Source organism: Sphingobacteriaceae bacterium (assembly GCA_016715905.1).
Taxonomy (GTDB): Bacteria; Bacteroidota; Bacteroidia; order B-17B0; family Aurantibacillaceae; genus Aurantibacillus.
Window position 1 is genome coordinate 1 of sequence record JADJXI010000007.1, and the last position, 57,671, is coordinate 57,671.

Annotated in this window: 49 protein-coding genes (1 of these 49 running past the window's edge); 38 read left to right on the forward strand and 11 right to left on the reverse strand. The window is 35.3% G+C overall.

Annotation, left to right across the window (positions count from 1 at the left end):
- The 4 genes from IPM51_10340 to IPM51_10355 form a co-directional block, all read left to right on the forward strand.
- A partial coding sequence (locus IPM51_10340) for an AAA family ATPase (protein ID MBK9284699.1) occupies positions 1-2,730 on the forward strand: 2,730 nt, incomplete at its 5' end.
- The gene (locus IPM51_10345) at positions 2,730-4,805 is read left to right on the forward strand and encodes a hypothetical protein (protein MBK9284700.1); all 2,076 of its coding nucleotides are present in this window, start codon (positions 2,730-2,732) and stop codon (positions 4,803-4,805) included. The genes IPM51_10340 and IPM51_10345, both read left to right, overlap by 1 nt.
- 2 nt (positions 4,806-4,807) lie before the next feature.
- Positions 4,808-5,437, forward strand: coding sequence for a hypothetical protein (locus IPM51_10350; GenBank protein ID MBK9284701.1), 630 nt, complete (start codon positions 4,808-4,810; stop codon positions 5,435-5,437).
- 50 nt (positions 5,438-5,487) lie between these two features.
- Positions 5,488-7,041 carry an AAA family ATPase gene (locus IPM51_10355; protein MBK9284702.1) on the forward strand — a complete coding sequence of 518 codons (1,554 nt, stop codon included), beginning with the start codon at positions 5,488-5,490 and terminating at the stop codon, positions 7,039-7,041.
- Positions 7,042-8,228: 1,187 nt separating this feature from the next.
- Here IPM51_10355 and IPM51_10360 read toward each other — a convergent pair.
- From IPM51_10360 to IPM51_10370, 3 genes are all read right to left on the reverse strand, one after another.
- The gene (locus IPM51_10360) at positions 8,229-10,580 is read right to left on the reverse strand and encodes an MMPL family transporter (protein ID MBK9284703.1); all 2,352 of its coding nucleotides are present in this window, start codon (positions 10,578-10,580) and stop codon (positions 8,229-8,231) included.
- A gap of 163 nt (positions 10,581-10,743) precedes the next feature.
- Positions 10,744-12,957: a cation:proton antiporter gene (locus IPM51_10365; GenBank protein ID MBK9284704.1), complete on the reverse strand. Its 2,214-nt coding sequence runs from the start codon at positions 12,955-12,957 to the stop codon at positions 10,744-10,746.
- 80 nt (positions 12,958-13,037) lie between these two features.
- Complete coding sequence (locus tag IPM51_10370) at positions 13,038-13,196, reverse strand: hypothetical protein (GenBank protein ID MBK9284705.1); 159 nt, start codon at positions 13,194-13,196, stop codon at positions 13,038-13,040.
- A 529-nt stretch (positions 13,197-13,725) separates the two neighbouring features.
- Between IPM51_10370 and IPM51_10375 the strand changes: the two genes are divergently transcribed.
- Complete coding sequence (locus IPM51_10375; GenBank protein MBK9284706.1) at positions 13,726-14,031, forward strand: hypothetical protein; 306 nt, start codon at positions 13,726-13,728, stop codon at positions 14,029-14,031.
- A gap of 384 nt (positions 14,032-14,415) precedes the next feature.
- Here IPM51_10375 and IPM51_10380 read toward each other — a convergent pair whose 3' ends face one another.
- The 5 genes from IPM51_10380 to IPM51_10400 form a co-directional block, all read right to left on the reverse strand.
- Complete coding sequence (locus IPM51_10380) at positions 14,416-15,135, reverse strand: response regulator transcription factor (GenBank protein MBK9284707.1); 720 nt, start codon at positions 15,133-15,135, stop codon at positions 14,416-14,418.
- Positions 15,136-15,220: 85 nt separating this feature from the next.
- Entirely contained in the window at positions 15,221-16,093 is an 873-nt protein-coding gene (locus tag IPM51_10385) for a UbiA family prenyltransferase (protein MBK9284708.1), read from the reverse strand.
- A gap of 55 nt (positions 16,094-16,148) precedes the next feature.
- Positions 16,149-17,021 carry an SdiA-regulated domain-containing protein gene (locus tag IPM51_10390; GenBank protein MBK9284709.1) on the reverse strand — a complete coding sequence of 291 codons (873 nt, stop codon included), beginning with the start codon at positions 17,019-17,021 and terminating at the stop codon, positions 16,149-16,151.
- 75 nt (positions 17,022-17,096) lie between these two features.
- Positions 17,097-17,447, reverse strand: coding sequence for a hypothetical protein (locus tag IPM51_10395; GenBank protein MBK9284710.1), 351 nt, complete (start codon positions 17,445-17,447; stop codon positions 17,097-17,099).
- 3 nt (positions 17,448-17,450) lie between these two features.
- Complete coding sequence (locus tag IPM51_10400) at positions 17,451-18,212, reverse strand: hypothetical protein (protein ID MBK9284711.1); 762 nt, start codon at positions 18,210-18,212, stop codon at positions 17,451-17,453.
- Positions 18,213-19,727: 1,515 nt separating this feature from the next.
- On the opposite strand from IPM51_10400, the gene IPM51_10405 reads away from it, so the two are divergent.
- The 26 genes from IPM51_10405 (at position 19,728) to IPM51_10530 (ending at position 45,603) form a co-directional block, all read left to right on the forward strand.
- Complete coding sequence (locus tag IPM51_10405) at positions 19,728-21,707, forward strand: hypothetical protein (GenBank protein ID MBK9284712.1); 1,980 nt, start codon at positions 19,728-19,730, stop codon at positions 21,705-21,707.
- Positions 21,704-23,017, forward strand: a complete 1,314-nt coding sequence (locus IPM51_10410) for an ATP-binding protein (protein MBK9284713.1) — start codon at positions 21,704-21,706, stop codon at positions 23,015-23,017. The genes IPM51_10405 and IPM51_10410 overlap by 4 nt, the downstream gene beginning before the upstream one ends.
- The gene (locus tag IPM51_10415) at positions 23,017-25,143 is read left to right on the forward strand and encodes a DEAD/DEAH box helicase (GenBank protein MBK9284714.1); all 2,127 of its coding nucleotides are present in this window, start codon (positions 23,017-23,019) and stop codon (positions 25,141-25,143) included. The genes IPM51_10410 and IPM51_10415 overlap by 1 nt, the downstream gene beginning before the upstream one ends.
- Before the next feature lie 315 nt (positions 25,144-25,458).
- Positions 25,459-26,280 (forward strand): hypothetical protein, encoded by an 822-nt coding sequence (locus IPM51_10420; protein MBK9284715.1) that lies wholly within the window; start codon positions 25,459-25,461, stop codon positions 26,278-26,280.
- A gap of 280 nt (positions 26,281-26,560) precedes the next feature.
- Entirely contained in the window at positions 26,561-26,929 is a 369-nt protein-coding gene (locus tag IPM51_10425; GenBank protein ID MBK9284716.1) for a metal-sensitive transcriptional regulator, read from the forward strand.
- Positions 26,930-27,001: 72 nt separating this feature from the next.
- On the forward strand, positions 27,002-27,208 hold the full coding sequence (locus tag IPM51_10430; protein MBK9284717.1) for a hypothetical protein: 207 nt from the start codon (positions 27,002-27,004) through the stop codon (positions 27,206-27,208).
- Positions 27,209-27,664: 456 nt separating this feature from the next.
- The gene (locus IPM51_10435; protein ID MBK9284718.1) at positions 27,665-27,868 is read left to right on the forward strand and encodes a hypothetical protein; all 204 of its coding nucleotides are present in this window, start codon (positions 27,665-27,667) and stop codon (positions 27,866-27,868) included.
- A gap of 572 nt (positions 27,869-28,440) precedes the next feature.
- Complete coding sequence (locus IPM51_10440; protein ID MBK9284719.1) at positions 28,441-28,788, forward strand: LysR family transcriptional regulator; 348 nt, start codon at positions 28,441-28,443, stop codon at positions 28,786-28,788.
- 111 nt (positions 28,789-28,899) lie between these two features.
- On the forward strand, positions 28,900-30,153 hold the full coding sequence (locus IPM51_10445) for an alginate export family protein (GenBank protein MBK9284720.1): 1,254 nt from the start codon (positions 28,900-28,902) through the stop codon (positions 30,151-30,153).
- On the forward strand, positions 30,150-31,040 hold the full coding sequence (gene modA / locus IPM51_10450) for a molybdate ABC transporter substrate-binding protein (protein MBK9284721.1): 891 nt from the start codon (positions 30,150-30,152) through the stop codon (positions 31,038-31,040). The genes IPM51_10445 and modA overlap by 4 nt, the downstream gene beginning before the upstream one ends.
- 7 nt (positions 31,041-31,047) lie before the next feature.
- Complete coding sequence (locus IPM51_10455) at positions 31,048-31,824, forward strand: ABC transporter permease subunit (protein MBK9284722.1); 777 nt, start codon at positions 31,048-31,050, stop codon at positions 31,822-31,824.
- Positions 31,817-32,890 carry an ATP-binding cassette domain-containing protein gene (locus IPM51_10460; GenBank protein MBK9284723.1) on the forward strand — a complete coding sequence of 358 codons (1,074 nt, stop codon included), beginning with the start codon at positions 31,817-31,819 and terminating at the stop codon, positions 32,888-32,890. The genes IPM51_10455 and IPM51_10460 overlap by 8 nt, the downstream gene beginning before the upstream one ends.
- Before the next feature lie 1,556 nt (positions 32,891-34,446).
- A complete protein-coding gene (locus tag IPM51_10465) occupies positions 34,447-35,214 on the forward strand; it encodes a DUF2185 domain-containing protein (protein ID MBK9284724.1) in 768 nt (255 codons plus the stop codon).
- Positions 35,215-35,461: 247 nt separating this feature from the next.
- Positions 35,462-35,932 carry a hypothetical protein gene (locus tag IPM51_10470; protein MBK9284725.1) on the forward strand — a complete coding sequence of 157 codons (471 nt, stop codon included), beginning with the start codon at positions 35,462-35,464 and terminating at the stop codon, positions 35,930-35,932.
- A gap of 535 nt (positions 35,933-36,467) precedes the next feature.
- Positions 36,468-36,929 (forward strand): hypothetical protein, encoded by a 462-nt coding sequence (locus IPM51_10475; GenBank protein ID MBK9284726.1) that lies wholly within the window; start codon positions 36,468-36,470, stop codon positions 36,927-36,929.
- Positions 36,930-36,934: 5 nt separating this feature from the next.
- On the forward strand, positions 36,935-37,627 hold the full coding sequence (locus tag IPM51_10480) for a hypothetical protein (GenBank protein MBK9284727.1): 693 nt from the start codon (positions 36,935-36,937) through the stop codon (positions 37,625-37,627).
- A gap of 195 nt (positions 37,628-37,822) precedes the next feature.
- Positions 37,823-38,167, forward strand: a complete 345-nt coding sequence (locus IPM51_10485) for a hypothetical protein (GenBank protein ID MBK9284728.1) — start codon at positions 37,823-37,825, stop codon at positions 38,165-38,167.
- A gap of 4 nt (positions 38,168-38,171) precedes the next feature.
- Positions 38,172-38,468: a hypothetical protein gene (locus tag IPM51_10490; GenBank protein MBK9284729.1), complete on the forward strand. Its 297-nt coding sequence runs from the start codon at positions 38,172-38,174 to the stop codon at positions 38,466-38,468.
- 397 nt (positions 38,469-38,865) lie between these two features.
- Positions 38,866-39,243, forward strand: coding sequence for a helix-turn-helix transcriptional regulator (locus IPM51_10495; protein ID MBK9284730.1), 378 nt, complete (start codon positions 38,866-38,868; stop codon positions 39,241-39,243).
- Positions 39,244-39,275: 32 nt separating this feature from the next.
- On the forward strand, positions 39,276-40,043 hold the full coding sequence (locus IPM51_10500; GenBank protein MBK9284731.1) for a hypothetical protein: 768 nt from the start codon (positions 39,276-39,278) through the stop codon (positions 40,041-40,043).
- Positions 40,044-40,055: 12 nt separating this feature from the next.
- Positions 40,056-40,664 carry a MerC domain-containing protein gene (locus IPM51_10505; GenBank protein ID MBK9284732.1) on the forward strand — a complete coding sequence of 203 codons (609 nt, stop codon included), beginning with the start codon at positions 40,056-40,058 and terminating at the stop codon, positions 40,662-40,664.
- A gap of 225 nt (positions 40,665-40,889) precedes the next feature.
- A complete protein-coding gene (locus tag IPM51_10510) occupies positions 40,890-41,360 on the forward strand; it encodes a DUF4279 domain-containing protein (protein MBK9284733.1) in 471 nt (156 codons plus the stop codon).
- Between the two features lie 1,282 nt (positions 41,361-42,642).
- Complete coding sequence (locus IPM51_10515) at positions 42,643-43,515, forward strand: hypothetical protein (GenBank protein MBK9284734.1); 873 nt, start codon at positions 42,643-42,645, stop codon at positions 43,513-43,515.
- Positions 43,516-43,523: 8 nt separating this feature from the next.
- Positions 43,524-44,888, forward strand: a complete 1,365-nt coding sequence (locus IPM51_10520; protein MBK9284735.1) for a radical SAM protein — start codon at positions 43,524-43,526, stop codon at positions 44,886-44,888.
- Between the two features lie 29 nt (positions 44,889-44,917).
- On the forward strand, positions 44,918-45,337 hold the full coding sequence (locus tag IPM51_10525; GenBank protein ID MBK9284736.1) for a hypothetical protein: 420 nt from the start codon (positions 44,918-44,920) through the stop codon (positions 45,335-45,337).
- A 50-nt stretch (positions 45,338-45,387) separates the two neighbouring features.
- Positions 45,388-45,603, forward strand: a complete 216-nt coding sequence (locus IPM51_10530) for a hypothetical protein (GenBank protein ID MBK9284737.1) — start codon at positions 45,388-45,390, stop codon at positions 45,601-45,603.
- 82 nt (positions 45,604-45,685) lie between these two features.
- Here the strand turns inward: IPM51_10530 and IPM51_10535 are convergent, their stop codons facing one another.
- The 3 genes from IPM51_10535 to IPM51_10545 all read right to left on the reverse strand — a co-directional run bounded on the left by IPM51_10535 (position 45,686) and on the right by IPM51_10545 (position 47,608).
- Entirely contained in the window at positions 45,686-46,090 is a 405-nt protein-coding gene (locus tag IPM51_10535) for a hypothetical protein (protein ID MBK9284738.1), read from the reverse strand.
- Between the two features lie 394 nt (positions 46,091-46,484).
- Positions 46,485-46,796 (reverse strand): hypothetical protein, encoded by a 312-nt coding sequence (locus tag IPM51_10540; GenBank protein MBK9284739.1) that lies wholly within the window; start codon positions 46,794-46,796, stop codon positions 46,485-46,487.
- Between the two features lie 44 nt (positions 46,797-46,840).
- Complete coding sequence (locus tag IPM51_10545) at positions 46,841-47,608, reverse strand: hypothetical protein (protein ID MBK9284740.1); 768 nt, start codon at positions 47,606-47,608, stop codon at positions 46,841-46,843.
- A gap of 2,722 nt (positions 47,609-50,330) precedes the next feature.
- On the opposite strand from IPM51_10545, the gene IPM51_10550 reads away from it, so the two are divergent.
- From IPM51_10550 to IPM51_10580, 7 genes are all read left to right on the forward strand, one after another.
- Positions 50,331-53,261, forward strand: coding sequence for an N-6 DNA methylase (locus IPM51_10550; GenBank protein ID MBK9284741.1), 2,931 nt, complete (start codon positions 50,331-50,333; stop codon positions 53,259-53,261).
- Positions 53,258-53,647: a hypothetical protein gene (locus IPM51_10555; protein MBK9284742.1), complete on the forward strand. Its 390-nt coding sequence runs from the start codon at positions 53,258-53,260 to the stop codon at positions 53,645-53,647. Before IPM51_10550 ends, IPM51_10555 begins: the two co-directional genes overlap by 4 nt.
- Before the next feature lie 11 nt (positions 53,648-53,658).
- On the forward strand, positions 53,659-54,525 hold the full coding sequence (locus tag IPM51_10560; GenBank protein ID MBK9284743.1) for a hypothetical protein: 867 nt from the start codon (positions 53,659-53,661) through the stop codon (positions 54,523-54,525).
- 2 nt (positions 54,526-54,527) lie between these two features.
- Positions 54,528-54,971, forward strand: coding sequence for a hypothetical protein (locus IPM51_10565; protein MBK9284744.1), 444 nt, complete (start codon positions 54,528-54,530; stop codon positions 54,969-54,971).
- Between the two features lie 885 nt (positions 54,972-55,856).
- Entirely contained in the window at positions 55,857-56,651 is a 795-nt protein-coding gene (locus IPM51_10570) for an SH3 domain-containing protein (GenBank protein ID MBK9284745.1), read from the forward strand.
- A gap of 2 nt (positions 56,652-56,653) precedes the next feature.
- Positions 56,654-56,890 (forward strand): hypothetical protein, encoded by a 237-nt coding sequence (locus tag IPM51_10575; GenBank protein ID MBK9284746.1) that lies wholly within the window; start codon positions 56,654-56,656, stop codon positions 56,888-56,890.
- Positions 56,891-56,903: 13 nt separating this feature from the next.
- Positions 56,904-57,671, forward strand: partial view of an AAA family ATPase gene (locus IPM51_10580; protein MBK9284747.1) — the 5' portion only. 531 nt of this gene lie beyond the right edge of the window; 768 of the gene's 1,299 nt are visible here — the first part of the coding sequence; its start codon is at positions 56,904-56,906; its stop codon lies off the right edge, out of view.

The window sequence follows — 57,671 nt, forward strand, 5'->3', positions numbered from 1 at the left end:
AAACCAATTAATAGAATTGAACTTGTCGGAAATACATACCAAATCAAAAACGCAAGCAAAGAGCAAGTAGATAATGCAATGTCATTGCTTCAACAAAACTTTTCAGGTGTTTCGTTTCGCAGATTGCCAACACAATACTTTTTCAAAGCAAACGAAAAAGTAAACCCCGAAACACTTCGCAATTTCAAAACAAAAACAGATTTACAAGGGAAAACGGAATTTGTTTTAGCAAACTCTACACTTAAAATTTCAGCAGACAACAAAACAGACTACGAAAGTCAGTTGAAACGAATAAAGGACTTAGTTCCAACAGCAACAATTGAGAAAAAGGAATTTAATCCTACATATCAAATTTTGTTTAGCACAGACGTTGAATCAAAACGACAAAGCATAATCAACAAAATTCAAAACGAAATCAGAAAAGAAATTGGCAAATCAGTTGACTTTGATGCTGTAAAAAATCACACAAGAATTTTGTTTTCTTATCAATTCAAAACTGACGATGAAAGAGAAAAATTCAAACAAGCGGTTAACACCGCTTGTTCGGAACATCGTCATATTTTGAATTGTTCTTTTGAAAATCTATTGGGAAGAACAACCTATGAACTTTTCAAAAATGAAACGCTTGAACTTGAAAAGGAAAAAGAAGTGAGACGAAATATAAGCCAAGCTACTTTCATTTATCTAACACCCGAACAAAGACAACAATTAGGCGAAAAAATCGAACAATTCGGAGAAGAAGCTGTTTTCAAAGAAGGCATACAAATAGGACGGTTAATTAGAAAAGAAAAGGACAGGTTAAAATTCAAAATAACTGACGCTTTTGATGAACTCATAAACGGCAGATTGGAAGACCGCATTGAATTAAGCGAATTACGAAAAGGTTTTATCAAACCTATTTTCCCAGGCGAACTAACAAACATTGGCAGAATGATTCGGGCAATGAAAAAAGTTACCGAACCAAACACAAGAAACGGTTTTCCTGTCAATCAAAATTTGCCGAACTTTTTGTTTGACCCAAATGAAGCAAGACAATCATCAACAGACCTTGAAGAAGAAAAACAAAAAGTTGTTCAAAACTTGAACGAACCTTTACTTAAAGACCAACCTAAACAACTTGAAGCCGTTGCAAAAACGCTTTTAGCAAAAGATTTGGCACTCATACAAGGTCCGCCCGGAACGGGCAAAACAACCGTAATTGCTGAAATAATTTGGCAAACACTTTTACGAGAGCCAAAAGCAAAATTGTTGATTACATCGCAAACCAACCTTGCCGTTGATAATGCTTTGGAACGCATTAAAGGAAAAAAATTAGTGCGACCTATTCGTGTTGGAAACATTGAAAAGTTTGAAGATGAAGGAAAGGTTTATTCTAATGACCGAATAAAAAGTTGGATTCAGGCAAAAACAGGTTCAAGAGAAGAAACACAATATTCTGACAATGCCGTTTGCCAATGGATTGAAAATGTAAAAGAGAAATGCAGTAAAGAGGAGAAATACGCAAAGGCAGTTTCCAAATGGAAAAAAGGATTAGATGGAAAAGATGCTTTGATTAAATCAACTTTTTCAACCGCTTACTACGAATATGTAAACGTATTTGCAGCAACGTGTAGCGAGTGTGGCAGTCGTAATTTTGGCGACACTTACCAAATGACATTCAACCAAAATTCGGAAAGTAAAAGCGAACCTGAATTTGATTTGGTAATTATGGACGAGGCGAGTAAAGCTACACCGCCCGAATTAGTTTTGCCTTTAACGTTGGGAAAAAAAGTTGTCATCATTGGCGACCACAAACAGTTGCCACCAATGATTGACGAAAAAGAATTTGGCGAAGCATTGGAAGCAGTCGGAGCAAAAAAACTTATTGAAGATTGGACAAAAGACGATTACAAAGTTTCGCAATTTGAAAAGCTATTCAAAAACGCACCGAAAAACTTTGTTGCAAGTTTGGACACACAATTCAGAATGCACGGACAAATTATGGATTGTATTTCTCAATTCTATTCAGACCAAGAAGAATTAGAAAACGGTTTGATTTGTGGTATTAAAGGCGAAATGAATATTCCTGACTTCAATGTAAAAGCAAGTCGTTGGCACGGACTTTCCTCCGTTCCTTTCATTGAACAAAAGCACCACGCAATTTGGGTAAATGTTGAAACGCCAGAAGATAAAGTTGGAACATCTTACGAAAATGAAGGCGAAATACAAGCCATTCAAACTGTTTTGAGAGCATTAACCAAAGCAGAAGGATTTGAACAATATCAAAAGCATTTCAAAAAAGACGAAGACAAAGAAATCGGAATAATTACTTACTATATGCCACAAATGCAAAGCATAAGAAAGGCAATGTATCCGCAGTTTTCAAAAAATGAATGGCGAAATTTTGAGCAACACAAATTTGAAAATGAATTTCAACTTCCGCTTAGAATAAACACGGTTGACCGTTTTCAGGGTATGGAAAGAAATATAATTATCGTTTCAACAGTAAGGAGCAATAAACAATATAAAGAAGAACGAGGAAAGAAAATTTCTATTGACAATAATAAATATCCTTTCGCACTAGGTTTTGCAAGAGAAATGCAACGTATCAATGTTGGTTTTTCAAGAGCAAAAAGATTGTTGATTGTTGTAGGAAACGAAAAACACTTTTCGCATAAATCCGAATACCAACAAGCCATTCAAAAAATGCACAGGATTGATATTGCACAAATTCAAAATCTCATTAAATAGTGAAGAAACGATTATCTAAAATAGCAAGAGATTTTAAAAGCCACATTTCAGATGTAGCTGATTTTTTGTGTATCAATGGTTATGATTGTGATGAAAATCCTGATGAGGAATTTTCAAGTGAAGTAGTTGAATTTATTGAGAATAATTTTCCTGCATTTCTTTTTGAACGAAACAAAGAATCACAAAAACAAACCGTTAAAAAGAAAGAGAAAAGCAATGATGTAAGTTTAGGAGAACAAATTTTGGAATTAAAAATCATTGAATCTGCAAGTAAAGAGAAAAAACTAATTGAAAGAATTATTGGTTTTACTGAATTTGATTGGAATTATACGATTGCAAAATTCAAAGGCACTTGTTCACAGCCTGTTGATTTTAATCTGTTTGATGAAGTGCTTTGCGACTTGCTTTTAACAGAGCAAATGTCGGCTGAAAAAATCGGGAACATTCTTGGCTTTGATATTCAAAAAGACCCAGCCGAAAACGATATTCTTTTAAAAGCAATCAAAGATTTGAAAGCAGATAAAATGCTTGACGGAGATGAAAGTATTTTGTGGCTTACAGATGTTGGTATTGAATATGCAAAAAACGGTGTCAAATTCTCAACATTTACAAGAGATTTTGACCTTTATATTGACGAAATTGGCGTTTCCAAAGAGAAAGTAAAAGAAATTTTCAGTAATCTAAAAAGTGAAAAGCAAGCAACATTCAATACAGATTTTCTGCCAAAAAACATTGAAGAAGTAAAGCCATTAGCGGAATTGCAAGCGCCCGAAATTCATTTTCCTAAAAAGAATTTTTTATTGCAGGAATGTAACCCAACAGGAGTTGAAGCATTTAAAGCAAAAGTTTGGGTTGTGTTATTGGAGAATTTCAGAGATAATACAATGCGGGCAATCGTTTATGACGAGAAGCAAAATAAAGTGATTGACGCTTTATCGGAAGCATTGGACAAACAAGAAAAAATAAAATCCGAATTACTTGAAAGATTGGTAAAAGTTGATGATGAAATTGAATTTACAAGTGAAGAAAAACAAAAAGAACAAATTGAGATTGAGCAAGTGTTAATTCACAAGCAGGAAGAAATTGACGAAGCAATAAACCAACAAGATACAACCAAAATCAAAGAGATAGAAAAAGAAGTTGAAGGAATCAAAAGACATTTCAACTCTTTGGAATTTGAAGTTGAATTGAAAAAATTGTTTGACACAACTTCTGATACAATTTTAATTCAAAGCCCTTGGGTTCGTGATTTTGCTTTCAAAAACAGAGTTCCGTTTATCAAAGAATATTTGCGTAAAGGCGGTAGAGTTTACATTGCTTATTCCGAAAATGAAAGTTTTGGAGGCGATGAAATGGTTCAAGAAGAATCAAAGAAATTACTTGCGGAATTAGACAAGAACCTGAATTTCTATTGTTGCGAATTGCCAGCATTTCATTACAAAAACGTTTGGCTAATCAGAAAAGACAAAAAGAACAGTTACTATTCAGGTAGCTATAATATTCTTTCATTTTTCGTTCATCAGAATATGAAAAATGTCCGTCAGGAAAAAATGACGAGAATGGATTGGGATAGCGAATTGGAAGAACAATATCTTGAAGTTTTCAAAAAGTTTGGCTTAAAATATATCAATTCAGCAATAGACGATTTTAATACACTTTGCCAAAATCCACCTGCAAAAATTGACAGAGATTATCTACAAAAACTAAGAAAAGTTGAAAACACGAAACTAACGCCATTCAAAGGAATTGGAGTTAAAGAATTTGATAGTGCGTTAGGTTTGCTTGAAAATACAAAAACTGAAAATCTAAATCATTACCGAAGAATCTTTTTTGAATCGGAAATTGAAAGATATAAAAAGCAAGTAGCTGAACTTTCTCAAAAACCTTTATCGCCAGACAGAAAGAAAAGTTTGCAAAATGAATTTGATAAAGTTCGGGACGAGTTTGTAGATTTTCTTGACTTGCAAATAAGCAAAGGAAAAGAAGTAACGGATATGATAAGTGGCTTGAAAGTGTTTAATCCGCAAAACCACCAAAACCATCACAACAAGAATAAAAACAAAAAGAAAAGATAATTATGTCCTGTTTTGAATCATCGACATTTTTGAAAAATCCTGATGTAATGAATCAGGAAATTCTTATTTCAGCTTGTGAGAAGTTGGTGTGGAAATATACTGTAACAGGAAATGAGCTAACGATTTTTCAATTAAGTGCAAATGAAAATTTGAGGGGCGAATATGCAATGAAAATTGTCGGCAACAAGGTTACATACAACACCTACTATTTACAGAACGCAAAAGGTAAAGTGCAAGAATTGCAAAACACATTCTACGAATTGAACGTGAAATATGCGGAAGAATCAATAATTCGTGAATTTAAAAAGCAAGGTTGGACTTTTAAGAGCAATGACAAATTCAAGGCGAACGAAAATGAAAAAGTGAGTTTTTATATGGTTGGACGTAGTAAACTGAAAGATGAAACCGAACCGATTTCACAAATAAAATTTACGATTTTGAAAGACGGTTCAGTAAAAACAGACAGCGATTATATTCCCAAAGACATTCACGAATTGGCAGACAAAGCAATGGAATCTTTGGAAAGTATTTTCGGGAATAAGCGAGAAATTAACGGAAAAGAAATTCCCTTGAAGTATAAACACAAAACATTTTGCGAAAACAAAAAAACAATTTCAATTACTAAAAAATAATGGCACAGATTACAAAAAACAATACTGATACATTCGGGCAAATTCAGGATATGCTGAAAGCATATTACCCGATTTTATACTTGACTACTTTTGAGTATGACAGAACAAAACAAAAGTTGAGAGGCGTAGCAAAAAATCTCAACAAGAATTTTCAATTCTATGAATGGAATTGCGTTGATGGTTTAGGAAAAAGAAATTTGAATGAAGGCGGGCTTACGCTTATTGAAAACGTTGAAGAACCTGAACAGCTTTTGAAACATATTTCTACACAAACAGAAAAAGACGACAACGAAATTTATGTTCTTGAAGATTTCCACGATTTTATTTCTGAAAGAAATATCAAAATTCAATTACGTCAATTAGCCGAGAAATTAAGATTTTACAGAAAGCACATTATTATTGTTTCTTCCGTTTTGAATTTGCCTGTTGAGTTAGAAAAATACATTACAGTTCTTGAAATGCCTTTGCCGGGCAGAGTTGATTTGGAAGTTGTTTTAAATACTGTTTCTAAAAATGCAAAAAAAGAAATTGACAACGACCTTAAAAAGAAATTGATTGACGCAGCATTAGGAATGACTGTAATGGAAGCAGATTTAGCTTATTGTCTTGCGGCAGTTAGAGATGATTTTGGAATCAATTCACCAAGAACAGTTGCTTTTGAGAAAGAACAAATCATTAAAAAAAGCGGATTGCTTGATTACTTTCAAGTAAATGAAAGTTTGAAAAGCGTTGGTGGAATGGACAATCTGAAAGATTGGTTAGAAAAACGCAAACAAGCATTTGACTTTAAAGCCCAAACTTGGGGACTTGCAGAACCAAAAGGGCTTTTGCTTTTGGGTGTCCCGGGTTGCGGAAAAAGTTTGACCGCAAAATGTATTGCTTCTTTGTGGAATATGCCATTGTTACGACTTGACATTGGAAAAGTATTTCAGGGCGAAGTTGGAAGTAGTGAAAACAACATTCGCAGAGCCATAGCGACAGCCGAAGCGGTTGCACCTTGCGTTTTATGGATTGACGAAATTGAAAAAGGTCTTTCAGGTGTTCAAAGTAGTGGAGCAACAGACGGAGGAACAACATCACGAATTTTTTCAACCATTTTGACTTGGATGCAAGAAAAAACACAACCTGTTTTTGTTGTAGCAACTGCCAACGACATTTCACAACTTCCACCTGAACTTTTACGCAAAGGACGATTTGACGAAATGTTTTTCGTTGACCTTCCTTCGGAAGAAGACAGAAAAAGTATTTTCTCAATTCACTTAACAAAAAACAATCAAAAACCTGACAATTTCGGCTTGGACAAATTAGCGAAAGAATCAAAAGGGTTTAATGGTGCAGAAATTGAAGAATGTGTGAAAGAAGCAATGTTTGCAGCTTATACAGAAAATCCAAACGAACCTAAGTTGCAAATCATTCACTTGCTCAATGCAATCAAAGACACCGTTCCGCTTTCCAAGACAATGAAAGACCAAATTGAGTTTTTACGCAAGTGGGCGAACAGCAGAGCGAAACAAGCAGGACAACTAAACAAGGAAGATTTGAAAAATGAAGATGAAGTTCCGTTAACAAAAGTAGAGAAAGAATTAAACAGAAGTTTTGACTAATGAAAAGCCAACGCACAAAAGCAAGCACATTTGCAAACCGCACAAAGCCGACACGCAGACCAAAGTTTGCAAAAGAGCTTGCTTTTCACCACGCTGTAAAGAACTTTATTTTTTTTCCTGCCCTTCGGTGTTTTAATTTTTTTCCGACCACACAACCCACGACTGACAAGACAATGGACAAAATTTATTGCAGACCAAACGACACGGACGAAAAAGCACATACCGCCAACAGCAGTTTGGCAAAATGGCGGGTTCAGTGCTAAATTCAACAGCAGTCCTTCGATTGAACTTTTGTGCAAAACTGAACATTTGTGCTTCGATTTCCGCCACTTCGCCAAGCTGCAAACCGTTATGTTCAATGCGCGCGGACAATTCTCCGTAGACAATTTTTCGGTAGACAAAGAAATTTTTCCGGCGGCTTTTCCGGACAGGTTCCAAACAACCATTTGTGCGGACAATAACCGAGGTTTATTTTTTTGCTTCCCGACGCTCTTTTGGCTGAAGCCAATTAGGACAGCTATCCCACAAGCCAACGCACTTTTTCGGCTGACACAGCCGTAGTACAGCTATCCCTTCAGCGCAACCACTTTGCAAGTTGTGGTTTTCTTGCATGCGGGGCGGAGAATTTTTTCTGTTTGGTCGCTATGCAAAAAACCACAACCAAGCCCGTCTTTAATTGCAGATCAAGGCGGGTTGCAAAAAGGTTGCGCTCCCACCGCACAGACAATATGGTGTGGCGAAGCCACGATTAATGGGCGTGCGCTTCGCGCCATAAAGCCCGGCCTCCGGCAGGTAGGCAGTTGAGTTTATTTTAAATGATTAGAATTTATTTGTAAACGAAAGTTACAATCAAAATTATTACAGGCAATAACAAAATCAAACCCATCCACCAGTAGGCTTCCGAGTGCGCGAAATTTAACGTGATCCCCATCCATCGTATCCTTTTCGGCACTAAAACTCGCTTATCGTGTTTATTCCGATAGATTATTCCCCATATCCAATTATCTGGATCGTTATGCCACCTGTTCAATGTTTCTTCGTTTGGTTCATCATCTGTCATAATACAAAGATAATAAATTTGGCCGTTCCCTTCGGGTCGGGCTCTCTGCTGCAATCTTTGCAGGAGGCAGGCAAAGGATTTACGCGACGATCCCTAACGGTCAAGCAACTAATTTTAGCGAGAATAATTAATCTTCATCTTCCAACTCAACTATCGGTTTCTTCATCATTTCTTTGTTGTGCTTCTTATTTGCGATTGAAAGCAGAATTGCAGGTAAAAGTACCAAATTTGTAATTAAGGACATTAAGAGAGTTAGAGATATAAGAATGCCCAATGCAGCAGTACCGCCAAAACTTGAAACAGAAAAAATAGAAAACCCAAAAAATAAAATTATTGATGTATAAACCATACTTAAGCCTGTATCTTTTATTGACTCACTGATAGCCTTAAAAGCGTCGCCTGTTTTTCGCAACTCCTGCCTATACTTAGTAAGAAAATAAATTGTTCCATCGGATGAAATCCCAAATGCAATACTAAAAATTAAAATGGTCGACGGTTTAAATCGAATATCTAAAAAACCCATTACCCCAGCAGTAATTATCAATGGAATTAAACAAGGTAATTTTGAAAGTATAATAATTCTTACAGAACGAAACAAAGCCATTCCTACTATTGCAATTAAAACTATTTCTATCGCTAAACTTTCCAGTAAATTGTATAACAAATAATCATTGCTTTTCAAAAACACCAAACTATGCCCCGTCAAACTTACTTTATATTCTTTTGGATCAAATATTGAGTCTACTTGCGGTTTAATTTCTGCAACCAATTCTTTTATTCTTTGCGAGCCAACATCAGCCATCTGGAAACTTATCCTTGTGATACTTTTTGCGCTGTCAATAAATAATTTCAATTTACTGTTTTGCCCCGTTAGCGAACCACCTGAATATTCCGATAGCGTTTTTAAATCGGTAATACTTGGTAATCTATAAAACTTTACGTCTCCGCCTTTATAAGTTTGATACGAAAATTTAATAGCCTCAATTATCGAAACTGGTTTTGAAAACTCTTTGTATTCGGCAAATATAGCCTGAAGGGCTTTCATCTTGTACAACACTCTGGCATTCTGAGCAAAAATACCATTCTCCTTTTTTGTATCTATTGAAATTTCAAATGGTAAAACTCCTTTAAATGCCCTTTCAAAAAAGTGCAAATCAGTATACACCGGATCTTTTTTAGGTAAATCATCTACTACGTAACCCACAAAGTTAATTTGAAGCATCCCTATTATACCAATTATAGTAACAACTAAAGTTGTAATATATATTGCCGCTCGTTTTTTTTGCACCAAATTATCAACTATGGCGAGCATTTTATTAATTCTCTTTCCTTCCAAATGTTTTGTATGCTTTGCCTTTGGAGGTGGTAGTAAAAATAAAACAACGGGAACTAAAATTAAAGTGATAAAAAAAGTAGCTAATACGCCAAGAGCGGCTACAACACCAAATTCAACAAGCATTGCACTCTTTGTAAAATAAAGCACACCAAATCCAATGGCGGTAGTAATATTTGCTAAAAACAATGTAACGCCAATTGTTTCAATCATTCTCGAAAGCGCTTTTATTTTATTACGGTGTAAAATAAATTCGCTTTGGTACTTATTTATTAAGAAAACACAATTGGGAATACCAATTACCATTATAAGCGGTGCCAACAGCCCGGTTAATACTGTAATTTTATATCCATAAAGCTGTAATATTCCAACTGACCATATTACACCGATTGCAACTATAATAAGACTAAAAAACACATTTACGCCTGAGCGGAAAAACAACCAAAGTATAAGTCCTGTAATTAATACCGCTAATATTAAAAACAATGTCATTTCAAATGAGATTTTCTCCATCATTTGTGACCTTATATATGGCATACCTGAATAGTGCATTTCGACTTTATGTTTAATGGCAAATGCATCTGTGAGTGTTTTTATTTCCTTTACAATTTCAAGCCTCCGCTTAGAATTAAGCGATGTCTTATTAAACGTAATAGCCATTAATGTGGCGCCCGTTTCCTTATTATAAATTATTCCTTCATAAAATTTCAGTTTATCAATCTCTATTTTAAGGGTGTCAATGTCTGCCTGTGATCGTGGTATCTTTGTAATTAACGGAACAAATTCAAACTTAGAAAGGCTATCGTTTTTTGTAAGCTTGTAGGCAGTAGGGACCGAGAGGACATCTTTTATGCCTTGTATTACTTTAATAGCCTTACTTAGAAAATACCAGTCGTTAAATTTATTTAGGGTAAAAAAGTTTTTGTCTTCAAAACCCAATACCATCACGTTCCCATCTTCCCCAAATTGCTTCTTAAAATCCTGATACTCGATAAATGTAGGATCATCATTTGGTAATATTTTAGCAAACTCATAGGATAATTCCATTTTCAAGGCTTCATATCCCATAAAGGCAGTTGAAAATAGTATTACTAAGGTAAAAACTAACTTATTTCTTAATAAAAGTCCCGCGAATTTTGTCCACATAATTTCTTTACAAGCTTTCTGTGTGTCCTAACACTAAATTAAAATAAAACAGAACTTCAGTTCCCATAATCTAAATCACTTTAATTGTGAAAAAGTAAATATATCTATTATAATTTTTTTGTCCAATTAAAATGCAGTTTCTATTGATAAAAGTGGAAGTTTTTCAAAATGGGCGGTTTGAAAAAACACGTATTCTTTTTTCATCACCTACAATCCACACCCTATCATTTATATTAAACACAAAATCCGATTCAGGGTTCAATATCCTGTTATTGGCGCGTTCAACACCAACAACCAAACCCTTAGTGCGTTCGCGAATACCTGATTGACGAATACTTTTTCCAATTAGACTGGAACCATTTTCTATGATAAAACTTTGAAGGGTAACTTCTTTTTTTGGTTTAAGGTACTGGCCATCACCTGACCTGTTCTCAAGATGCTCTTTAAATTTAGAAAGTTGTTCGTCAGTACCAATTACCGATAAAACATCAAAAGGATATAAGCGCTCGTGCCTCTCAGGTAAATTAATCACCATATCTCCTCGTTCAATAGCGGCAATATTTACTCCGAACTCCTCACGCATTTTTGCTTCAACAAGTGTTTTACCTATGTAAGGTGACTTGGCGTTTAACTCGATTGTTGATATATGTGTATCCCATGGAGCTAATGCGTTTCTTTTCGTTTTCTCATTTTCTCTTATGTTTAAATTATTTAAAAAACGAAGTTCAATTTTACCATAAAAGTTTTTTAATTGCTTTCTAATTGCAATCATAATAACAAAAGCGATACCGGCTCCAATTAACGCAACCGAGGTCGAAAATAAACGATCGAGTAAAAATCCGATAAAAAATATAGAAAGAAGTACCCTTGAGAGCATTAATAAAATCAGCGGGCCTCGCTCAAAACGATTAAGCCAAACATTTGCATATGCTTTAGATTTCGCCCTGCGAAAAGCCAAAGCCCATAAAAATGGTGATAAAGTGATTAATGAAATAACAGCGATTATTATTTTTCCAAAACCATAATCAGCTAATAGTGGCGCAAGATAGTTTGTGCTTAATAATATAACAGTTACAATAACAACTGAGAAGACAAGAACGTTTACTAAGTAAAACCGGAGAAGAATTTTCCAGTCGGTATCGTCCTTTACTTCCGAAGCACCTGTGCTGTACGCATCCATCCTTTCCTTCCACTTTACAGGAACAAGCCTGTTTATGATTTTGTAAGCAGGTTCAGAGAAACGAATCATAAAAGGAGTGGTAAACGTGGTAACAACAGAAACGGCCACCGCAACGGGGTATAAAAAATCGCTTGTTACTTTCAACGATAAGCCTAACGTAGCAATAATAAAAGAAAATTCCCCGATCTGCGAAAGGCTCATTCCAGATTGCACGGCAATTTTTAAAGGTTGCCCCGTTATTAATGTTCCAATCGTAACAAAAAGTGGTTTTCCAATTAAAAGGATCAGCGTAGCGACAATAATAGGAATTGCATGTTGAGACAGCATTTTAGGATCGATCAACATACCCACCGATACAAAGAAGATAGCCGCAAACAAATTTCGTACCGGTTTAATAAGATGTTCTATTTTCTCTGCCTTGGTTGTCTCAGCTAAAATTGATCCCATGATGAAAGCGCCTAAAGCCGGTGAAAAACCCGCAGCGGTAGCAAGGTATACCATTGCAAAGCAAAGCGCCAAAGCAATAATAAGAAGCATTTCTTCGGTGGCGAGTTTCTGAATGCGTTTTAATAAAGACGGTAAAAAGAATATCCCTGAAACAAACCATAAGACAAGGAAGAAGGAAAGTTTTGCAACAGACAAAAACATTTCAGTTCCTTCAAACGTTCTGCTCACTGCCACAGTGGACAGAACAACCATGAGTACAACTGCAACAAGATCTTCCACAATTAAAACACCCATTACTATATTGGTAAATTTCTGTGTTTTTACATTTAACTCATCAAAGGCACGTATTATAATAGTAGTGGATGCAATAGCGAGGATTCCCCCAAGAAAAAGACAATCCATAGTACTCCAATTTAACCATAGTCCAACAAAATAACCTAAAGTCATTGTACAACTTACCTCAATCAAAGCTGTAACAAGCGCAACCCCTCCGACCTTTATCAATTTCTTAAAACTGAATTCCAATCCAAGGCTAAACAATAAAAATATGACGCCAATATCAGCCCATGTCCTGATGCTTTCTGGATCCGCTACTGTAGGGAACAATTTAAAGTTAGAACCTACCAAAAGGCCGGCAATGATATAGCCCAATACAACCGGTTGCTTCAGTTTCTTGAAAATCAGACTGACAACTGCCGCTGAACAAAGAATGAGCGTAAGATCAATTATTAGGTCTGGGAGGTGTAACATGCAATCTGCAAGATAATTAAAAAATTGCAAATGAGTTAAATAACGATGCTGCGGAAATAATTCTAAGAGAAACCAATATTTTAAATGGAATGATTACTAACTGCTGTATGATCATGCGTATTAGAATTGTTTACTTTTACTACTATTTTCCATTTAATAGCTGTATATTTATGCAACAAAAACAAAATGGGATCAGAAGTTCTTAAAATATTCTTACCGTCATTTATTATACTTTTCATTTGTATTACTTTTTTCTGGAAGTGGTTCAGAAAAGTTACTAGGGCAGACGTTTATAAAGACATTGAAAAAACCGCCAATTATCCCCGCCTTAAAAGAATAAACATAGTTTATAAAATCACATTATTGTTGTTTGCGGCAATGACATTAATCTATACTTTTTTTCCTGAGTTATATTATATCTTTATGCCTTTAGATCAATTTGATCACCCGCTTATAAACAGTGTTGGGCTTTTAGCTCTTAAAATATCTTTAATATGGATGCTGGTCGCACAATTACACATAGATAAAGAGGTGTATAAATATTCCAGAAATACAGAGAATCTGAATTTAATGGAGTTAGTGTACTTTTCCGAAAGAATGTTTTTAAGCGGCTTGATGGTAATGTTTATTGGAATGTTTGTCACAATAACGAATGCTGTCGGAATTGCCTTAGGTCTTACCTCAATATTCTTATATTTTAAATTGGTTTACAAGTATAGGTTATAACTAAAATCACTTCGGAAAAATTATTATCTTAGCTTACCCGCTATGCTAAATATAATTATCGACATAAATAAATATGTAGTCTACCAATATATGCCTACGGCTGGATTAATTGCTTTTGAATCTGATCAGGTTTCTAAAATCAGACGGCTCCTATCAAAAAACGGTAAAATATTTCATCAAATTCCTGCTGAAGAAAAAATGTCCGGTCAGCTTTTAGAAAAGAATGCTAACGGCGATTTTGTTTTAAGCGGCAATTATGAAGTGGTAAAAATTCAGGATTTAGATCATCTCCCACTCTCTACGCGTTTAGTTTTAGGCATCAAAAAATTTCTTGGTATTAAGTCTTAAATATGTGAAATTTACAAGAATTGCGGGGTTATTTGCCCATAATTATATTTTGTCTTACCGAACTTATAAGATATAATTTTTTTGAGGTTGGGTGAATTACGATTATCGAGATAGTAAATCTCAGAATTTCTTCGGTGCCTTTTTCTTTTCTTTAGCTGGCAGTTTTATTCCAAGAAATGTGCTGTTAGCGGTAGACTGCTTTCCACAGTGTTTCCGGGAGTGCGCTATGATAACTATCGGGATCATTTTAAATCGGTATCAATAACCCCATTTTGTTTTACACTCAGGTTTTTGTTTGCGTTCCAAAACCATCTGCGCTCACGCTGATCGTGTAATCTCCGGGATGCAGCCAACAAAAAAACAAGCAATTGCATTGTAATTATCTCATCCTAAATTAACTGCTGAAGGTAATGTCATTTCGTTGTTATAATCGAACGTATAGCCTTCCCCTTTTAGGGTTTTAATATGGTTTTCACCTAGCTTCTCGCGAAGCTTCCTTATGTGAACATCAATGGTTCGGTCGGTAATGGAAAATTCGGCACCCCATAATTTCACCAGAATAGCCTGCCTCGAGAATATTTTACCCGGTTCGGACATTAACAAGGTCAGTAGTTCATACTCTTTTTTTGTGACGAAAATTTCCTTTCCGTGAACGGCTACACTATACTTTTCATGGTCAATCGTAACGCCCCCAACTGAAACCTCTCGCGGCTGAATGTCAATTGTATTTTTTCTTTTTAGCAGGGCCTGCACTCTCTTAATAAATAAGGCTATTTTTATTGGTTTATGAATGTAGTCGTCAGCTCCGGCTTCGAAGCCTTTAACCTGTAAATTATCCTCCCCACTTGCCGTCAAAAAAACAATGAATGTATTGTTAAGCTCTTTATTTTTGCGCAATTGCATACAAGTTTCGAAGCCATCCATTTCGGGCATCATAACATCCAGTACAATAAGATCAGGCTTAAATTCCGATGTAAGGCTAACACCCTCTTTTCCAGAGATGGCTGTTTCAACCTTATAACCTTCTTTCTGCAGGTTAAATTTCATAAAAACCAGGATGTCCGGTTCATCATCTATTAATAGTATCTTCGCTTGTTCTCGCATTAATTTATTTTAGTCATCTTCAAAATTTAATAGCGCCGCCCTTTTACCTGGGGTTTCAATCTATAATTTCGGTGAACTAGCAGTTTTATTCTTGAAAAATTAAATTGATAAAATATAATCCGAGAACCAAAACACCTTGTAATAATATCGTACCATCAAGAATTCCATAATAATATAACGGCAAATTTCGTATTCTTTCGTTAATTAAAAATACAATTGTTGTTAAGAACGAAATTGTAAATGCACTTATAATTAACCATTGATTTGTGATTAAGTAATGAAATACAGCAATTGTAAAAAATAGAACCAAGGCGGATATTGAACTGTAGATTGATTTTTTTTCACCAATAAGCAATGGAATTGTCTTTAATCCTGCTTGACGGTCGGCAATCATGTCTCGAATATCAAATGGAATTGTTATTGCGAATACAAATAGAAATCGCTCAATTATCATGGTCAAAATATGAAAATTGTTATACGCTTTTTCCGAATGAATTACAGGAAGTAATACGGTAACAGTAGCCCATACAAATGAAATTAAGAATATTTTTAAAAAAGGAATTTGCCTTAGTCTAAAAATCCCTGATGCACTTTTTGAGAGAGGGGTTGAATAAAATAAAGTGAGCCCAGCAATTGGAGCTAATGTTAGAAGCACTTTTAATTTTGCTTCAATAACAGAAATAGCGAAACCAATGACGGATAAAAGCACTAATAAATAGAACCAATTCAATCTGTCTTTAACCCAATTGTGTTTATCAGAGTTTAGAGCATCAGAATTCGTTAAAATAGTAATTAGTCTGTGAAGATTATATTCAAAAAGCGTTGCAAAAAAAATCAAAAATAGATAAGGATGCCATTGAGGATTAAGACCTAACTGTATTTGTGTCGCTACAGTTATTGCAACTGCGGAAAGAGAAATAAAGATATTTGAATTTATGAGTATTCTGATTGCTTTCAATATTCCCTTGTTTTTCTGATTGGTAGTCGGTTGTTGTCAATGATGCTTTTTATTTTTATCTGTATTTGAAAAATAAAAGAGTTGGTCTTTTATCCTGCCCTTCATTAGTAATTACCATATCACCGCTTTCAAAAAAAATTATTCCCTCAGGTTTATTAAAAATAAAAGGATCGAGTGTTTCAACATCTTCAATATTCCCCTTTTCATCAAACACAAACAGCAATTTGTCTGCTGAACTTATAAGGTATAATTTTTTTGAGATGGGATGGATGGCAATTGCTGAGATTGTAAATCTCAGAATTTCTTCAGTGCCCTTCTTCTTTTCTTTAACGGGCAGTTTTATTCCTTTCTTCACCACGGCCTTTTTTATTTGCTCAGTATTAAACTTAAAAATAGGTGTGTCTATCATCTGTTTATTTTCAATATCAAAACCGTAAATTTCTCTGTAATTTTTAAATTCAGGACCTTTGCCGGATTTACTCTTACATCCTATCAATAAGCGGTTATTAAATTTATCATAACACAAGCCCTCGTTATTATTTGCAGGTATATTAGTTGAATAAGTAACAACTTTGGGCGTTTGTGTTTTATAATTTCTTATTTCAAACAAGAGACCATCGCTTCTCAAAACATACAATACTCCTTTAACATAGGCAATTCCTTCATAGTCCCCATCATTTCCAAATGAATATTTTTCTTTAACATCAAAAGTATTTTTATCTATGAAATAAACAATAGCATTTTCATCCTGCACACACGCCAAGAGGTTCGAATCAATAACTGTAACACCTGAAACTTCCTGTAACTCTTTAGGTAAATATGTAGTTTTGAAATTACCTTTTAAATCATATTGTATTTTCTCCTGCGAGAGAATCGGGTTTACTAATAAAACCCATGGAATAATCCTGAACACCAATCTAAGTACCATAAGCAAATTTAAGCATAAATTAAATTAAAAAAAACCGCCGGGCTTTTGTCCGACGGTTCATTTAAGAGACCTGTTTTACTTAGTTATTTGGCCTTTACCTCCAAACACCGTTTTTAGTTTTCTTTGTCCCTTACCTCCAAACACTACTTTCAGTTTTTTGTGTATGGCTTCAATCGTTGCGCCTAACGCTCTCCCTGCATCGGCCTTGGTAAGCTTAGCTCCTGCTGAAATTGCATCTATTATCATGGTTCTCTCATTTCCAATCAGAAATTCATCGAATTCCTTTTTTTTCATGGAGGCCATCATTCTTCCGGCATCCGCTTTGGTAAGTTTACTGCCACTCGCAATTGCATCTATTAACTCCGCTTTGGTCATTCCTTGAACAAGCAAATAGAGTATTCTTTTTTCTCTGTCCGTTGCTTTCATAAACTAAATTTTATGTTTTGTGAATTTTATCCCACTTACTTCTTTATATTTTGGGTGGGTTGAACCAAAAACCGATTTCACATAGTTTTTACATTCTTGTGCAACGTCAATTAAACCTGTATCCTTTTTGTACAAAACATCGTTCCTGTTTATTCTTGCGTTATTATAGTTTGTGGTCGCTGTGATCACTGCGGTGTTTGATGTTTTCATTGATGTGAGCAAAGTGTTTAAGCCCGCAATTTTCAATTCGTTTTCGTTCGGGTTGTATGATCCAACCGATGCCAGTAAATCAATTAACTTGCTGTAGTGGTCAATCATACTATCATAACCTAACTGCGCAACCGAAATATGCACTGGCACCACTGGAGGAGGATTGTTGGGATCAATCATTTTTGCCTCCGGGTTCAGTACTTCTTTTACGGGCTTCGCACGTTTCCCCTGGATCTTACGGTTTATTGTCATTGCATCTTTAATAACTGCATCACTTGCTCCGCATGCTTTTAATGCGCTCATAATTCGCGTTGCGAATTTTTGCAGCGGTTCAAAAATTATCTCCCGTGCATCTACCGCGTTCATATACGTGGTGCCGGTTGAAACAACGCTTGCGAGTGCTGCAAGTGCAGTGGTTCTTAAAGTATTCATGTTTGCGATCTTTATCGCGTTTAGACTTGGGTTGTAGGTAACACCGAATCCGGTGCAACGGCTAATCAAATCTTCGAAATTAGCAACGTTTTTTGTATGCCCTACCTCTGAGTATTTACTCATAGTAATGGATTTTTTAAAATTTGTATTCTTGTTTTTGCCCGATTCTTACCGAAAGGATTTTTCGGATTTTGCATGAGGAATAAAAACGGAAAAGAGAAACCCCAGTAGAAGCGCAACACTTTGTGCGGCTTCGGTTAGAACTTATTTAATCTGTTGTGGATTCATGATGACCTCTTTTCTTTTTATTAATTATATGTATAACGCATATCTTGTGCCAAATGTTACGTTTCACTTTCTAAAAATTAGTTAATCCAATTAGTAAATTTATAACTGGCAATCTAAAACATATTAGTAGGTTTAGTTTTCTTCATAGCTAACACAGCAATAAATCGCGAGAAAAAGTAAACGAGTGATGTAAAAAAAGAAAGTTACCATCTGAGCCTGCGCAACTATGGTCTGAGCCTGTGCAGTAAGCATCTGAGCCGAGAGACCTACCATCTGAGCCTGTGCAACTATGGTCTGAGCCGAGGGACCTACCGTCTGAGCCTGCGCAACTCCATTGACAAAAAAGAAAGTTAGCGTCTGAGCCTACGCAGCTATGATCTGAGCCTGCGCAGTAAGCATCTGAGCCGAGAGACCTACCATCTGAGCCTGCGCAACAAACATCTGAGCCTGTGCGGACGCATTCCCCAATGAAAAAACAAAAATAAAAGCTTAACTAACAGCGGGACATTATAACGAATCGCCTGCGGCGGGCTGAAGAGGCATACTACGCCAATTAGTTTAAATTGGCGTAATTTTATCACCGGACACCGCTCAACTGTGTGTATCGACCAAAACGTATAGACCTATGTGCATCGACCTGTGTTTGTCAACCGTTACCCGCTGACCTAAACCCGTCAACCAAGACGTACCCACCGCACATTTTGCAAGCATTTGTATCGCATTTACATTAAGGTCTAAAGATTTTTATTGGCGCACAAAAGCTTGCAAAATTTCCCGACGCTCCTGTGGGTGTTATTAGAACGGTTGCGCTTGAGGCGCAATTTCCCTATCGCACGACAAAAAAATAAACCTTTGTGCTTCGAAACAAACATTGGGGACAAAAAGCCGTAAGGAATTTACGGTTTGGTTTACGGTAGACATGGTTTTCGTTCATTAAACAAGACAGACAATTAAAAAATATGCGGACACTTAACTGGGTTTATCGTTGATGCATCTGGGTGGCGCGCACTAAACATAACACCACCTACCAGTAATTGGCGCGGACGGCGTAATAAAAAGTTTTGTATCTTTAAACAACCGTTGGTCGGTATAGACAGTTGAGTGTTTCAAAACGCCAACTACTGGTAGCCGGAAAACGTTATAGGGCATTGTAAAACGACAGACAGACCAGTAAATCGACAGACAGAAAATGAAAAGAAAAGCCAACGCTTCGACAAAATCAAAAGAGGTGCAACCCAACACACAAGCCGACACACAGTTGCACCACATTTGCTTTTGCCCCAACGCACCAGCAAAACGACAGATGACTGCAAATTTTAATACTTTTGACAACTAACACTTTGAAGCATAATGACAGCTATAATAATAATCGCAATAATAATTTTTATAATCTATGCCGCTTCGAGCAAGAAAAAACCGACCCAACAAAACACGACCTATACAATTCCCAACAACAAACAAAAATCTGAAAAGGAAATTCGAGATGAATTAGTGCAAAGTCTTATTAAAAACATCAAAGTTACAGTGACGACATCAAGCTCAACAAGCAAATACAATGACGACTCAATTATTGATGTCACAGACCAATCCTATAGAATAAACTCAAATAGTAATTTGAAAAAATACAGTAGTGGTGTGCCCTACTGGGCACACCACTATGTTTATTCTTATTCTGAAATCAATAGTGCATCAAGTGAACAAAAGAAGTTCTACGCTATTTTCAAAAACAGCTTTTTAAATGGAGAATATTTTGATTTAGAAGGAAACACGAATTATGCTTTCATTCTATTATTTGACTTGCTTATTGAATTTGACAATCATAAAGACATATCTAAACTTGAAAGCCAACTTAAAAATTTAGGACAATGCTATCCAAAAACAAAATCCTATGGTGTATCATTCCTAATTCAAAAAATGGAGGCAAATGGCGACAGTGATGGCGTTTCAAGACTTAGAGCAGAAGACAGATACAGTTATCAAAACTACAATACAGATTACGACTATTGGAGATTAGGGAGTAAATACAAAACCAAACTAAAACTGAATGACGAAGAAGTTAAACTCCTAAACAAACTATGGTATCCGAGCAATAACTTTTGCAGTGTTGAATATTGTTGTATTGAAATTTTAAAACTCTATACTACTGTCATTGAAGAGTTAAAAGCAAGTTACATTGCGGAAGGAACAACAATTGATGCTCAATTCTTAGCGGTTGCAGATGTAATCGCAAGAAAACATTTTAAATACAAGAATGGAAGTCAGAATTACAAGTATTGTATTGAAACAACAACCAATGAATTTTACTCTCATATTTTCAAACATTGTGAAAATGCAGTTCGTGAATACTACGGACATAAGAGAAAAATAAACACAGACACCTATTACACAACAGCAGAAGCAAAAACGGAATTTGAAACTAAAATAATTTCCAAAGTATCAGGATTACTACCTGTACTTATTTCTAAAGTTTCGATACCAGACGAAGCCACAGACATTGAATTGTATTCACAAAATACAAATCGGTGGAAAATAAAGTTCGAGGAGTTGACAACAAGCTATAATGAAAAGCCTAAAGAGTTTATTGATTCAATTGTCGCCCTTGGTAAACTAAATAAAAAGAATCCTTCAATTGAAAATATTTTTTTTGAAGCATCAAAATTTATTGCAAAACATGATAAGGAATCAGCTCTTTCACTTTATGTTCATTACTTATTTCACGATTTAAAATCTGCCACTTTCGATAATAAACAACTCACAAAAACTATTCAGAAAAGTTTATTCAAAACTAATGAACAGTTACACGATTTTGAAATAATTGTTAGCGAGTTAATCAAAGACAAAGATTTAGAAAAAGCATTAAAAAATGTTTCCAAAGTTTATGAAGTGAAGCGAAAGAAAATACAACTTGATACAACTTCAATAAAAGAAGTTCAGCAACAACATTCCGGAACTGTTGAACTACTTAATGAATATTTAAAAGACGATTTTGAGGATGAGAACAATTCTATAAAGTCGCAAGAAATAAACAATGAGGAAATAAAAATCGAAATCACGCAGAAAAGTGAAGAGACCTCTCATTCTGCATTTGTAAGCGACTTGACATTCTCCCCAATACACATATCGGCTTTGGAGCTTTTCTTAAAGAGTAATTTTTCAATTCCACAAAGCGAACTTGAAATATTTGCAAAATCAAAAGGCATCTTTAAAAATCAATTAATCGAAAGCATTAATGAAACTTGCTACGATTTTTTAGATGATGTATTGATTGAGGAAGAAGACGATTATTACACAATTAACACAAACTATTTTCAAAGAATTTCTGCACAATGATAGACAACATTAAACCTAAAGAAGCCACATCAATTATCAATTCCTTAATTGGTGGCGTAGTTCCAAAAATCGGAGTTCAACATATTACCGTTGGGCGTTCAGAAGAAATAAATGCCGTTGTTGCTGCATTAGAAGATGTGAAGAATGGGCATAGTATGGTAAAATTCTGGATTGGCGACTTCGGTTCAGGCAAATCATTTATGCTTCATTTACTCAATACGGTTGCTTTGAAGCAGAAATTTGTCGTAGCCAATGCAGACTTTACTCCTGACAATCGTTTGTATTCAAATGACGGAAAAGGAGTTGCTCTATATTCTGCCATTATGGACAATGTTTCAATTCAAACTAAGCCAGAAGGTGGTGCATTACCAACTTTATTGGAAAAGTGGATTGAGCAAATTATAACCAAAACTGCCGAAGAAAATAAAATTTCATTGACAGATATTCGTAATGAACAATACTTGAATCTCATTCAAAACAACATTATGAAAACTATTAATGAAATCACTGATGTAGGTGGTTTTGACTTTGGAATGGTTGTAATGAAATATTACGAAGGCTACATAAAAGATGATGAACAACTAAGGAGAAATGCTTTAAAATGGCTAAAAGGGGAATACAGAACCAAAACGGAAGCAAAACAAGATTTAGGAGTTAGAGAAGTAATTAATGATTTGAATTACTATGATATGCTGAAAAACTTCTGTAAACTCTTTGTAAGTATGGGTTACAGCGGATTTATGGTAAATCTTGACGAAGCTATAAATCTTTACAAAATTTCAACTTCGGTAATGAGGGAGAAAAATTACGAGAAAATATTAACCATTTACAACGATTGCTTCCAAGGTAAAGTAGCAAATCTGTTTTTTAATTTTGCAGGTACAAAAGAAGTTTTAGAAAATGAACGCAGAGGACTTTTTAGTTATAATGCTTTAAAGTCAAGGCTTCTTACAAATAAATTTGAAACAGCAGAAATAAGAGATTTTGCACAGCCAGTAATTCGTTTAATGCCACTTGACCACAACGAAATATTTGTACTGTTGAAGAAATTGAAAGCAATCTTTGATTACAATTATAAAACTGAAATTTCAATAAGTGATAACGAAATTCACCAGTTTATGGAGGAGCTTTTTAACAAGCCTGGTGCATCAGAATTTTTAACCCCAAGAGAAGTAATTCGAGACTTTTTGAATATTCTAAACATCATTAGACAAAATCCAACAGTAGATAAAAACAAGCTATTTGGGGAACTTGAAATTTCGGATGAAAGACCAAATGAAGTTTCTTTAGACAGTATTGAAGAATTATAATGTCATTTGATTTACTTTCAGAACCAATACGAAAATTCATTCGTAATAAGGGTTGGGAGCAATTGCGACCAATTCAAACAGCAGCTATTGGCAAAATTTTAGCCTCGGACGACAATTTTATTTTGGCATCACGGACTGCATCAGGAAAAACAGAAGCCGCATTTTTACCAATTCTTTCAAAAGTTAATTTCAATGATTCAGGTGTTCAAGTTCTTTACATTTCACCGCTAATAGCTTTGATTAATGACCAATTTTATCGTATTGAAGAACTTTGTAAAAAACTTGATGTAACTGTCACTAAGTGGCACGGTGAAGCAAATAAAACACTCAAAGAAAGACTAATTAAACAGCCAAACGGAATTGTTCTAATTACGCCCGAATCATTGGAGGCAATGTTTGTAAACAAACCTTACAATGTGAAGCAATTATTTTCAAATCTGAAGTATGTAGTAATTGATGAGATACACTCATTTATTGGAACGGACAGAGGTATTCAATTAAAATCAATTTTGTCAAGACTACAAAAAGTTAATTCTAAATCATTCAGTATTGTTGGACTTTCGGCAACAATTGGGGATTATGATGAAGCCAAAAGGTTCACAGGTGATGAATTAAAAACAAAGGTTCTTTTAGACAGAACAGCTAAAGAAATCAATGCACTATTTCGTTACTTCAAAAACAAAAACGAAGAGTTGCCATTGGAGCTTTTAAAAGATTTATACATTGAGACCAAAGACAATAAAGTTCTAATTTTCCCTAACAGTAGAGGACGAGCCGAAGAAGTAGCTGTAAAACTTAGAAAAATATCGGACAGAGTAAAAGGACATCCCAATTATTTTTCACATCATTCATCTGTAGACAGAGAAGTAAGAGAGTATGTTGAATACTTTGCAAAGAATAACAATCGCCAAAACTTCTGTATTTCCTGCACATCAACATTAGAACTTGGTATTGACATTGGAACTGTTGATGAAGTTGTTCAAATTGATGCAACACATAGTATAGCTTCATTAATTCAACGAGTTGGAAGAAGTGGCAGAAAGGAAGGAGAAAATAGTAATTTATATTTGTATGCCACAAATGAGTGGAGTTTACTTCAATCAATAGCTTGTTGGTTATTATACAAGGAAGGTTTTATCGAACCACCTCAAAAAAATGAGAAACCATATGACATTTTAGTTCATCAAGCATTATCAATAACCAAAGGACATTCGGGCATAAGATTAACAGAGTTAATAAATCAACTCAAAGAAAATGCTGCATTTAAGCAAATTGAACTTTCAGAAATTGACGAAATACTTAAACATTTAATTGAAATAGATTTTCTTGAAAAATTACAACACGAAGTTATAATTGGTGTAGAAGGTGAAAAGGTAGTAAACAGCCGTGACTTTTATAGTGTATTTAAAACAGAAGAAAACTTTAAAGTTGTAAATGCTGGCAATACAATTGGTGAGATACCATTTTCACCACAAATTATTGAGGATGAAAACATTTTGCTTTCTGCTAAAATTTGGAAAATAAAATTCGTTGACCACAAGGCGAAAAAAATAGAAGTAATACCAACAAAGGACGGGAAAAAACCAATGTTTTTTGGAGGTGGAGCTACTATACATCAAAGAATAAGAGAGAAAATGTTTGAAGTTCTTTATTCTAAAACGGACTACGATTTTCTTGACCAACCAAGTTGTGATGAAACAGAAATACTTCGAAAAGACTTCTCTGTTTTCAACATTGCCGACTTACAATCCGACAGACCCCTACTGACAGCTGAAAAACACCTACAACTCTTTACATTCACAGGGACACGAATAAACAGAACTATTCAATTGCTTTTAAATATTGCAGGGATTAAAAATACTCTTGACGACAGCAGTAGTTCATTTGACATTGAAGTGCCTAAACAAGAGTTGATTTCAAAATGGAGTTATTTATCATTTCCACTGACAGACATTGATACACACATTTCAACTCTTTTGCAGACAAATCCTGCCCTATTAGATTTTTCAAAATGGGGGACATATTTACCAGACAACTATAAAATCAAACTTGTAAAGGACAGATATTTTGATATTGAACAAACTGCACAACTTTTAAGAACTATGAAACTAATAGAAAACGAATAAAATTGAACAATACGTTTGACATATCGCCAACGCTATTGGTTGCACATTTGCATTTTTGCCAATACACAATCCCAACGCAAAAAATGCAAAAGAGCAACCAAGCCAACGCACAACGGCAGACCATAGCGGACAGACAAACACGACCGAAAAAAACAACGCCCTATAACACGGGTTTGGCAAAAGTGGCGGTTCAGTGCTCCGCAGACACATTTGTGGTTCCTCAAAGTTTGGTTCTCCGCATCAACATTTGTGGTGAAAATCGCCACCTTCGCCAAGCCCGAAAACGTTAGCTGCAAGGCATAGACGAGGATAGACATGAGATATATATTCATATTTAATTTATTATTTCTTCTTTCTTGTAACACCAAGACAGCAGACAGGACATCAGAAATAAAAGCGCTCAACAAGAGCCTTCAAATCGTTATTCGTGAAAACCAGAGACAAATTAACTTATTAGAATTAAAAGAAAGCGGTAATGCTGCTGTTAATCCATACAGACAATTATGTATTAAGCTTAACAACTTAATACTAAATTCCATTGACACTACCTTTGAGAAATCGAGTTCCGACACTAATGTAATAAAAGCAGACATCGAAAAATTAAACACTAATTACGTCGCAATCATTGACTCCGAAGAAAAAAGATATTCACACAAAATGTTTCTTCCAGACGATGCTAAATCATTAAGAGAACCAATCGGTCGCTATAACTGCCCGACACAAGACAGCTACATAAATCATTATATGCTAATTCAAGGTATATTACACCGACAAATGCAAAACTTAAATATAATTTCTAATTCAACATCTACTGGCGGTATTTGGTTCTTCCAGATTGAAAATTCAGGATACGCAATTAACGGCATTCAAGACAAATCATTGATAAAATTGAAATTATATTATCGGTATCCGGCTCGTTATGCAAATTACCAATTGTTAGAATTAGTTAATGTAACAAACAATGAGGGCAAAACAGTTCCAGTAATTTCAAATGAGAAAACAAAAAATGACACTCTGAAAATTACAATTAATGCATCACAAAATAAAGACTACATTATTGAAGCAAAATACTTAGTTCTTAGACCAACGGGGGACAAAAGAGAACAAATTATAAAGTTCCCTTTTACAAGTTGGTAAATAATGCCCAGCAGCTAACAGCACATTTGCCTTATGCGGGCGGACGAGGGTTATCGCGGCGAGCTAAATTATGGTCGCTGACGCGAAAGTTTTTTTGCTGCCGCTAATTTTGTTGAGTATCTTTAAATAAACATTGCGGGTTTAGATAGGTGGATCTTCGAAATCCGCACAAGGCAAATCTGCAAAACGTTATGTGCAACCCTGACAGAAAGAACGCAACAGAAAAATTTGGCGACCACCCCTGACCTGTGACTACATTTGTGAAATAAAATTATAGACTATGTTACCGAGAGACCTTACACAAGACATAAAAACTCGTTTAGCGACAATCGGGGGACAAGTTGACGGGCTTGTAAAAATGCTTGACAATGAAGAAGACCCTGAAAAAATAATAACCCAATTCAAAGCGGTTGACAGCGGACTTGACAAGGCTTATAATCTTCTGCTTGACGAGGTTTTTAGAAAAGTTCTTGCATTAAAAATTGTTGAAGTCGTTGACGCTTGCCCCGGTGACTGTGGTTGTGAAGACAAAATTGAATATATAAGAAAGGAATTCCCAAAATTCAATATAGATGAGATTCTCAAAAGATTTAAAGAAATCACGAAACTTGGGCAAAAAGTAGATGAATGTAAAAAAAATGAAAAATAATTTGGCGACCACCCCCTACCTTGACAGACCTTTGTATTGTAAATTAATATTAACATTTAAAACAGAAAAACAATGAAAAGAAGAATGATGATTTTCGCAGCGACAGGAATGTTAGCCATTGCTGGGGTTGCATATGGTTTTACTTCCTCGCATGAAGGTTGTCCTTTAGAAGGAACGCCTGACTGTCCAAAAATTAATTGCCCATTAGCGGGAACACCTGATTGTCCTTATGACAATGCAAAAACCGCAGAATTGCCAGCTTGTTGCAAGAAAAAGTAACAGTTTTAAAGGAGGCGGAAAAACCGCCTCCTTTTTCTTTCTAAAATAATCTACCGTATGACAGGTAAGGAATATATTGACAAATTCGCCACCGCTGGACTTTTCGTGACAGCAATTTTTTCACCGTGTTGTTTTCCTCTTTATGGCTTTGCATTATCGGCTTTAGGACTCGGTAGTGTTGAATTATTTGGTGGTTACACTTGGTATGTTTTTCAAGGTCTTGTTTTAATAGCTCTCTTCGGACAATATTGGTCATACACTAAACACAAAGATATTTTTCCGTTATTAATCACATTAATAAGTTCATCATTAATTTTTGGCTCATATTATTTTTATTTTTCATTACCGCTAATTTACAGCGGAATGTTTGGACTACTTTTAGCAACTATTGTCAATCATTTTTCAAAACGTAAAGCTAAATCTTGTCCTAATTGCGTTCAGCCATCCAAAGACAATATTTTAATTTTCCAATCTGTTATCACCTGCCCTCATTGTGGACACAGCAAAAAAGAGACTATGCCTCACGACTCTTGCCAATTTTTCTATGACTGTGAAAATTGTAAAAAAGTATTAAAACCAAATCAAGGAGACTGTTGCGTTTATTGTAGCTTCGGGACAGTCAAATGCCCATCAATACAGGCTGGAGCAAGTTGTTGCTGACGGACAACTAAACGACTGAAATAAGGGCAGCACATAACAGCACCTACCCAAAAGTGGCGGTTCAGTACTTCGTATGACAGTTTTTCGTAAATTTGAACGGCAGTTCTCCGAATAAAGTTTAGTGGTTAAATCGCCACCTTCGGGTAGCTGCAAACCGTTACCGCCAATGGTAAAAAACGACCGTGCTACCTTGACAATGACGGTGAAATATTTAACGGTACAGACCAGCTAACAACATTTCGAGCAGACAGAAAAACGGGCGACTCACAGACCGACCCAAGAAAGATTTAATTTTTGCCCACCGCACTCAAAAAAGAACAAGCCCACCCACAATTTTTTGTCCCGGTTTTTGCCCTTCGCTTCGTTTAGCACATTTGCAGGTTAGTTTTTAAAATGCGTTTAGAAAAATACGCATTTTAAAAACTTGCTTCGCACCACCTGCAAAAGAGCTAAACCCCTCACGCAAAACAAAAACGCTTGCCCAAAAAATATTTCCTCCACTATATGACATAAATCATAATTCGTAAAGTCCAAATGCAATTACTTTGCACTGTGCTTTGATAAACATAGTGATGGCAAATACAAAAAAATATACTATAAGAACTCGAATTTGGATTGATGAAGAAACTGGCCCTTTCTTAGGTATAGGTAGAGTTATTCTCCTACAAAAAATTAAAGAAACCGGCTCTATAACAAATGCTGCAAAGGCAATAAAAATGTCATACCGACAAGCTTGGCAATTAGTTGAAGACATGAATACGCGCTCAAATCTTCCTTTAGTAGAAAAAATATTGGGTGGAAAAACTGGTGGAGGAGCAAAAATTACAAAAGCAGGAGAAAATGCTATTGCTCAATTTTATGCACTTGAAAAGCGAGTAATTCATTTCATTAAATCAGAAGCAAAGAACTTAAAATTATAATTTTTTTGTCAAACACTATGCTTATTTAAACACACTGAAAAATTAAAGCAATAAAATAACAAGTTAAATATGAATAACAGAATTTTGAATTTAACAATCGTCCTGTTTGCAATGAGTTTTACTATTCATGCACAAACTGATACAACCAAAACATTTAAACTTGATTTGGAATTTCGACCAAGAATGGAATATAGAGACGGATACCGACAGTTACCAAACGACACCAGCAGTGCTGCCTATTTCGGCACACAGCGTAGCCGTTTGAATTTTACTTATGAACAAAACAAATTCAAATTTCATACTTCTATACAGGATATAAGAGTTTGGGGGCAATATGGACAAAGCTCTACAAGTGGTTCGCTAAATGTATTTGAAGCCTACGTTGAATCGTATTTTACTAAAAACTTATTCATAAGAATGGGGCGACAAAAAGTAGAGTTAGATAATGGAAGAATTTTCTCTGCCGCTAACTGGAGTCAAGCAGGAAGAGCCCATGACGGGATAAACCTTATTTATAAAAATGAAAAAATAACTTCGGAGTTCATGACCTTTTTTAATCAAACATCTGAGAAAATAGTTGAAACGGACTTCTCTCCAGCAACATTTACCAATTATAAAACACTCAATATTCATTACCTTAACCTAAAACTCGGAAAAGGATTTACACTTACCACGATAAACGCAGCTGATGGTTATCAGAGCAAACTAAATACAAAAACTTTATATGTAAGGGGAACAAGTGGCGGGAGAATTGAATATGAAAACGGAAATATTAACGGAACAGTCAGCGGCTATTACCAATATGGAAAACTACAAGCAGGAAACAATATATCCGCTTATTATATTCAACCCGAAATCTCAATTAAATTACAAAAGTTTAAATCTCGTTTGGGCTTTGAGTATATGAGTGGTGATGATGCAACTTTAACATCTAATACATCAAAATCATTTGTTCCCCTTTATGGAGTAGCATGGAAATTTATGGGAAATATGGACTATTTCACTTCATTCCCAAAAGATTTAAAAAATGGTGGATTGTTCAATCCCTATTTATTTCTGTTTTATGAAGTGAATAAAAAAATTACAGTCAGAGCAGATGCACATCTTTTCTTTCTGCAAAACAATGTATCTAATGCCAATATGGAAATTATTGACAAGTATTTGGGCTTTGAAAACGACCTGTCAATAAAATACAAAGCAAACAATTTTACCACAATAGATTTTGGCGTTTCATACATGTTTGCAGAAAAAAGTATGGAAACATTGAAAGGAGGCAATTCCGAACGGACTCCTGTTTGGAGTTATCTCATGATTACATTTAAACCTGAATTATTTAAACAAACAATAAAAATTAAATCCTTATGAAAAAAGTAGCATTATTAATTTTATCTGTAGCTTTATTTGCCTGCAGCAACAACAAATCAGAACAGACTGACAGTGTTGAAATAAAAGTTGAAAAACCTTATGAGGGGCAAAATCTTCTAATATACGTAGGAGCTGCATCAAAACCACCAACCGAAGAAATTGTAGAGCAATTTCAACAAGAAACCGGAGTAACAGTTGAAACCATATTTGGAGGATCTGGTTATGTTATGTCGCAAATGAAACTTTCCGGCAAAGGTGATATTTATTTCCCCGGTTCATCCGACTATATGGAAATTGCGAAAAGAGAAAATTTAGTTTATCCTGAAACAGAGAAGCAGGTTGTTTACTTAGTAAACGCCATCAATGTTCAAAATGGGAATCCGAAAAATATTAAATCTCTAAAAGATTTATGTAAGCCCGGTATCAAGGTGGCCATTGCTAACCCGGAAGGTGTTTGTGTTGGGGCTTATGCTGTGGAGATTCTCGAAAAGAATCTGAATGAAAATGAAATGAAGCAATTTAAAAACAATTTGAGTAATTATACTGAAAGTTGCGATAAAACGGCCTCTGCAATTGCACTAAAAACGGTCGATGCAGTCATTGGCTGGAGCGTGTTTCAATATTGGAATCCTGAAGAAATAGAAACAATTCCTTTGCAACCAAATGAAATAATTCGTATTGGCTATATTCCAATTGCTATTTCAACTTCTACAAAAAACAAGGAATTAGCTCAATACTTTATAGACTATGTCACTGGAGAAAAAGGCAAAGCAATTTTCAAAAAATACAGTTACTTTGCAACTGCCGATGAAGCGAAACAATTTATTGGAGCAGAAAAACCGATTGGTGGGGAATATGTGGTTCCGGAAAACTGGTTGAGTAAATAAAATTTGGATGAAATTAAAACGATTTGCAATAAGCACTGCAATCAGTATTCTATTTATTTATGGAATACTGATTGTTTCCGCATTTTACTTTTTTGATTCTACCACTTTAAATGAAGCCCTTTCAAGCAAAAAGGTTTTTAGTGCTATTTGGATAAGTATTAGTGCTGCAAGCATTGCAACAATTTTAGCTGTTAGCATAGCAATACCATCTGCTTATGCACTGAGCCGTTATTCCTTTTGGCTTAAACCAGCGGTTGACGTAATGCTCGAATTACCAATGATTATTTCACCAGCCGCTTTAGGTGCTTTAATATTAATATTTTTTCAAACCCCTGCGGGTAATTATATTAGAGATAATTACATTGATGTTGTTTACGCATTTTCAGGCATTGTATTGGCACAGTTTATTACAGTATTGGGAATTAGCACAAGAATGATGAAGGCTGTTTTTGATGAAATTCCGGTGCGTTACGAAAATGTCGCAAGAACCTTGGGAGCCAACCAAAGACAAGCATTTTTCAGGGTGTCACTACCACTTGCAAAGAAAGGCATACTTTCATCAGTCATCTTAACCTGGGCCAAAGCCGTGGGCGAATTTGGTGCGACAATTACCGTAGCAGGAAGTATGGCAATGAAAACAGAAACCTTGCCGACCGCAATTTTTATGAAACTTTCAATGGCAGATATTAAAGGCACTGTTGTTTTAATTCTGATACTATTTTTGATTAGTATATTCATGCTTTCATTAGCAAGATTTATTTTGCATCACAAGAAAAATGATTGAACTAAATACCATACTTGTAAACACAGGAAAATTTACACTTGACAATATCTCAACTCATTTTGAGGCGGGCAAATTTCACGTACTCTTAGGTCCAAGCGGAAGTGGTAAAACTATTTTGCTTGAAACTATTGCCGGATTAATAAACCCGAAAAGTGGTACTATAACACTCAATGGCCAGAATATTACAAAATTTTCACCCGAAAACAGAAATCTTTCTTATTTGCCTCAGGATAATGCACTGTTTCCGAATAAAAATGTATTTGAAAATATCGCTTTTGGATTGCGTTTAAAAAATAAGTTATCCGCACAGGAAATTAATGATAAAATCTCCGATATCGCCTTAAAACTTAATATCAGCGACATCCTTTACAGATCCACGGCTAATTTAAGCGGTGGTGAACAACAACGTGTTGCTTTGGCGAGAGCATTAGTCCTTGAAAATCAATTTTTACTTTTAGATGAGCCAACATCATCCTTGCACGAAATAATGCAGGAGACATTTTGTCTTTTACTTAAAGACATTCAACGAAAGTTGAATCTTACCGTTTTAATGACAACACATCATAAGGATAGTGCCTTTTTGCTTGCGGACAAATTACATTTTATCGAAAACGGAAAATTATTACTTAGCATTGAATCTTCAAAAATTACAAGCATCCCAATTCCAATAAAAATTGCATCGCTACTTGGTATTACAAATCTATTTGAAATAAATAAGGTTAAAAATTCAAATAATATTTTTCATTGCCCTCAACTAAATACGAATCTAACGCTCTCCGAAATACCAATCGTTTTTGATCATGAAATTCGATTAGGAGTGAAACCAGTAGATATCCGGGTTATTAAAGAAGAAGAAAAAAACAATTCCCACATCAACAGTTTCAACGCCTATGTAACAGAAATCTTTTACAAAGAAAGTGACGCATTGGTATATTTAACAATTCATGAAACCAGCTTTAATTTAAAAATGGAATTATCTATATATAATTTGAATAAAATGAATATTCAAAAAGGGATTAACATTCAGTGCAAAATAAAGGAGGAACATTCAAGAATCATTTATTAACTTCTCAATTATTTTGTCATACTTTTTGAGCTTGTACACTTTTAGCACATTGACGTCCTCGTTCCTGCGGGCGTCAAAGAGCTAAAGCCGACACGCAAAACAAAAGGATATGCCAAAAGCAACAGCACGGTGAGACAGTAAAAATTCCCTCGCTTCGCAAAAATTAAATCTTTCCCGACCGCTCATAGCCGACAGAAAAAAATCGTTTTTCGAGACAAGTAATCGATCGTTTAAAATCGCTGTAAGCAAGGTGGACAATTACTCGAAGGACAGAACCACAGGCGGTAACATGGGCTAAAATCAAGTGGGCGGAAAGTGCTAAATGAAACATTATCTCTTTTTGCTACTTTTGTGGTAGCGGAAAGTGAAGTGGTTTTTAATGCCCACCAGCTTTTAGCCCAATCCCGTTAGGTTCCATTTGTAACGCACCTGTGTGTGTTAAGCTAGACGTAGCAGTAGAAATTTTTTTTTAAGTTGCGGGACGTTAAAGCAAGGCGTAAAAATTTTTGATTTTTTATTAAATAAATCCTAACCTTTTGTCTAAGCAGTTTTTTGAAAAAAACGTTTTTTAGCAAAACAAAACGGTTAGTGGATTTGGAGTGTTGCGAGTTCACTCGCATAAGTGACAAAGACGCTAAGCGTTTTTGCTTAGACAAAGGTAGCGAAAATTTTTTACAAAGTCAACGGTTTGACAAGGGGTAGACTTTGTTTTTATAAACAAAATCAAAAAATTTTTACCCTTTTTATTTTGTCCCGACAACTTAAAGTTGGCTTTCTAAGACTGCGTCAAGCTGTCGCGCTTGAAGCAATAATAGAAAGCCTAAAATTTCTCCTGTGGACCCTAGACTTTAAAGCTTGACCGCTGCTGCGGTCAGTGCCCAGCAAACGAAACCTAACAACGGCTAAGCACAATGCCTTTTTCTTTTATCTATTGTTACCTTCATTTCATTTCGGTAACTTTGAATATGGAAAAAGGCACTGATGCCTAGCCGTTATCCGTTAGGTTCCATTTGTAACGCACCTGTGTGTGTTAAGCTAGACGTAGCAGTAGAAATTTTTTTTTAAGTTGCGGGACGTTAAAGCAAGGCGTAAAAATTTTTGATTTTTTTATTAAATAAATCCTGACCTTTTGTCTAAGCAGTTTTTTTGAAAAAAAAACGTTTTGAAGCGTTTTGCTTTAGACAAAGGTAGCGAAAATTTTTTACAAAGTCAACGGTTTGACAAGGGGTAGACTTTGTTTTTATAAACAAAATCAAAAATTTTACCCTTTTATTTTGTCCCGACAACTTAAAAGTTGGCTTTCTAAGACTGCGTCAAGCTGTCGCGCTTGAAGCAATAATAGAAAGCCTAAAATTTCTCCTGTGGACCCTAGACTTTAAAAGCTTGACCGCTGCTGCGGTCAGTGCACTCCCAAACGAAACCTAACAACGGCTAAGCACAATGCCTTTTTCTTTTATCTATTGTTACCTTCATTTCATTTCGGTAACTTTGAATATGGAAAAAGGCACTGATGCCTAGCCGTTATCCGTTGTGCGTCATTATAAAAACCGAACCGAATGATAAATTTTTTCAAAAAAAACAAAAACAAAGAAGAAAATAATTTTGACAACTTTCCACCGATTGGAGGACTTATGGTGTCAAAAATGGTAGTTGACAAAAATATCAAACCAAGATTTATGTACCGTGAAAAAAGAACTCGACCAGAAGATAGTGGTTGGAGAATCTTCACTGGTTTTGAATCAGAAGAATATACCGACAATCCCGACAATATTGGAATTTATAATCCTTCAACAATTTTAAAAATTGACCCGTCAATTGAAGATTTGCTATTAAAAGGAATTGGCTCTGTTTACGAAAAAACAGAAAATGACGATTGGTATAAAGTAACAGATTTTGACTTGGAAGATGACTTTATGACAACGCATAGACTAACAGAAGATTGGACAATCGACATCAATAATCTTTTTGAACGTTCCGTTGAACAGGATGGAACCTTATATTATACAACTGGCGACAAATCTATAAGACTTATTGTTTGGAATTCAGAAAAGAATAAGCAAGAGTTGTATGCTGATTACAGTCAAGACATTGAAAACAGAGACCAAACAAAATCGAAAACATTAGACAAATTTGATTTTTCAGACAATGATGTTTCAAGAATTGGGTACTTAATCGAAGAGAATGATGATAAAAAAACATATTCCGTGATTTATGGATTCTCGATAATTGACAAAGAAGTTATACAAATTGCCATATACTTTGACGAAAAGAATGATTTTGATTGGGCAATAAATACGTGGAAAAATATCAAACTGAAAAAATAACGAACGCACAACATCGGTTTGGCAATATGGCGGCTGAAGTGCTTCTATGAAACATTTGTGCAAGGTTCAACAGCAGTAATTCTATTGAACTTTTGTGCTAAAAATCCGCCACATCGCCAAGCCGAAAAACGTTAGTGCCAATGGCTCGACAGCCGACAAGTTATAAGTAATGTTAGAGGAATTCAAAATTCTCATCAGAACAGACCAGTTATAAAGTTAAAATAGACCATTAATATTTTGTTTTGATATGTTCAGACTAATCAGTAAATTAATAGCTAGCAAAAATTATCAGATATCAAACGTGCCCAAATTACAAAATAAGCAACTAAGAATAATTATTTGTTTAATAATAGCTCTAGCGTTTCCGTTCCAAAGTTGCAAGAAAAAGAAAGCACCTGAAAGCAAAACATACACAGTTAGATATGAAGCTGTATCGAATCAAAATAATTGGGATGCAGCTTTTAAGTACTCTAATTTAAATGGTAGCTATAACACGGAATATAAGACATTACAACAGCATTATTATTGGACTAAACAGGTTTCTGGAAAAAGCGGAGACAGAGTTTATTTACAAGGAACTTCTACCAGCTATGGGGTCAGTTTTGATATGAATGTGTATTTGAATGGAGCGCTGACAAAAACCGCGTCCCAAACCTTCTCCGTTGGTAATCCGACAAATATTGGAATAAGTCCAGAAATTGACTTTATTCTAGATTGAAATTAAACTCGTCCAACAAAACTGTTCATAAAGCACACTTATAACACACCGACAAATGAAACGACAATTTAAATATTGCTGGATAATTCTAATCGTGGCGGGTTTTTTGACGACCAGTTGTTAAAAGTATACTTGTGTTTGTACAATCACGACTTCAAATAATCAAAATGGTGGCAGTGGACAAAGGACTGTTAAAGGATCAAAAAGTAAGGCGGAGGAAAAATGTAAGAACTATTCAACTGGGCCGGACCAAAATGGTGACGCTGCTAATTGCACCATCTACTGACTTTATTTACATCAGACATTGTAATCGGACAAGTAAGCCACTGGCACTAACACAGGGCTTGCGTCAGCGGGCTGAATGTTCATCGCTCGCGCGCTGACATTCAAGGCCCGCACGGCGGACATTTTTATGCGGCTCGCTAAAAAAGTTTTATCTTTAAATAAACAGTTTTGGGTTGGGACGGTTTGATCTTTGAAAGTCCGCCGAACGCAAGCCCTGAAACCGTTATAACTAAGCCGCTGGACGACATCTATGAAAAAAATATTTTGCATAATTATTTTCATTTCGTTCTCAATCCAAGTCCTCGGACAGACTTCAACTAAAATTGGAAAAGAAGTTTATGACAACAACTGTACCTCTCTGAAAGAAATCGGAATTGTAATGTTTGACGAGTTGGACATTACTGAAAAAGAGTTTACAAATTATGTTGCGACGAATTTCAATAAAAATTTCCCGAAGACAACTGTTGAACTAAATATTGTTATTGACAGCGACGCAAAGACCTGCTGCCGACGTTTATTTATTTCAGACTCGACAAAAATGGACAGTAAACAAATTACCACGTTAAAAAACATAGTTCTCAAATTTCCAAAGTATAATAAAATAAAATTTGCGCTCAACGAAAAGACAAAATACCTTACTATTTTAATAAGCGGTGACAAAAAAGGTAAAACGACCGCTTATTTATTAGGCGGACATCGCGCCGGCCAATAAAAACTGTGTGCAGCGGCCAAGTTATAACAGCAAATTCGCCCAATGCGGCGGGACAGGGTCATCGCTCGCGCGCAACATTTCGGCCACTTCGTGACATTTGTTTGCGGCTCGCTAAAAAACATTTATCTTTAAATAAACATTTGTGGGTTAAGACAGGTGATGCTTCGAAAGTCGCACTGGGCAAATTCGCAAACCGTTATGCGGCATTTTTGGACGGACTCTTCTGCAGACAATTTTTCGGACAAATAAACGTTCTCGTAATAAAAAACATCATGACAAGACTTTCGACTTTTATCTTGACAATTTTCGGACTTGCAATTTTGACTACTAGTTGTGACAGACCCGTTTGCAAAAACACAAATCCCATCTTCGACAAATATTCTCCAGACGCCAAAGAGTATAAGGACGAATTGGCTAAACAATTAGCGACCATTGACAGATCCAAGCTGACCTATTGGATGGACACTTACCAAGAAAACAACGATGCAAAACTCATCAACGTTCATATTCAAGGTGACGGACTTTGCGCTAAAATTGTCCTGACATTAAATGGCTCCGACAAAGGCATTGAAGGTATAGTAAAAAACAAAGGCATGGGCTATCGCGGTGCTGAACTTGAAGACTTAAAGTTCGACATCAAACAAGACAGTACATCGACAGAATTTGTTTTTCAAGAAATCAGCGGAATTGTTGACTAAGCTGTGTGTCAAAAACGACCGCATAACACGGGCTAAAAAAAATGCGGCGGACGTACTAACAAAAACATTAGTATCTTTATATACACATTTTAGGGTGTAGACAGAGGAAGCTCCGAAAGCCGCACTTTTCTTAGCCCGAAAACGTTAGCAGCAACCCAAACAGACGTATACCGACAATTACAAACAGACAATAAAATGGAATATACAGAACTTGACCATTTAAAAGACAAAGAGCAAATCGTAACTGACATTTACGAGAAATTAATCACTGAACTACACAAATTCGGACAAATAAAAGTTGAACCGAAAAAGACAAGCATTCATCTTGGAAACAGATTTGGATTTGCAGGCGTATACACTCGTAAAGACTATATTAACCTTGAAGTTCATTTAAACTACAAACTGACCAGCGACAGAGTATCAAAAATTGAACAAGGTTCTACAAATCGTTTTCACCATACAATCAAGTTGACAAAAACCAAAGACATAGACAAGGAATTATTAACTTGGCTCAGAGAAGCCTACGAAATAAAAAAATAGACAGATGAATAATATTATCAAAGGACTTATTGCAGGAACAATTTTTGGAATAGTTTCAATAATTCCAATGTTCTTTATGACATTTGAAGACAAAACAAGAGCAATAACTGCTTCATTTATAAGCAGATTTGCAATTGGCTTTATTATTTTTAATATGGAACTTCCAATTCCTAATTGGCTTAAAGGTGGTCTTGTTGGACTTGTTTTGAGTTTGCCAGACGCTATTGTAACCAAACAATATGCACCAATACTTGGACTTGGACTAATTGGTGGAATTGTATGTGGACTATTAGCAAAATAAAATCGGAAAACAATAGACAGAAAATGGGCAGCTGCTAACAGGGGTTTGAACGCAATGGGGGCAGAAGTAGTAAATTCAGCATTTGTACTTCTATTAAACTTTTGTGGTTTATTGAACATTTGCACTTCTAATTCCCCCACTGCGTCAAGCCCCAAACCGTTATCGGCAACCCTCTACGACCGAAACGACAGTAGTAAATTGACAGAGAAAACCACACACTTCTGCAAAGTCAAAAGAGCTGCAAGCCTACACACAAGCCAACGCATTTGCAGCACATTTGCCTTTGCCCGACCAGACCACCGACAAACGGGGCAATTTGCTATTTTTACAATTTCATTTAAGTGTTTGCTTAAATACGAAAACTATTATTATCTTTGCCCCGAAAAACAAAACAACGATGGACAAAAACACCTGTATTAGAGTATTTGCCGACCAAGAGCAAATAGACCATTGCAAAAAAATATTGACCGAGAATTCTTACACTTTTGCTTCGTTGGGTAAAGTGCTTGAATTGGCAGGAAACGAAGTGCGTTTAAAAATCCTGTTTCTTTTGGAAGAAGAAAACGAATTATGCCCTTGCGACCTAAGCGATATTCTGGGTATGAGTATTCCTGCGGTATCTCAGCACTTGCGAAAAATGAAAGACGGTAACATTGTTCAAACAAGGCGTTCGGGACAAACCATTTTTTATTCTTTAAAACCCGAACACCTTGAAATACTCAAACCATTTTTCAAACACATTTCAAAACAATCATTAAAAACGCAAACAGTATAAATCCTAATTATTCACAATAAAATTCATTAAAAATGAAAAAAATCCTTTTCTCACTAATTGCACTATCTGCAATTACATTCAATGCTTGTAACAATAGCAATTCAGGAACAGCACAAAACGAAGTGGTCAACTTCTATGATGTGCCGCTTGTGTGCGGTGCCGCACCGCATATTGGTTGCGGGAGTAAAGCAAAACCTATTTTGCTTGGTTTAGAGAAAAAAAATGATGTTGTAAAAGAAGCGTGGCTGAACCGTGAAGGAACTGTGATTGCTATTGTTTGGAATGAAAATGTTTCTGCCGAATTAAAAACAAAAACTTCTGATGCCATTTTTAAAGAGAACAAGATGGATGTAACATTGCTTTCGGAAAATGAACATAGAAAAATGTTAATCGATTTTGAACAAAAGAAAAATTGGTATCGTGGTGCGGAAGTAGATAAATTGAGTATGGAAGAAGCAGCCATAATCGCTGAACGATTGGTTAAACGCATTAATGCAAAAACACCTTTAACAAAGGAAAAATCAGGAGTACTACAACAAGCTATTACTAATAATTTTAAAACCACTTTTAAAGCTATTAACTCAACTTTAAATATCAATACGGACGAGAAAAAAGCGATGGAAACCTATAAACAAAAATTTGAAACTGAAATTTTAGAAATAGGAAAAAAATACCTGAACGAAACCGAAATGATAGCACTAAAAGATGCTATTGCAAACGGTTTAACACCTACTGAAGATGAAAACAAAGAATTAAAATCTTGCGAAAAAAAGAATAAAGATAAATGTTGTAAAAAATAGAAAATACCTGCAATGAAAATACCCAATAACATAGACAAATTAGGAACGGCTGGACTTTTCCTGACTGCAATATTTTCACCTTGCTGTTTTCCACTGTTTGCATTTGCAGCATCGGCACTCGGACTTGGTAGTGCCGAACTTTTTGGCGGTTGGACAATGTGGGTTTTTCAAGCAATGGTTTTTATTTCAGTTGGCGGACTGTACATTTCGTATCGCAGACACCGTTGTATGTATCCGCTAATGACTGCAATTCCAAGCGGACTTTTCATTTTTTACGCTTATCACTTTAACGACAGCGACTACTGGCCATATTTTCTTTATGCAGGTATGTTCGGACTTTTAATAGCTACCATTTGGAATTACAGACGAAATAAAATGCACGGCAGTTGTAATACTTGTGCAACATACAATGGCAAGACCGTTGAACTGCAATCTACAATTACTTGCCCAAACTGTGGACACAAAAAAACAGAAATAATGCCGACCGATGCTTGTGAGTTTTTTTACGAGTGTGAAAATTGTAAGGTCAGAATAAAACCATTGCAAGGCGACTGTTGTGTGTATTGTAGCTACGGGACAGTGAAATGCCCACCAATACAAGCAGGAGACAGTTGTTGTTGAAATTAACAGGACACCGCATTTGCAAGCACATTTCCATTTTTTGCATCTCACAAATCCGACCGAAAAAATGTAAAAGAGCTTGCAACCAGCGCACAGAGACACTACAAACTTGACACAGTACCACTACGAAAGACGGAAGGGCAGCCGATAACAGCGGTTTGGCAAAAGTGGCGGTTCAGTGCTTCGTAGGACAGTTTTGTGGGTATATAAACTTTAGTGCTTCGTATGCAAGTTGGTGCTGAAAATCGCCACCTTCGCCAAGCCGCAAACCGTTATGCGGCATGCTATGACAACCATAAACGAATGAAATACTATCAATTATTTATAGACACTGACAATAATGCTGAAACTTATAATAGAGTGACAGAACTATTAGGACTTCAGCCGACTGAAAGTGAAAAGGACAAGACTTCCGAAGACAGATATAGCTCATGGATGTATATGGTGACAGAAACTGAAAATGACCCATACTATGATTTTATTAATAACTTTCTAGACATTTTAGAACCCAAATATGGTGACCTTGAAAAACTTGGTGTGACAAGAGATAAAATTTTGTTTTGGATGCTTTATGAATATGATCAACAATGCGGAATGGAATTTCATCCTCAAGAAATGACAAGACTTGGACAAAATGGAATTCATTTGAATATTGACTGTTGGACAAACAATACGGAAGAAAGCACGACCGCATAACACGGGTTTTGCGTCAGGCGGGCAGACGTGCAAAATTGGAGCTTTGTGCTTCGATGAAACTTTAGAAATTCATTGAAACTTTGTGCTTCAAAATCCCGCCCGAACGCAAAGCCCGAAACCGTTAGGTTCCATTTGTAACGCACCTGTGTGTGTTAAGCTAGACGTAGCAGTAGAAATTTTTTTTTAAGTTGCGGGACGTTAAAGCAAGGCGTAAAAATTTTTGATTTTTTATTAAATAAATCCTGACCTTTTGTCTAAGCAGTTTTTGAAAAAAAACGTTTTGCCTTTAGCAAAACAAAACGATTAGTGGATTTGGAGTGTTGCGAGTGCACTCGCATAAGTGACAAAGACGCTAAGCGTTTTTGCTTAGACAAAGGTAGCGAAAATTTTTACAAAGTCAACGGTTTGACAAGGGGTAGACTTTGTTTTATAAACAAAATCAAAATTTTTACCCTTTTATTTTGTCCCGACAACTAAAGTTGGCTTTCTAAGACTGCGTCAAGCTGTCGCGCTTGAAGCAATAATAGAAAGCCTAAAATTTCTCCTGTGGACCCTAGACTTTAAAAGCTTGACCGCTGCTGCGGTCAGTGCGCCACAAACGAAACCTAACAACGGCTAAGCACAATGCCTTTTTCTTTTATCTATTGTTACCTTCATTTCATTTCGGTAACTTTGAATATGGAAAAAGGCACTGATGCCTAGCCGTTATCCGTTATAACCAATGGCGGCGGACTTTCGCTCCGTAGACAACTTTACGGTAGACAATAAACTTTTCGTCCGGCCTTTAAGGACAGCTTTAATTTTCCATAAACACATTTTAGGTAAATAGACAGGTGTACTTGTTATTGCTTTTCTTTCGCTCTTCGGGCGGACACGCCCGTTAGTGCAGCTATCGCGACATCCCAACGCACTTTTGTGGTTTTTGCAAAACCATTTTGGCTCACGCTTGCTGCGGTCATTTGTAATTTTTCCGCTACGCTCCAAAATTCCAAATCACCTCGCGCAAACGCACACTATATTGTGCGGGGCGATAGCCCCGCTTTTGTGCACGTGGCTCCGCCCATAAAGTGCGCTTGCGGTATTTTTTTTGTTTAAAACTTGTTAGTGCATTTTTAATATAATTTTTGGTCAAAAATAAATTTTTTTCATTGTCATGTGAAAATATGGACTATATTTGTTTAGGGATTCCTTCTAATTTTTTCTTCAGCACTTCTTTAATTTTTCTTATAAGCGGTAGCCGAAAAGCTTTATCAAAGAGTAGGCAAATATAAAACTACTTAAAATGGCAATCGGAACATTTAACCCTTATCCTTTAATAGGAAATCAATTAGTCGCAGGCATGGACGCTGTCTCTGCAGCAGTTACTCCAACCTCAAGCGTAGATGAGTTTGTAAACGCAATTTACAATTACATTCAACCTATTTTTTATCCCTCGACTGCTGGCACGGCTATCCCGTCTCAACTTGAGATAGAAATTAAATCAGTAATTTATAACGTCATAAATGCATATAGCAGTAAAGTAATCAATAAATTACCTTGGACTGCTCAGCAAATGAACTTCATTAGCATGATGCTTGGTCTTACTACAACTAATAATGTTCCGATTAATGCAATTGATACATGGTTTAATGATATTCAAAATAATATTTCGGATGCGAATCAATCAATTGATGATCAAACCCCTCTTTTGTTGGGCATTAGATGTGGTACAAGTATTTATGCCTATTGGAATCGCAAGGTAGCGACACCTGGTTCTTGGTCAGCATTCTTTCAAACACCCGCACCATTAAATTATGCAAACATCCCATTGTGGTCTACTGCTTGTATAGAAGGCGCGCTCATTGGAGCAAATGCAAGTGAAAAGGGACTCATTGCACCTACCACGGACATTACTAGCGTAAACATAATTTCTGCTCTCATTGGAGCCATTGCAATTGGCGCAGGAAAAGTTATTTTTAGATGGGTTCCTGAAATTCTTCCGCTTGAATTAGTTGAAGAAACATTTATCGGTGGATTTTCTCCTGCATTTGGTTCAGGACTACAGGCATTTGGGATTGGGAAAAATGAAAAGGACTGCAAAGAGAACACTAAATGTGTTAATAAAGGAGATTGCTCAAATAACGGTTGTACAAATTGGCAATGTACGGTAAAATAATTTAAATAATGAAATACAGTCAGTTTAACGCTATAATTCCGCATGAAAACCAATTTGCGTTGTTTAATTCATTTAATCAAAAAGTAATTCTATTACTTCCCGAGTTAAAAGAATTGTTAAGCGCTGCAATAACAGAAGGAATTGATAATCTAAAAAATTATCATCCTTCTTTCTTTAATTATTTATGCCAAGAAGAATTTATTATTGAAAATTCAATAGATGAAATTGAAAAAGTAAGAGCATTATCTCTAGAGGTCGATAATAACGAAAGTAGTTTCATTTTAACTATTAACCCAACGATGAATTGCAATTTCAAATGTTGGTATTGCTATGAATCACATATTAAAGAATCAAAAATGAACTTAAATGCGATTGATAGAGTAAAAAAACTTATCGATAAAATATCCTTGAATCCAAAAATTAAGACGTTTTCCATTTCCTTTTTCGGCGGTGAACCTTTACTTTATTTTGATAAAAGTGTAATCCCATTAATTAATTACTTTTTAGAAAAATGTCAAAAAACAGATATTCAGCCAGAAATAGGATTTACGAGTAATGGCTATTTAATATCACCTGATTTTATTAAATACTTTGATGATAAAGCTCACAAATGTTCTCTCCAGATAACATTAGATGGTTCTGAGGAAGATCATGATGAGGTTCGATTCGTTAATAAACAAAAAGGGTCATACTCTAAAATTGTAGAAAATATTAAACTATTAGTTGAAAATTCATTTTATGTATCGGTAAGAATTAATTACACAGACAAAAATATTGCAAACGCGTATAAAATTATAAATGATTTTATTGGACTTTCGGAGGAAACAAAAAATAAATACATATTATTCGACTTTCATAGGGTTTGGCAAAACGAGAGAGAATCAGATATAGACCAAGTTTTATATGACACGATCAATTCGTTTCGCCATGCTGGCTTCAAGGTTAGTCAGCAGTCCCCAAACAATGTAATAAATTCTTGTTATGCAGATAAAAGAAATAGTGTTGTTGTTAACTACAATGGAGACATATATAAGTGTACAGCCCGGGACTTCACGAAAGCAAGCCGAGAAGGTTATTTAAATGAAGATGGTAGTTTAGTTTGGGAAAACAATGGTCTTGAGAAAAGAATGAATATTAAATTCAAAAATAAACCTTGTTTATCATGTAAGATTATGCCATTATGTAATGGTGGTTGTTCTCAAGCCGCAATTGAAGCAGGCGATAATGATTATTGCGTTCACTACGGTGACGAAAATGAAAAAAATAAAATAATAAAATACAAAATAGAAGAAATTTTAAGAACTCAGTATACTCAAAAGTTAGCAGACATAACCGCGGGCGAGCATTCGTTCGAAAAAACACATATGATATGATAAAAACAATTCGATTGCCATTTTTAATCGTGGCAACACTAACCTTCGCAACAGCCTCCGGTCAAAAAAGCAAATCCGCAGACAAAATAAAGTGCAAGTTGGTTTACGACGCCGAAATTGGCAAAAACCTGTATATTAACATATCCAGTTATCCTGAGCCGTTAGACACTAACTTCAATGACATAAACTTTTTTCTTTCTACCTTTAAAGTCCCAAATAAAATTTATGATGACAAACTTAAATTAAAATTCATTTGGCTCATTACTCAAGAAGGTAAATGCGAGTTTATTAAGTTAGCTTTCCCTACAAATGACAAAGAACTTGAAGCAGAAGCAAAACGTGTAGTTGGTTTATTACCAAAATATACTCCTGCCCAATGCGGACAAGAACCTGTAATCTGTAAAAGAGACTTCGAAACATCAATCGGAACTTTGAAAAAAAACAAATAAACTTTGGGGCGGTTAAAGTTTGGTGATTATGTATACTTTATTTAAATAAAATGAAATTAATTAAAATCAAGATACAAGTGTTATTAATGGTCTCTTTCTTTATTATAACAAGTTGTAAAAAAGAATACAATTGTGTTTGTTCAACGCCTTTAAAAGAAACATCAACTTCCATAAAAGAGACTAAAAAGAAAGCAAAAGAAAAGTGTAAAGAAATCGAGAGCGAACTTAAAAACACAGACGTAAGTTTCCAGTGTGTTATTCAGTAAAATAAATTTGCCGTTCCCCTTCGGGTCGGGCTTTCTCTCCAATCTTTTGCAAAAGTCAGGCAAAAGGATTTCCGTTCAATCCCTAACGGTTCCTTACATCTACACGATTATAATCCGCTGTCATTGCTGAATTACCATTATAATATGTCCAAGATACTTTGTCATTACTGACCGCATATGTTTGTTTTCTATTGTCTTTAAAGGCGAACGTGTTATAGCTTTCTTTAACAAGGTAATCTACGCTAAAAATTGAATCGTTAAAATAACTGATTTTCTTTGCCTCTATTTCTGTAGAGTCTGTGTATAATAGAACTACGCAAGCCTTTTTTGGATGTACTTCATAAAATGCAGCAATCAGTAAATTGGTATCTAAATTTTTAAGAGAATCAGGCAAAATAAATTGATTGATTTCAGTAAGACTCTTTAACTGATCCTCTTCATAAGAGATTTCGTTGCTTTCACTACAAGACAATACAGCCAGAGCCAAGATTATTATTATTATTAAGAACCTCATTATTATTTACAAACATAATGCTTTTTAATCTTCAATCAATTACAAATAAAATTTTTTATCAAATAATTATTTTATTCCCTCTCCAGAAACTACAATTCCCTCAATAATTTATGTTCATTCACTATTTTTTAGGTGGTATTACGAAATATCAATATATTTTTGTGTTATGAAAACAGAAAATGTCATAGTAGGAGTACTTTTAGGAGTAAGCGTTGTATTACTTATTTATGGCGCAATGAACAACAAATGCACTCAATTACCGTTTGGTGGTTCATTAAATTGCCCAAACTAAATGTATCGCTAAAAAGGGATTAACTAGGTTAATCCCTCTTTTGATTTAATTCATAATCAGATGCAAGTTGTTTTATTATGCATTTTCGCTTATAGCGTATTTCAATCTTATATTAAGTAATTCAATAATTACTATAACAATACGTCCGGCATCAGCTTTTGTAAGTTTTGCACCACTAGCAATCGCATCTATCACTTTTGTTTTGCTTGTGCCGAAGAAAATATTTATCAGTTCTTGATCCGTAAATCCTTTTGCAATTCTTCCTGCATCTGCTTTTGAAAGTTTGGCACTTGCTGCAATCGCATCTATTAATGCCACTTTATCTTTTTTACTCATGGTTGACATTGTATCAATAATGAGCATTTTAATTATTTCATTTGCTTTCATCTTTTCTGTTTTTAAAAAGGAGCGGGTTGCCCCGCACCTCTTGTTTACTTCATTTTTCTGAACTTTAATTTACTCACTTGTTTGTACTGTGAACTGGTTGCTCCGAAAATTGACTTCACATAGTTTTTACATTCTAAAGCAACGTCAATCAGTCCTGTGGTTTTCTTATACAACAAATCATTTCTCACAATTCTTGCGTTACTCCATGTTGTGTAAGTGTTAATCACCGCAGTGTTCGCTGCTTTTAAACTTGTAAGTAGAGTATTCAGTGAAGAAACTTTCAGTTCGTTCTCATTCGGGTTATATACAGGTATTGAGCTTAAAAGATTGATGAGCTTTTCTAAGTGTTCAATCATGCTGTCATAACTTTGTTGAGACACGCTTATTTGTTTTGGTTCTTCTGGTACTTGAACAGGTGGGTCTTGAGGAGCAATTTTGTTCGCATTTTTCCCTGCATCTGCTTTGGTAAGTTTACCACGCTTACCTTGTATTTTGTGATTTATTGTTAACGCATCACTTACAGTCAGTTCGCTTGCGCCACAGGCTTTTAAAGCGGCCATAACTTTTGTGATTAACTTTTTCACTGGTTCAAATGCAAGCTCTCTATTGTTAGTCGCATTTTTAAAAGCGGTGTGCGCTGTTATTGCTGACGTTAACGAGTTGCCTGCGTTTGTTTTTAGGGTATTCATGTTCGCTACCTTAATTGCGTTAAGAATTGGATTATAAGTTACGCCGTATCCGACACAAAAGCTTATAAGATCTTCAAAATTGGCTACATTCTTAGCATGGCCAATTTCACTAATTGATGCCATAATTATATTTTTTAATTGTTTATTTTTTGATATTAACCGATTCTAAATCCCGAATATCATCGGAACTTTTGCATGAGGAATAGTATCGGAAAAGAAAAACCCCACTATAAGCGGCCAAGTGTTGGTGGCTTATAAAAATATGCATATGTTTTGTTGAGGCTCCATTTTCACCTTCCTTTCTTTTTGTAATTACTAACTATAACGCACATCCTATGCCAGAGGATACATTTTTTTTGTGAATGAACGTTAAACACGGGGTCTTTTCTAATAAGTGGTTATCTAAATCATATTAGCGTGCAGTATTATTTTAAGTTGTTTCAGTAAAAATGCAAGTGCAAACAGTGTTCTTGTAACTTCACCGAGTGTTTTTTCTTATGTACTGAGTGTTTTGCTTTATGTACGCAGTATTCTTTCAACTGCTCGCAGTATTTTTTCTTATGCACGAAGTATTTTTCTTTATGCACGAAGTAAACTCTTTAATGCACGCAGTGTTTTTGTTTGTGTGCTGAGTGTTTTTCTTTATGTACGGAGTATTCTGCTAACTACTCAGAGTATTCTTGTTTGTACACAGTGTATTTTCCCACGCATTTATAACGATACGCCTTCGGCGGACTTTTTTTAAACGGACGCCAATTAGTTTAAATTGGCGCCATTGCGTTAGGGCGCTAAAGTACAATGTATGCAGACACCTGTATGCTGTGTGTAAGTCCTCGCACAAAATGCAAGCACATGTGCCGCTTGTTTTTTAATGGCAGAAATTTTAGTTGGCGTCACATAAGCTTGCATTTTTTCCTGCCCCATGCGTAAGGTGCTAAAGAACGGGCGGTTTGACAAAACCGCTTTTTGCCATCACACGCAATAACAAGTACAAGTGCAATAAATAAACATGGGTGGACAAAGGCCGGAAAAGAATTTACGGTTTGACTTTCGTAACGGGACAATTGACAGCTATAAACAACCATTTTTCCTAAGTAATAAGCGGACGTGTTTCATAGACACATGGGGCTGTGTGGCCGCCACTGGGTTATAACACCACCTTGGCTCAATGCGGGCAGACGAGGTAACAGAAAGTTTAGTATCTTTATATAACCATTTTCGGTATAGACACAGGAAGGTTTCCAAAAGCCGCACTGAAGCCAAGCCGGAAAACGTTAGGTTCCATTTGTAACGCACCTGTGTGTGTTAAGCTAGACGTAGCAGTAGAAATTTTTTTAAGTTGCGGGACGTTAAAGCAAGGCGTAAAAATTTTTGATTTTTTATTAAATAAATCCTGACCTTTTGTCTAAGCAGTTTTTTTGAAAAAAAACGTTTTGCTTAGCAAAACAAAACGATTAGTGGATTTGGAGTGTTGCGAGTGCACTCGCATAAGTGACAAAGACGCTAAGCTTTTTGCTTAGACAAAGGTAGCGAAAATTTTTACAAAGTCAACGGTTTGACAAGGGGTAGACTTTGTTTTTATAAACAAAATCAAAAATTTTTACCCTTTTATTTTGTCCCGACAACTTAAAAGTTGGCTTTCTAAGACTGCGTCAAGCTGTCGCGCTTGAAGCAATAATAGAAAGCCTAAAATTTCTCCTGTGGACCCTAGACTTTAAAAGCTTGACCGCTGCTGCGGTCAGTGCGCCACAAACGAAACCTAACAACGGCTAAGCACAATGCCTTTTCTTTTATCTATTGTTACCTTCATTTCATTTCGGTAACTTTGAATATGGAAAAAGGCACTGATGCCTAGCCGTTATCCGTTATAGGGCATTATGTTGATTGAAGACGACAAATATAAAGCAACAAAGATTGGGGGTGTTTTTACCATCCTTAGTTTGCTGACGAATTTCACATTTTTTATTCCAATGATTTCTATATTTCCTATTCTACTTATTGAAAGTTATGTAGGGACAAATAGTATTGTTATTATGTCAATTATTCTTTTTGTATTTCTTTTTGTTTCATTCTACAATATTCATTTGATCAAAAAAAGACAGGGACAAGTGACCAAAAAAAGAATAATTACATTGATGATCCTTTCATTTTTTATTTTTCATTCATTTTATTTTCCTATTTATTTTAATTCCCATTATAAAAACTCGACAGACGGACAACTAACATTCACTGTAATGGAAAGTATTCCGCGTAGTAGTTATGCTTTTTTAGTTTTTGGACTGCTAATTGACCTTGTTAAGAATAATACACGGACAGTATACTCAGAACATGATTATGAAGATAACGCCCTATAACAGCACCTACCCAAAAGGCGGGGTTTCGTGTTCCATAGACAGTTTTGTGGTTAATGAAACATTAGTTTTTCAAATCAAGTTTTGTGGTAAAAGTCCCGCCCTTCGGGTAGCTGCCAAACGTTATAGGTAAGCCGGGCTGACATCACACCAAGACAACTTATCGGTAAATAAAAACATCTCGGTTCCAAAAAAATCGGCAGACTTTGCGACACTCGGGCGACCACACACCGACCGCTCAAGAAGTTTAAATTTTTACCCCACCGCACATTTTGCGCCCCGTTTAAAAAAAACGGGGACGTTTTGGCTATCCCACATTGCAGCACATTTCCAAGCCCGCACAAAAGCCAACCGCACGACCAAAGGCTTGTAAAAGAGCTGCAATCTCCCGCCCGCCCTACCATGATAATAATTTTCAACATATTGGAATTCAGTTGGAAGAAGCTCCCAATTTCTGCACTCAAAATTGTATATTTGGACACTTTTACATCAATATGACCAGAGAAGAGGCGAAAGCCATAATAAATGCACTTGTTGAACGATTTGCGGAACACCGCAAAGAATACCATTTGCCCGATTATAACGAGCAAAAGGCGAGACAGGATTTTATTAATCCGTTTTTCAAAGCACTTGGCTGGGACATTGACAATGAAAAGGGCGCATCCGAAGCATACCGAGAAGTAATTTATGAAGACAAGGTATTTGTTCGCGGAAAAGCAAAAGCACCCGATTACGGATTTCGACTTGCAGGTAGCGGAAAAAAAAGATTATTTTTTGTTGAAGCAAAAAAACCTTCTGTTGCGCTAAAGACAAATAAGGAATCCGCATATCAATTAAAACGGTACGGCAGTAGCGCACAAGCATACGTTTCTATTCTTACAAATTTTGAAGATTTTATTGTTTATGATTGTTCGCGAGTTCCGAAACTCAATGACAGCGCAAGTGTTTCTCGTTTAAAGCATATACATTTTGAAGATTACATAAAAGAGTTCGATTTTATTTACGATACCTTTTCGCACGAAGCAGTTACAAAGGGACGCTTCGATAAGTTTGTTGCAAGTGACACAGATAAAAAAGGAAGTCAAACACTCGATAAAGAATTTGTACAAAGTCTTGACAACTGGCGCAGATATCTTGCTACAAGCATTGCATTAAATAACAGAAAATTAAATGACGAAGAAATAAATTTTGCAGTTCAGCAAACAATTGACCGTTTAATTTTCCTTCGCTTCTGCGAAGACCGAGCAGTAGAGCCATACGGACAATTGCAAAAAGCAACTTCAAAAGGCGAATCATATAAAAATCTGTTCGACCTTTTTAAACAAGCCGATGATAAATACAATTCAGGACTATTTGATTTTGAAAAAGATCAGATAACTCCCAAACTAAAAGTCGACAATAAAGTAATCAAATCGGTAATTGAAGAACTTTATTATCCGCTCTGCCGTTACGAATTTTCCGTAATGCCTGTTGAGGTTTTAGGAAATGCTTACGAACAATTTCTCGGAAAAGTAATTCGCATTACACCTGCACGCAGTGTACGCATTGAAGAAAAACCCGAAGTACGCAAAGCTGGTGGCGTTTATTACACACCACAATATATTGTTGAATACATTGTAAAAAACACAGTAGGAAAACTTGTTGACGGAAAAACACCAACACAAATTGAGAAAATAAAAATTGTTGACCCTGCTTGCGGTAGTGGTTCTTTCCTGTTAGGAGCATTTGATTATTTGCTCCAATATCATGTTAATTGGTATCACGAAAAAGGATACGCCACTAAAAAAGGAAAAGATAATCCGTTTACACCGCAAGGCACATTAACTACGCACGAAAAAAAGCGTATCCTACTTTGTAATATTTTCGGAGTTGACTTAGATTCCAACGCAGTTGAAGTAACAAAACTAAGTTTGCTTTTAAAGTGTATGGAAGGTGAAACAGAAGCATCCATCAAACAACAAATAAGTTTATTTCACGAACGCGTTCTCCCTGACCTTGATAACAACATAAAGGATAGTAATAGCTTAATTGATATGGATGGCGAATTTGGATTTGAAACTGAATCCAAAATCAAACCTTTCAATTGGAAGAAGCGATTTTCTCAGGTTTTTAGTCAGGGAGGATTTGATGTCGTAATTGGTAATCCACCATATGTGGCAATTGATGGAATCAAACAAGTTGAACGAGATTACTATACTTTAAAATATCCAGAAATAAAAAAACGTCTTGATTTATTTGGGCTTTTCACAGCCAAAGGTAGAAACTTATTAAACGAAAATGGAAAACTTGGTTTTATTATACCAATGCAATTTCTTAGAAACTCATCGTTTGAAATGCTTCGCAAATCCATTCTTCAAAATAATCAGTTAGAAGAAATTAATTATGTTGGTGATAAAGTTTGTGACCAAGCAAAAAACGACACCATCGTTTTTATCTTAGGAAAAAAGAGAAACAAAAAAACATTAACGAAATTAATTGATAGCAAAACCACACAAACCCAGATTCTACAACAAAAAGAATCGTCAATAGATCAGGACGGGTTTTTAAACAACCAAGAGTTTATAATAGATTTAATTTCGTACGATAACAAAGCTATTTTCCAAAAGATAGAAAAAAACAAATTAAAAATTGAAGACCGATTTAATGTTATTCAAGGAATTGTTTCAGGATTAAATGAAGCATATATTTATACTAATAAGTTACTTCCAAAAATTGAAAAGAAATTATTAAAAAAATTTCTTTTCGGTTCTGATTTTGACCGGTATGCTCTTAGATTTTTGAATCATTCGATTGTTTACTTAAACAAGCATATCGATATTCAAGATTTTCCTTTAGCTGAAAATATCTTAAAACCTTACAAAAAACAATTGGAAAAGCGTAGGGAGGTAATTAAGAATGTAATCCCATGGTATTCCCTTCAGTGGCCAAGAGAGGAGAAAACATTCGAAAGTCCAAAGATTATCTTTCAGAAAATAAGAAATCAAAAACTTGCTCAACGACTTGTTGGCACTTATGATGAAACAGGTCTCTATGTTGGCGATGGAGTAATTTATCTTAATTCCAAAACGAATAACAAAGATGAGTTGAAATTTCTTTTGGCATTATTAAATTCATCCTTCTACAATTTTTATTACCGCGAACAATTTTTAGATATAAATCTTAAAATAAAATATCTTGAACAAACTTCTATTGTTGATTATACAAAGTTCAATGGTGAGGAATTGAAAAAATATAAGGAGATAATAAAAATTGTTGATTTGCTATTAAAATTTAATGAAGATCTGCAAGTAGAGAAACTTCCTGCGAAAATAGAACAATTGAAGCAACGAATAGATTACAACGAAGAAAGAATAAATGAATTGGTTTGCGATTTATATAGTCTAACCAAAACAGACATAGAAGCAATTAATACTAAAAGCAAATGAGTATTGCTATTCGCATAAAAGACTGTATTGACAACCACGAGAAGTATGTTGCTATCATGGCTACATTGCCTGACAAAGAACTTGCAAAAAAGCTTGATTTGGTTCATATACAATCGGAAATTGCGGAGCAAACTAAGAACACTGGCTCATTGGAACTTCTTGAAGTTTGGCATCAACAAATAATTGAAGCAAGAATTTACAAAGCTGAAAATGATATTCCTGATGCGCCAAATGAAATTGAACTTGCCATTGCCGATATTGAAACGTTTGTAAGTAAATCAGAAGCGCGTCAGGAAATAATGAGCGACTTAGCCAATCCTGCAAAGCAATCCCGCCCGAAAGTTCAACAACAGCAGGATAATGATAGTCAACTTTCACTTTTTTAAGTACGAAAAAAATGAGCAGTATAGAATCACTTAAAAAATATGTTTTTGAAACATATAGGTATCAAATTTTACCTATCAGTAAAAACATTCAAAAAAAGATTGACAGTAATATTGAAACCTATGAACAACTTGTTGCAGAAAAGAACAATTTACTTGCTGACATTTTATTAAACAAAAATATTTTCCTTAATTACAAACGCTCTCAAGTCGTTTTTAGATTGGAGTACTCCGACAAAAATATTTTTATTTTCCGCCTTGGCGTGAGGAGAGATATAAAACGTAACACAAAAGAATTTAAACAAGAAGAAATCGAAGATTACCCGAATATTGTTTTGATTTTTAACAATGATCCGACAGTACAGAAACTTGCAATTCAGAAAAATTATAGAGCATTCAATAAGTCTGAAACCGTTGCTCATCTTATTGAAAATAGCTTATCTAATTTTTTGCTTGGTTTAAATCTCGCTATTTATATTGAACCGATTTATAATGTTTCTGAATTTTGGGATATTATAGAACGGTATCCAAATAAAATTCAGCAAATAGGCTTCGAATTAATTAGACCAAATCTTAGTAACATTTCAAATACAATTGATAAGCAAATAAAGCAGTTGCAACTTTCAACTGATGCGCACAAAACAAAATTTGAACTAGAAAGCAATAAAGACGCGAACCTTAATATCACTCAAGATAATCAGCAAATTCAAAATTTATTAGAATATAGCGCACAGGGCGGTGGTCCAATTAGTTTGAAAATTAAAGGACTTAAAAAGAAAATTAAAACCAAAAAATCTTCGGAAGAATTTGAAATAACTGAACTGGAATTAAACGGACCGCCAGAACAATTAAAGGAAATGATGAAAGATATTTTAAAATAGGAATGGAATATATCAAAAACATATTTGCTTTTCTTTTTTTAGCCTTGCTTATATCGCTTGGTTTACACTGGATCGAGAGTAATTTTATTGCTGAGTTTTTAAAAAGCAATCTAATAATTATTCTCCTGACCCTACTTGCAATTAATACAGCAACAGTAAGTATTCTTCTGTCAAAACTTAAAGAGATTTCTGAAAAGCATAAGGATTTTAATTTTGAAGAAAGTTATGGCTCACTTAAAAGTTCGCTTACAGAGCAAATCGTTTTAATCTGTTTTGGTTTTATTGTTTTAATTTTGGCAGACAGTAAAATTATCCAAGCAAAATTACCGTATCAAGAAATTATATTTAACACCTTAAACACGGCTATTTTCATTTACTCCGTAGACATTCTTAGAGATACTGGAAAAGCAATTTTTATTATCGTAGACTTTGAAAAGAAAAAATAACATAATGTGTACAACGACCTGTGTGTTATATACGTTGCGCAGACTTGCAAACCCACAATGGCAAGCACATTTGCAGCTTTAGATTAAGGAATGAAAGTTTTTGGCTGCAAATAAGCTTGCCATTTTTCCCGCCCGCCTATGTATGCGTGACGTGAAAAGAAAAAATTTCCCTTCCCTTCTGTAAAAATTTAAACTGCGACCGCTCAAGCCACCGCAAACAAAAACTACGCAGACAGACAAATATAAATTCACAGCAGACACCGTGTTGTATGGACAAAAACAAAACCGGCCTACCTATAACAGCGCACTGGCGCAATAGCGGGGGAAGTGGGTATATAAACATTATTTCGTTAAATTTACATTGTGCGTACTCGACAGTTTAGTATTTCAAAACCGCTACTGCGCCAGTGCGCAAACCGTTATAGCGCATAGGGGCGGACAATTCTCCGTAAGACAATTCATCTTGACAAAAAAGCATTTCGCTTCGACAGGCGACTTCTCACACGGGCGACCGCACAGCAGCTCTTTCGGTTTGACAAGAACATTCAGGTAAAAGATTTTTAAAATTTTTTGCCGACGTACTTTTTGGCTGGAAGTCATAGTAACAGCCATCGCACGACCTCCTTTTCGCCTCCTTCGGAAGGCGGATTGGCTATCCCAAGCTGCGGTCATTTGTAATTTTTCCGCTACGCTCCAAAATCACAAATCACCTCGCGCCGACGCACACAATAAGGTGTGGCGCGAAAAGCGCCACGTTTATGCGCATCTCCCTACGGTCAGTCAGAAGGGCAAGCCACAGGCGTATGGTATTTTTATTTCATAAATTAATTATTAACTTAGCTCTTATAAATTAACCGCGCTAATCATATCAAAGATTTAGAATAAATGAAAAATTATTACAAATTGATCCTTTTTTTCTTTTTAATACTTCGATATGATATTTACTATTGTCAAAATTCAACAACTTCCTATAAGGTTACAGCGGACAAACTAAACGTCAGGTCAGCGCCCGATGAAAATGCTGAAGTGATAAAAACTTTACCTACTGATGAAACTATTGAATTAGAAAGCGTATCCAATGGTTGGGGTAAAATTAAAAATAACGAACTACAATATGTAAAAATGGATTACCTAACCCCAGTCCCTTTAAATATTATACCAGTTCCAGAATCTAAACCCGAACGTTCATGGCGTTCTCTTCCTTTAATCGCCATAACTGCATTTCTACTCGGTCCTATATTCATTATTTTATTGAATATTTATATGTTCAAAGCAAAGAAAAAAAGAATTAAAAATTTGGAAAGTACAATTCTCCAAGATATTGAAAATATAGATTTGGCAAAGAAAAACCTTGCGGAAAAGGAAAGATTGATTGAAGAGCAAAATAAAGTGCATCAGGCAAATATTGACGCGTCATACGAAAATTTATTTAATAAAATTAGTAAAATATACGGTCATGAAAATGCTCTTAAATTTCATAATAATGATTTGTGGATTGGAATGCACTGGCGTTTAGTTCACCACATAAAAGGATTACCTCAAGAAGTTAAAGAAAATGTTTCTGCAAACAAAACTATTTTACACTGGAATTATGATCAGTATATAAGCCGAGGCGCAACTAAGTACAGAAAGCGAATTATACTTGAAGATGATATAGTGACAAGCTGGCAAGATTTATAAAAATGACAAAACAAGAGGAAAAAGAAATAGCGGATTTAATTGGTAGGTATGTCCAACTTCGCGATGAAGACCTTGCTTACGTTGAAGACGATAACGTGGAGAAACTTGAATTAATTGCTAAAAATAACGAACGCAAACTTTTGGAAATTTCGAAAGCACCGTTTGTTCGGTTTCCGATTTGGGCGCAAGTTTTAACTTGGCTTTTCATAGTCTTCTGTCTTGTAGCAGCTCGCCTTTAAAAAATAATTTATCATGTTTAATGATTTATTCCTTAAAAACAAATTCTTTAACTCCATTGAAAAAGGGAGCGTCTTAGGTTTTTTAGAAGGTCTTAGTAAATTAAAAGACATAAATATCACAAACTCAAAAAAGCAGACCGCTCTAATTCTCTCTTGTAAAACTGGTAATTTACCCTTAGTGAAATTAATATTAAGCAAAAGCCCCAACATTGATTTAAAGGATACCTACGGATTCACCGCACATGATTACGTTTTAAAAACTGGAATGAAGGATTTAATAGCGCTCTTTGAGCCACCAACAAATGAAGATCCAGTAACAATTTCTACTCCTAAAAATAATATTGAAGCAAATTTTGAAATTGCCCGTAATTATTTCCAATCATATAACGAGTCTGATGATGATAATAAAATAAATACGGAAACAAAAACAGAAAATAAAGTTGAACAAAAAGAAATAAAAAAAGAATCTGAAGAAAAAAAGGAAACTATAGAAGATACATTAAACGAACTTAATAATCTCATAGGACTGGCCAACATTAAGACTGATATAAATTCTTTAATTAATATTATTAAAATAAATAAATTCCGTGAGAAAGAAGGTCTCCCAACACAAAAGACCTCTTTACATTGTGTATTTCTTGGTCCCCCAGGTACTGGAAAGACAACAATTGCAAGGCTTTTAGCTAAATTGTATTTTCAACTTGGGGTAATAAAAGAAAATAAAATAGTTGAAGTCGATAGAAGCGGTTTAATTGCAGCTTATGTCGGACAAACTGCTTTA

What these genes read in the sequence shown, in the direction of transcription:
- IPM51_10390 (MBK9284709.1), bottom strand. Translation starts at nt 17,021, where the DNA reads ATGGTACTTAGATTGGTGTTCAGGATTATTCCATGGGTTTTATTAGTA.
- IPM51_10430 (MBK9284717.1), top strand. Translation starts at nt 27,002, where the DNA reads ATGAAAAGAAGAATGATGATTTTCGCAGCGACAGGAATGTTAGCCATT.
- IPM51_10505 (MBK9284732.1), top strand. Translation starts at nt 40,056, where the DNA reads ATGAAAATACCCAATAACATAGACAAATTAGGAACGGCTGGACTTTTC.
- IPM51_10425 (MBK9284716.1), top strand. Translation starts at nt 26,561, where the DNA reads ATGTTACCGAGAGACCTTACACAAGACATAAAAACTCGTTTAGCGACA.
- IPM51_10560 (MBK9284743.1), top strand. Translation starts at nt 53,659, where the DNA reads ATGAGCAGTATAGAATCACTTAAAAAATATGTTTTTGAAACATATAGG.
- IPM51_10375 (MBK9284706.1), top strand. Translation starts at nt 13,726, where the DNA reads ATGCTAAATATAATTATCGACATAAATAAATATGTAGTCTACCAATAT.
- modA (MBK9284721.1), top strand. Translation starts at nt 30,150, where the DNA reads ATGAAAAAAGTAGCATTATTAATTTTATCTGTAGCTTTATTTGCCTGC.
- IPM51_10470 (MBK9284725.1), top strand. Translation starts at nt 35,462, where the DNA reads ATGTTCAGACTAATCAGTAAATTAATAGCTAGCAAAAATTATCAGATA.
- IPM51_10550 (MBK9284741.1), top strand. Translation starts at nt 50,331, where the DNA reads ATGACCAGAGAAGAGGCGAAAGCCATAATAAATGCACTTGTTGAACGA.
- IPM51_10360 (MBK9284703.1), bottom strand. Translation starts at nt 10,580, where the DNA reads ATGTGGACAAAATTCGCGGGACTTTTATTAAGAAATAAGTTAGTTTTT.
- IPM51_10570 (MBK9284745.1), top strand. Translation starts at nt 55,857, where the DNA reads ATGAAAAATTATTACAAATTGATCCTTTTTTTCTTTTTAATACTTCGA.
- IPM51_10445 (MBK9284720.1), top strand. Translation starts at nt 28,900, where the DNA reads ATGAGTTTTACTATTCATGCACAAACTGATACAACCAAAACATTTAAA.
- IPM51_10400 (MBK9284711.1), bottom strand. Translation starts at nt 18,212, where the DNA reads ATGAGTAAATACTCAGAGGTAGGGCATACAAAAAACGTTGCTAATTTC.
- IPM51_10500 (MBK9284731.1), top strand. Translation starts at nt 39,276, where the DNA reads ATGAAAAAAATCCTTTTCTCACTAATTGCACTATCTGCAATTACATTC.
- IPM51_10530 (MBK9284737.1), top strand. Translation starts at nt 45,388, where the DNA reads ATGAAATTAATTAAAATCAAGATACAAGTGTTATTAATGGTCTCTTTC.
- IPM51_10515 (MBK9284734.1), top strand. Translation starts at nt 42,643, where the DNA reads ATGGCAATCGGAACATTTAACCCTTATCCTTTAATAGGAAATCAATTA.
- IPM51_10540 (MBK9284739.1), bottom strand. Translation starts at nt 46,796, where the DNA reads ATGAAAGCAAATGAAATAATTAAAATGCTCATTATTGATACAATGTCA.
- IPM51_10545 (MBK9284740.1), bottom strand. Translation starts at nt 47,608, where the DNA reads ATGGCATCAATTAGTGAAATTGGCCATGCTAAGAATGTAGCCAATTTT.
- IPM51_10475 (MBK9284726.1), top strand. Translation starts at nt 36,468, where the DNA reads ATGAAAAAAATATTTTGCATAATTATTTTCATTTCGTTCTCAATCCAA.
- IPM51_10555 (MBK9284742.1), top strand. Translation starts at nt 53,258, where the DNA reads ATGAGTATTGCTATTCGCATAAAAGACTGTATTGACAACCACGAGAAG.
- IPM51_10575 (MBK9284746.1), top strand. Translation starts at nt 56,654, where the DNA reads ATGACAAAACAAGAGGAAAAAGAAATAGCGGATTTAATTGGTAGGTAT.
- IPM51_10370 (MBK9284705.1), bottom strand. Translation starts at nt 13,196, where the DNA reads ATGAAAAGTATAATAAATGACGGTAAGAATATTTTAAGAACTTCTGAT.
- IPM51_10380 (MBK9284707.1), bottom strand. Translation starts at nt 15,135, where the DNA reads ATGCGAGAACAAGCGAAGATACTATTAATAGATGATGAACCGGACATC.
- IPM51_10355 (MBK9284702.1), top strand. Translation starts at nt 5,488, where the DNA reads ATGCTGAAAGCATATTACCCGATTTTATACTTGACTACTTTTGAGTAT.
- IPM51_10490 (MBK9284729.1), top strand. Translation starts at nt 38,172, where the DNA reads ATGAATAATATTATCAAAGGACTTATTGCAGGAACAATTTTTGGAATA.
- IPM51_10485 (MBK9284728.1), top strand. Translation starts at nt 37,823, where the DNA reads ATGGAATATACAGAACTTGACCATTTAAAAGACAAAGAGCAAATCGTA.
- IPM51_10455 (MBK9284722.1), top strand. Translation starts at nt 31,048, where the DNA reads ATGAAATTAAAACGATTTGCAATAAGCACTGCAATCAGTATTCTATTT.
- IPM51_10410 (MBK9284713.1), top strand. Translation starts at nt 21,704, where the DNA reads ATGATAGACAACATTAAACCTAAAGAAGCCACATCAATTATCAATTCC.
- IPM51_10510 (MBK9284733.1), top strand. Translation starts at nt 40,890, where the DNA reads ATGCAAGTTGGTGCTGAAAATCGCCACCTTCGCCAAGCCGCAAACCGT.
- IPM51_10365 (MBK9284704.1), bottom strand. Translation starts at nt 12,957, where the DNA reads ATGTTACACCTCCCAGACCTAATAATTGATCTTACGCTCATTCTTTGT.
- IPM51_10350 (MBK9284701.1), top strand. Translation starts at nt 4,808, where the DNA reads ATGTCCTGTTTTGAATCATCGACATTTTTGAAAAATCCTGATGTAATG.
- IPM51_10495 (MBK9284730.1), top strand. Translation starts at nt 38,866, where the DNA reads ATGGACAAAAACACCTGTATTAGAGTATTTGCCGACCAAGAGCAAATA.
- IPM51_10405 (MBK9284712.1), top strand. Translation starts at nt 19,728, where the DNA reads ATGACAGCTATAATAATAATCGCAATAATAATTTTTATAATCTATGCC.
- IPM51_10465 (MBK9284724.1), top strand. Translation starts at nt 34,447, where the DNA reads ATGATAAATTTTTTCAAAAAAAACAAAAACAAAGAAGAAAATAATTTT.
- IPM51_10395 (MBK9284710.1), bottom strand. Translation starts at nt 17,447, where the DNA reads ATGAAAGCAACGGACAGAGAAAAAAGAATACTCTATTTGCTTGTTCAA.
- IPM51_10420 (MBK9284715.1), top strand. Translation starts at nt 25,459, where the DNA reads ATGAGATATATATTCATATTTAATTTATTATTTCTTCTTTCTTGTAAC.
- IPM51_10440 (MBK9284719.1), top strand. Translation starts at nt 28,441, where the DNA reads ATGGCAAATACAAAAAAATATACTATAAGAACTCGAATTTGGATTGAT.
- IPM51_10565 (MBK9284744.1), top strand. Translation starts at nt 54,528, where the DNA reads ATGGAATATATCAAAAACATATTTGCTTTTCTTTTTTTAGCCTTGCTT.
- IPM51_10460 (MBK9284723.1), top strand. Translation starts at nt 31,817, where the DNA reads ATGATTGAACTAAATACCATACTTGTAAACACAGGAAAATTTACACTT.
- IPM51_10415 (MBK9284714.1), top strand. Translation starts at nt 23,017, where the DNA reads ATGTCATTTGATTTACTTTCAGAACCAATACGAAAATTCATTCGTAAT.
- IPM51_10520 (MBK9284735.1), top strand. Translation starts at nt 43,524, where the DNA reads ATGAAATACAGTCAGTTTAACGCTATAATTCCGCATGAAAACCAATTT.